The sequence below is a fragment of the Paraniabella aurantiaca genome (assembly GCF_050309965.1).
Taxonomy (GTDB): domain Bacteria; phylum Bacteroidota; class Bacteroidia; order Chitinophagales; family Chitinophagaceae; genus Niabella.
Genome location: NZ_JBLOSY010000001.1, coordinates 922,742 through 980,412, shown reverse-complemented (window position 1 = coordinate 980,412; position 57,671 = coordinate 922,742). Strand labels below are relative to the sequence as shown.

Genomic DNA, 57,671 nt, shown 5'->3' with positions numbered 1-57,671 from the left:
TAGGTGCTTCTTTTATCATCCTTAGTATGGTAAATCATCAAAGCGGCTTTAGGAAAATAGAGGGTGCCGAAGCTGCCAGTAATATCTTTCATAATTGATTATTTATAGTTATCTAATAAAATGGTGAGTTCATCAAATAGGGGAAACAGTCGTTTTTCAAAATCAAAATTTTCTCCTTTCAGACTGCGCCCATTAATGGGCTGGTAGATAACAGGTTCATCAATATAGGTGTACTCCTGTAAATCATAGTTTATCATTTCAATGAGTTCATCTGATAATCTTCCGGTTGACTTTGCATAAAAGGATATATAATTTTCCCATGAAATGAAGTGCATATCCTCATCATCCTTTTGTGGTATACCGCGTATTTTAGTATGAACTGGTGTAGTGGGATATTGCCGGTATAATTCAAAATACTTTTTTGCCAGCTCAAAGCACTGCGTTTCAAATTTGCTGCGGCTCTTAAATGAGGACAGGCGACGAGAGAACCATGTAAGGTTTTCCTGCCTCCTGATTTTTTGTTCAATCCTGTCTCCAATAAATTCCACCTTTTTATGCTCTGAGGTTATCACTGGGTCTATTTCACCTTCTTCCTCAAAGGCTTCCCTTTGCATCTCCATTATTCTGTCATACATCCAATAGAGGTAGGAGTTTTCCTGCCGGTGATAGGGTACATCTGCTATCTTATACAGGTAGCTGCATACAGATAATAGTAGCGTTGCACCTCTTTTGTACTCCCGGCTTTTAAGCATCAGGTATAAAGGCTCAACCGGTATATAAAATAGGGTCTGGCTGGTATTATACTGTTCTTGTCTGGCAAAAAACACCCTGCTTTTATGCTCTACCAAAACAAGGTTACCTTCTTTGTCGCCTAGCTGTTGCCTGAGGTCGGATAACGCCATTGCAATATTATAGGGATAGCCGTACTGTTTTGTTAATGCTGGTTTTATTGGTGTCTGACTGGAAAGAATAGTTAGGGACTTATAAAAGTCCCTAACTGCTTTTTCGTTATCCCTGAAGATTAGAGGTGTTTCCGGCAACTCTAATTTTGGTAAAAAAGAGGTGCTTAAAAAAGCATTGGTAGCATGGTTACCGGCACAGCCTTTAGCTTGTCCTTTTGCAGCTCTGCTGCGTCCTGCTTTCGTTGCATTCTTCTTACGAAGGAACCCAACTGGATGTGGAGTTTTTTTTGCTTTAGTTCTGCGGGTAGCTTTATTATGTGTTGTTGCATGGTTCATTGCTTTAGTATTTAATTATCCTTTGGTTCCTATTACAGTTTCAAAACGGTATTGTACGGCGTCCTCCTTAATTAATGGCCCGGATATTTTGGCTGTTGTCAGTTCGGGATAGGTATTCGAGTAAAAATTTAAAACAGCCTGTGTACTCCATTTTGGCTCCGGGTCGGTCAGCCTGATTTCTTTTTCTTTATCCTGAAAAATGAATACCCTTTCTAGTTGTGTTGCTAGTAACATAGTAATATTTTTTAGTGTGAATTAATTATTGCTGCTCATCGTGCAGTTCCTCGTCCTCCTCTAGGTCGTTATCATTGTCCCACTCCTCCGGATAGTCTTCATTAGGGGTTTGAGGTTCGGTAGTTTCTTTTGCTGGTGGTGTATTGTCCCCGGCAGCTTCAAATAAATCCGGTGAGAATTTTTGAGAAAGCGAGGCTTTTCGTTTTCGGATGGTTTCGGCGTGGTCTGGAAATTCGCTGGTGTGTGGTACTTTCATCCATGCGTCCCTGAATTTCCCGGCCTTATCCAATTCATCCACTTTTTGCATAGCATCTTTATACCTCTTGTCCTTCGCATCTTTTTCTTTTTTGATTTTACTCTCCTTGTCTTTTTCAATCGCCGATTGTTTTTTGACTTCTTCTAGTTGTTTCATGTAGGCTTCCATATCGACCATCAGACCGGAAGCCGTTTGTAATGGTGTAGTCACCTTTGCAATAAATCCCTCATCCAGTTCGGTGGCCGTGCCTTTAAGGGTGTAAGGTGGGATAAGCTTTTTTGCATTGTCTCCACACTGGTCATTTTGTAAAAAAACAGAAACTACTAATCCCTGTTCGGCTCCTTTGGCAATAGTGATATTTAAATCGCCTGTCAGGTTAAGTGCTTCTATTTGTTTGAAAAAATTAGTGTCCATAATTTTCTTTTTTTATGATGATTAACTCATTGATAGTTTCTTCGGGATAGCCGAAGTCTTGCAGTTGTTTTTCGTAGGCCGCGATAACATCATTGAATTCCTTTTTCCCTTCTTCACCTGTGTAGGTCAGCTTGTCTAGTTTCCCGGCTTTCATGGCATGCATAATATCATGCAGCCTGTTTTTTGCACGTTGCCGCTGGGTCGTTAGCCGCCTGCCTTTCAAATTCCATTCAAAGTGCTTTTTTAGGATGTCGTGATAAATGCCTGCCACGGTGTATTTCCCTTCTCTGTTATGTTCTACAAAGCGGTTAAAACACCAGTCTATAAAATCATTTAATGTTTCGTATGCCATTTTATGTCTGTTTTGTAATTAACAGGACTACCACTTATTAGTCCTCTGAATTGTTTATTAGTGGTTCTATACAGGTCATGTTATTCCAGATGTATTCAAATATTTCTTCGATTTGCCTAGTTGATAATTTTTTCATCAGGATAGCTTCATTGTAATCCTCGCTTACAGTAATAACGCCGGTACTTTTAATGGCGCTGGCAACTGTCAGGTAGGAGTACTGGCCCCGGATGCAGATGTGTAGCAAACAATCCGTAAGGCTCTCCTGTCCAATTATCAGGGTTTCATATAAAGAGGGTGCGCCTGCAAGCGGTTGGTGTATGGAATGGATTTCTATCGTAAGCATTGCCAGCCGGTTAAATTTAAATCCATGCTGTTCGGCAAAGTCTTCAGCGAACAGGCCTTGTTGAATTGGTGCCTGTGGGTATTCAATGCCTTTTATCAGGCTGCGTATAGCAAAGAATGTGTTTGTTTTCATAACTGTTTATTTAGTGTGAGCGTATTTGCGGAAGCTGTCAATGCAATTGTTTACGGCTTCTCTTGTCTTGTGCTGGCGGACTTCCAAAGCCAGGCTTTCAATCTGTTCGATTTCTATCAAGGCTGAAAATGTGTACTCCCAATTTTCTCCGGCAACCTGTACCTGCAAACGGTAGGGGTGGGTCAATTTCCTGCGTAGTTGTTCCGCCTTTAGGGCATATTTAATTTCTCCCGTGTTTAGAAATTCGGATTTCATTTTTTGCATCCGGGCGTATCTGCCGTAACGCATCAGCGGAGATTTACCTTTTCGTTTCTTCTTTGGTTTGCTGCGCCTGCGCAGGTCTTCCAAAAACATTTCGTAGGTATAACCGGGATAGGTGCTACAAAGCAGGTCGAAGGCAAAAAGCGGTTGTGCTTTGTTCAATCGTCTTGCTTTACGCATCCTGCGGATGGCTGCCAGCCTGTCGGCGGAAAATGGTTTGCCCATGATTTTGAATTTGAAAAGGCAGCCGCCAGCTGACGGCTGCCGGTGGTGATTAATTCATGAGAAAAATATCTGAACCGATTTCAGCGAAAGATCTACACAGGTCAAAGGCCTTTTGCGCTCTTTTTTGTGCGCTTCCGTTCATGATGGAATCCAGTTTCTTTTCCTCGCTTTTGTATTTGGCTACATTTTGATAGTAACCGGTTACGGCGTTGTAGGCTCCGAATAAAGTGCCTTTAGTGGTTTCCATTTGCTGTGTTTCGCTAGTCATGGCATAGGCAAAGGCATCGTTAATGCTGTTTTTAAAAACGGAGGATAGTTCATCGGTAGCCCCTTTTTTCAGCAGGTCGAAAGTTTCCTTATTGGGGCAAAGGGCGTGTTCTATCAGTCGTTTTACCTGCTTATCGTTAATGCTGACCTTTGCCCACTGGTTAAATATTTCTTCCATCTGAATACTCAGGACATTGGCTACACCCATGATACGGTGCGCATCGTCGAATCGTTCTTTTGCTCCTGCGGTATGTTTAATACGTACTACATTGCTCATGTCGCCCAGTGCTGCGTTGAGTGTATTTTGGCAAACAATGCGGATGGGGGTAAATGCTGCAGTAATGCTTCCGCTGCCATCGTGCGAGGTTGTAAGGAAAATATATTTCTCGGTTACATCGTCACCATTGCCAACCCGAATATAACCGGGTAGTTTTGCGGTGATGAAAATACGTTCACCGTTTCCAAGTGCGCCTGCTGTTTCATACAGAATACCATCGCCGCCGCCTACAATAGCGTCGAAGAAAGAAAAGGCTTCCCTGTTTTGCACGATTTGATAATCCTTACCAACCACACCTAAAACAGTATTGTTATCGGTGCGAATGTTTGCAAAATAGTGGGGAACCTGCTTTTCGCTATCGTCATTAACTTTTGTATACAGTGGTGATTTAATAACCTCGTAGTCCAGCCCGGCGTATATCATTGCCTCTGCGCTGGTAGGGTACTGGTCTACGATTTGACCGAGGTTGTGCCACGCTTTTTGCTGAACACTGAAAAATGAGTAACGTCCGGTTTTTTCGTTATAATTTAAATTATGTGCCATGATAAAATAATTTTGATATGAAATGATGTTTAAAGAATTGGATTAGAACGGCAGGTCATCAGTTTCAGCCTGTGAGTTATTAGTGACAGGTTGTTCACTGTTTTTTTTGCCGCTGCTGTGTAGCGTAATAGCTGCGGTGTTGAAGTTTAACCCCGCTTTGGCTTCGCCGTCTTTGTTAATCCATGCCCGTGGGATTACCCGTCCGGACAGCTCAACTAACGCCCCTTTTTTCAGGATAGCGGCTACTTTTGGCCGGTTCCAGAGGGCACAATCAAAGAAGGTGGTTTGTTCAATCCGCTCTCCTTGTTTGTTACGGTAGCTGTCGTTAACGGCTACAGAAAAATTAACTACTTGTTTGTCATTTGACAGGCTGCGAACCTGCGCATCTGCTGTCAGTCTTCCGATGATGTTCATAATCGTACTTTTTAGATTTAAAAAAATTTGGTTCACTAATTCCGGTCGTCCTGATGTGTTTTGTTTGTTTCGCAAATCATTTTTCCAAAAGAAAAACCGGAAAAAAGAAAGCAGCATGACAGTGCAGGCAAAGCCGGAAATCAAAAGCAGGGAGATAAGAGCAGCATTGTTGTTGACCCAGGTGTTTTGAGCAGCAGTCTTTTGGTTTTCGATCAAGCTTTGAATGCAAGAAATTAGCTGCCTTTTTACCGGTTGATTTTGGAAGGGAGGGCCCAATTCCTATTTTTATATTTTCGGGGCTTTTACTATACCGTTCCTTTCAAAACTTTCTGGCTGGTGTTTTTTTCATTGCGTGAGCGATTGTGATGGAAAGCCCACAGGGACGAGGAGTTGCAATGGAGAGCGCGGTACCTGTAGGTACACGCTATAAAAGAAAAAGGGCCACGCTTCCGCGCAGCCCAAAAAGTAATCACAGCAAATGATTTAAAGATCAGATGCCCTTACGCAAACTATCTGCATATGCATTCGGCAAAGGCTCTCCTCAACCGCTTTTGCTGCCTTCTCTACATCTTACTCAAAGTGGATAAACTCTACCTAAATATTTTCCTTATTGACGATGCTACTATCGGGGTTTATATTTAGCAGCACGTATCCGTCACAGTTATCTCCCTCTTTTGGCTTACCTACAGAACTGAAGTTTATTGCATGGCGGTAATGCTGGATCATCGTACTGTATTCACAATTCTTAACTAACGAATAATGGTGAAAGGCCTGATTAATGCCTTCTCCCGGTATCGGGTTCCTCCTCCAATTCTATTTGGGGTGGAATCAGCTTGTACATTACCGGGGTTACTATCCTTGAAAGGATCGTCGAGCTTATCAATCCTCCGATTAGTACAATGGCCAGTGGCGCGATCTGAGGGTTAGGATTCATGGCAATGGGAATCAGTCCGCAGATGGCGGTGATCGAGGTCAGTACTACTGGAAGGAAACGTGTTTCACCTGCGATATGGATAGCGATATCCAGCGTATGGCCTTTGGACCTCAACTGGTTGGTAAAATCGACCAACAGTAATGAATTCTTTACTTGTATTCCAGACAGACCAATAAAACCGATGATGGAAACCAGTGACATCGGATTGCCAGTAAGCAGTAGGAATACCACTCCCCCAAGAACGCCCAGAGGAATGATCGACAGTACGATGATGATACCTTTGAAGGTCTTGAACTGTAACAGCAGCACTGCCACAAAAAGGAATCCACTCAGGATGATCACCGAAAGGAAGTTTCCGCCTAGGGCATCGCCTTCGGATTCTGCCTCCCCGGATAGCTTGTAATAGTATCCTTTGGGGAAATTCAACTTGTCCAGCTGTGGAACGATATCCTTAAGTATGTCGTTGGCCAGCACCTTGTCCTTAGTAAGTGAGGTCACCTTTGCAAAACGGGATTTATTGAAGTGATTTATCGCCGTTGGGGACGATTCAAATCCGATGCTGGCAATCTGGCTGACCTGTATAGGCACCCCACGCAGATTGTTCACGTACAGGTCCTTCAAAGCGTGAAGATTAGAGAACTTATCCCTGGGAACAGTAATGACCACATTTCTGGAATCCCCACGGTCATCGATATAGTCGCCCACGTTTAGTCCTGCAACGGCAAGCCTGATCACCTTGTCAACATCGCTTGTCATCACACCTAGTGTGCGCGCCTTTTCTTTGTCTATGGTAATCTTGACATCGGATTTATAGGCATTCAGTTCGTTGTTGATAAAAAATGTACCAGGATGTTTACGTAAAAGTTCCTCTACCTTGAAAGAAAGTGCGCGAAGGGTATCCTGATCCTCCCCGAAGACCCTCACCACTATGTTGGCCTCGATCGGTGTTCCCTGTTCAAAATCCCTTACCTCAATCTTCGCATATGGGAAGTCCTTGAACTTGCTACGTAGTTTCCTGATCAGGTCCGTTTTCTCGATCGGGCTTGCATCTTCGTGCAGCTGCACGAAGATCTGGGCAAAATCCGGCTTGATATCCTGTTGGTGTACATTATAGTAGATCTGCGGATTCCCCTTACCTACGTTGGAGGTATAATACAGGATCTCTTTATGCGATTTAAGCTCGTTTTCCACCAGTTTTGCAACACGGTCACTTTCCGGTATATCCGCCTGCAAGGGCATCTTTATATTGACAAGGAACATGGGTTTCTCCGAAGTTGGGAATAGCTTGAACCCGGCAAGCGGGAACAGTGCAAATGCCAATACACTTAATACGATGGATATACCTATCGTTACTCTGGGCCATTTAAGCGCCAGCTTCATGATTCTTCGGTAAGAAAAGGTCAGGAACTGCTGCAATTTCTTTAAAAAGAAATTTCCTTCTCCATGGGCGTGTGTCTTAAGTATCTTGCTCCCGATAAAAGGTACAAGTGTCAGGGCTACGATCATCGAAGCAAGAACGCTTGTAATGATCGCCACCGGCAGACTGCGGATAAATTCTCCGGCGATATCGGGTAAAAATGCCAATGGAAGAAAGGCAATGATGAGTGTGGCCGTACAACCCACCACGGCCATGCCGATCTGTTTGGTGCCCTTTAGTACGGCATCCTTGATGGAATGCCCTTCCCTGAGCCACCTTTCGATATTTTCAACAACTACGATACTGTCATCTACGAGCAAGCCCAAGGCCACTACCAGGCCGACAATACTCAGCTGGTTCAGCGAAAAGCCCATCATGTTCATGGCGATCAGTCCCAGCGCAAGGGATAGCGGAATTGATATCATAACGATCAGCGAAGCCCTGAAACCAAGGGGAAGGAGCGTAATAATTACCAGCACAATGGCCAGACCGAAATCAAATCCGAGGTGTCCAAGACGTTTTGCCACCATATCTGCCTGATCGAAGTTTTTGACCATTTTGATATTTTTGGGCAAGGTTTCGTTGAACTCGTCCAGTACGGGCGTATATTCCTCCTTCACCTTGCTGATATCCACGTCATCCTTCATCCCTGCGTTTACCAGGATACAGCGATGTCCGTTGATCCGCGTGATATGGTTGATGGTGCCATCCTTATAGTTCACACTGGCAACATCCTTTAGATAAACTATTTTTCCATTGGCGTTGTATATGACCGTGTTGGCCACATCATCCACATTTTTGAACTTGCCACTGGTCTTTACGTTGAATACCTTATCGTCCAGGTTGATGCTCCCACCCGGTATATCGGCTGCCTCGCTCTGCAGGCTGCCCATGACAAGGTTTAATGGAATTTTCAACTGAGCCAATTTATCCAGCTGCATGTCAATCCTTATTTCTTGTTCAGGCATACCCGAATATTTCACTTCACGCAGGTTGGTAATCTTTTCCAGTTTTGATTTCAATATATCGGCCTGATCGCGCAACTGCTTGGCGGATGCCGTAGTGGATATGAGTGCCGTCTGGATGATCTTTACATCTCCTGAGGAGATTTTCTCTGTTTTGATCTGATAGATATCCTTTGGAAGCTCTCCGTTCTTCAGGGCGTTGATCTCAGTAGATATCTCCTGATATTTGTTGTCTACGTCCACGCCGTACTTAAACTTGATCTGTATGGCGGCAACGCCATCTTCTATCGTGGTCAGTATCTTGTCGATGTTCTCCAGCCCATAAATCTTGTTTTCTATAGGCTTGACCACCTGTTCTTCCATATCCTTAGGACTGGTGCCTGGATAAATCACTGTAACCAGGTATTGTGGGGGATGTGTGGTTGGATCCTCAGACCGGGGCATGGTGAACAGTGTCAACAGCCCCACCACCGAGACCAGTACAAATATGATCAATGTAAACTGGTAGTTCTTAACTGCGAAATTTGTTATCTTCATCGTGCTTCAGTTTACTTGATTATTTTAATAACGGATTGCTCGTTCAAAAAGGCGCTGTTAGAAACTACGATCTGACTAATTCCTTCAAGTTTATCGCGCAGGTACACTCGGTCGTTTTCAAACCTTAGAATATGTACAGGTATTTTTTTTACCTTATTAGTTCCAACGACCGTATATATAAAGCCTTTGTCCCCGTCTGCCTCGACCAGCGAACTGTAGGGTATGACAACGGCATCACCACCACTGCGTGCCGCTATCTCGGCCTTGCCGAACATGCCCACAGGTGGGGTTTCTTTACCGAGCTTCAGTTTGAGCTCTACCTGGAAGGAGCCGATCTCCCTGTCGGCAGAATGAAGTTTCCTGCTTACGGTGGCATCGAACTGCTGGCCGGAATAGCCGTCAAGAGTCACCTTTGCGGACTGACCCACATTGATGGCCGCCCATTCCAGGTCTGTTACGCCTATCTTAAGGACATAGCTGCCGTTTGCAGCCGTTGAATTGGTGAGCAGTATGGGCATACCACCGCCAACGACTTCACCCTCATTCGCTATTTTTCTGGTCACAAACCCGTCCGAAGCGGCATATATCCTGGCATAATGCTCGTTGAACGCCACCGCCTCTTTGGCTTTTCCCGCAACGTCCAGCGCAGTCTTTGTGTTCTGCAACTGTTCGAGCGTAAAAACACTGTCCCTGTAAAGGTTCATTGCCCTGTCGTAGTCACGTCGGGCCTTGGCAACGCCAAGATCGGACTGTGCAAGACCGGCAGCGATCTCGGTCGCATTGAGGGTGGCAAGTATCTGCCCCTTGCGAAAGAATTGTCCCTCTTCTACAAAGATTTTGCTGATCACCCCGCCGATCTTAAAGGCATAATTTGCCTCGTTTTCGGTACTGACCAGACCGCTGGCACGTATGGTGCCGGATACGGTATAGGAGGATAAGGGGGCGGTCTTCACAGCGATCACGTCCGGTTCGCCCAGTGGATTTTCTTGTTTTGGATGTTCTCCACAGGAATAGATTAAAAATGTGGAAGCTATTGTGATGATCTGAATTTTCTTCATTAGTTGTTTATTTAATATTAAAACTGGCGTTGGCACGTTCGATCGCCGTAAAGGCGATCCATGTATCGAACAGGGCGATATTGGCTTGGAGCTGTGCATCGACCCATTGGTTCTGCGCATCCAGGAGTTCAATGTAGATTGCCATGCCCTCCTTATAAAGTTTGGATAGGTCGTTGTAATAGGTTTGGCTTGTACTCAACTGGCTACGGGCAGCCTCGTACTGTGCAATGGCGCTCTGCATATTCGCCTGGCGCACCTTTAATTCTGTTTGAAGCTGCTGGGAGACATAATCTGTTTGGGAGGCAATGGCTTGTTGTTCGGCAATGGTCTGCTTTATACGGTAGTTGTTCTTCCCGAATGCGAAAAGGTTCCATTCCAGCGAGACGCCGAAGAGGTAGTAACGGCTACGGTCGTTGAATTTCCAGTCGAAAGCCTGCGAACCCAGATCGAGACTGGCCCCTACCTTTGGAATGAGGTATGACTTTGCCAGTCCTGTAAGATCTTCATTGATGCCTTTGGCTAACTTCAGCTTTGAAAGTTCCTCGCGGCCTTCTACGTTACTGGCAGACAACAGGCTTTCTTCGGGCAGCGTGGAGATGTCATCGGTAAGGATGGTGTCGCTTAAGGGACGGTTCAAAAGGAAATTAAAATAGAACTGCGCGGATTCCCTTGTTTTGCCAGCCGATATGATGGAAGCCTCTATTTTTGCGATCTCATTCTGACTCCTGATCAATGCTGTTCTGTTTATTTTGCCATTGTCCAAAAGCTTTTTGTTCACACGTTCTCCCTCGGTCACCAATTTCAGGTACGACTGGTAGATCTTTTCGGCATTTGTCGCCTTCAGGTAACTATAGTACGCTGTTTTTATCTCCTTTATCAGTTCCCGTTTGTACAGCAGTACCTCTGTTTTTTGAAGGTCTATCTGCTTTGTCTTTATCTTTTTGTTGTAACTGAGTTCTGCATTGAGGATCGGCTGGGTGATACGGAACTTGGCATCGTAGAAATTATCGGGATTGATCAGCACATGCTGGTTCTGCAATTGTGGAAAAGAGTTGCTCCCGGTAAGCTGGTTGAGCGTGGAATAGACATTGTTCATCATGTCGCCCACGGGGATATCGATAGTACGGCCACCGTCCGCTTTTGTATAGGTGGTGGAAAAGGCTACATTGGGAAAAAACATACTTTTTGCTTCCCCAAGTGCATACACATTCTTCTCCAGTATAAAATTCTGTTGCTTTATACTTTGGTTCGACTCTATACCCTCCTTTATATAGCCATTCAGTCTGCTCTGTGCGGAGAGCAGGCCGGTAGAGGCAAGGGAAAGCAACAAACCAAGCCAGATCTTTAGGATTTGATTTTTATTAATCATTGTAATAAATTTAAACACTGTTCAATTGTAGAGAAAAAAAAAGGACTATCCTTTTTCCAGTAGTGAAACAAAACACGCATAGCCCTGCTCCATCAGTTCTTCATTGGTCCTGTTCCGGAAATTAGTGGTACGGTCCTTACAGAACAAAGCGCAGATCCCATGTACGGACGAGAGGAACATAAATGAAAAATTTTCAATGTCCGCATCTTTAAACCGTCCCTGTTTCTGACATTCCCTGATCAGTTCCATGAGGTGGTTGATTGCTTCCTCGGCAATCTGAAAACCTCCGGCTTCACCTGTTTTACTGGCAGGCTCTTCGATGAACATCAGGTTGTAATAGTCTTTATTGTCCTGGGCAAACTGTATAAATACCCGTCCTACGGCCTTCAGCCGTTCAAAGGGGTCATTGACGCTGTTCAATACTTTCAGATGTGCCATCAACAACCTAAAGCCTTCCTTATGTAGTTCGTAAAAAACCTCACTTTTGTCCTTGAAATGAAAGTAGATCATTCCGGGACTGTAATTGATTACGTTGGCAATATTTCTGATACTGGCCTTTTCATATCCTTTTTCGAGGAAAATTTTGCGTGCAGCGTCAAGTATGCGTTTGCGCATTTCCTGTTTCTCTTCCTGTTTTCTTTCTGCTATACCCATTTTCCTTTTTTCTTTTAAGGGAATATCCTACCTACCGGGACAATCCGGGACTGATCTTACCCATTATATTTATGGCTGATTTCCTGCTCAGGAACCTGAAGCCGAAAAGCATCATACGGTTCTTGAATCCCTGTACGACCCTCGGACGGTTTCTGGCGGACAAAGCGTCGATCAGTTCGTCCACGACCTGTGGAACCGTGGACACCACAAATTTCGGGAAAGCACTGGTGTCCTTGCCTGCATGTGAATGGAAATCGGAATCGGCCGCTCCGGGGTTAAAACCCGTTACAAATATACCTTTATTTTTATACTCGTACCATAACGACTCGGAGAGGTTGGCCACAAAGCTCTTCGTTGCAGCATACACCGCTCCGCCGGGCAGTGAGCTATGTGCAAGCAGGGAACCGACATTAATCAGTGCATCACCGGAAACCGCCTTTGTTAAAAATGCATAGGACAACGACACCAGCGCGTCCATGTTCAGTGACATAGTGTCCAGTTGGTCCTGAAGTAACAGATCGGTAAACTCACCATAACTCCCTGTTCCGGCATTGTTGATTAGCAGATCGTACTTATTGTTCAGCAGATGCAGACTGACCTGCTGGACATCTTCTTTTTTTGTCAGGTCGGCCACAACGATCTGGTGCCTGCCACGGCCGAGCGATTGCTGGACCTCTTCCAGTTTCTGTCTGCTGCGGGCTACCAAGGTCAACTGGTACTCCAGTGCCGAAAGACGCTTGGCCGTTTCCAGACCGATGCCGCCACTTGCTCCCGTTATTAATGCTTTTTTCATTTCATAAATGTTGAAGTTAATTTTACGACGCAAATTTATTAAACAGTGTTCAATTGTCAAAATTTTCTTTTCACCTTTCTCTGATATTAACTGAAGAATACTGTATATCACCGATTCTCAGTGATTTATTTTAGTTATAACTGATGATAACGGCCTCTTTTACTTAAAATTTTTGATTTTAAGTTTGGCCTATACAGACAAATTGTTGTTATCTTTGAACACTGTTTAAATACAATTCTGTGTAATTGCTGTTATTAATCAAGGTAAGGTCTTGCGATGAGTCATTTTCCCCAAAAGCTTGTATGATTGGGCAGATTGCATTATTGAATTGTTAGTAAATGCTCAAGGAAGCATTGGGCAGTACTATTTCCCCAATGACAAAGTGTTATTCTTCCTGGGAGTTTACATATAGCAGATAATTAGAATAGTGCTGAGACTAGTCATTAACAAATGATCAATAGTCACGTCGGACCACTTGGTTTTTAATATTCAGTAACCGATAAATATTTTATTCATGGGAACTAGCAGATTAGAAAAATTCAATGGCAGTGATTCACGTCATTTAGGCAACTTAATAAGGTCATTAGTTAAGCAAAACGGATTTGACTGGAAAGATGTTGCTGCATATATTGAGGTTAGCGAAGAGCAATTGAGTCAAATCTTTGACTCTCGTACTATAGATATTGAAAGGCTCATCAAATTCTCGCAGTTGTTACAGCACAATCTTTTTATTTATTACCTCGATAATGAGGTAATAGGTAATCTGTTTGAGAATTACGTCAAGGAGATGGCCCCTCAAGTTAGCTATCTTATTCGGCAGCTCGAAGCAAAGGATGGTCAAATAGCGCAGCTGAGGGCGTTGACCGAAACGCAAAGAAAAATCATTGAAATATTAGAAACGAAACAGTTTTTACAAAACAGCGTCAATGATGAATGATTTAAAACAGATGAAAACTCTTTGTTGGCAAATAGTTTACTGTTACACGATCACCACTTATACGCGGACTTAAACTAATAATTGTTAGAGATGAGTGGCCTAACCTAACTGGCAAATTTCCCGGCACTGTTAATGAAGTAACCTTTACCGAACTTCAGCGAAACATAGATCACTGCTTCTGGTTAATTTAATGCGCCATCCATTCTATTTCAAAGGTTCTTATTCAACTACAATATTCGCAGTCCTAAATCAAAAAGGCTGCAGAGCAGAAAAGAATAAGTGAAGTTTTGAACCTTGTAAAGCTAATAACAAGAGTGAATATCCAACTTCATGACAATTTTAGAATTGAGCCTTAAGCAACCTTTCATATCTTATATCAATAAAGTATGTTACATTACCTAACACAATTAGAAGAACTGCGAGCGATTCTATTGAGCGATACCGCTCAACTAACAATCCAACAAGTCAATCACATACCACTTGGCTTTAATAATAACATCATTTGGAACATGGGGCATTTACTCGTTATTTCAGAAGATATCCTTTACGGCAGTATTGAAGCTAATAGACCACTTCATGAGTTTGAAATCATGGGATTTAAGCGAGGAACTAAACCTGGAAGGGATATAGATAGCAAAACAATAACTTCAATACGCGAGTCTTTAGCTGCCACGGCACCGTCATTCCGTAAACTTATGGATCATGCGTCATTGGCACATCCGGAACTGCAGTATGATGACTTAATTCGTTCAATAGTGAGTAAAGTTTCGTTGGGATTTTTAATTTTTCATGAGAAAATGCATATAAGTGCAATCAACAACATAATGCTGCACTTGTAATTGTTTTATGACAACTCTGGAAGAGTAAACAGAATATATCCTATCAGGCTTAATCAGGATCAGTAATGGGCGTTCTACTCCATACCTATCTTATGCGTCGATTGGATCGGTTTTAAACCAAACTGAAAAGGGAGAACACTTATCACACGGTCTAATTATGAAGATTTATTTACATTATAAGCCGTCTCATATCCTATGAGTAAGGCTATCTTCGTTACTGTATCAAATTGTTCATTTTATTGATCCAGAAGACGTCGGTGGTAATTAACCTGCCCGAGATGATAGCCCAGGTGTGTGGCTAGGTGAACAAGAAAATATTCAGTGGTCAAATATGCGCCGTCTATATCTTGCGGATATTCTCCTTTCATTTGCGCATCAGTGATCAGGGGAAGGGTCGCATTTACAACTGTAATAGTTTTTTCTATTTTGATGATGAGTTCAGTTCTGGGTAAGTTTTTCAGTGAAAACTCCTCAGGCCGGTTACGAATATAACCGGAGTGGCCTAAAACCGCGCCGATGTATGTATTGAGGTTTCCTACCAGGTGAAGGCACAAGTTGCCTGCTGAGTTGAGTATATTACCATCAATGCGCCAAATATTGGTTTCATCCTTGTAAAGTTCCAGTTCTTCTTTCAGCTTATTCAGATCGCGACAGAAAAACGATAGCAAAACATCAGTAAGCGTATTCATTTAATTTGCAAGATAGCGATTGATCATCTGAAAAGGCCCAATCTTTTTAGTACGGGTTGCGTAAATTAGCTTGCAAAGCAGAAGCAGCCTACTTAATTAAATCAAGCGCTTACCTTCTTCATTTCTTAATTTTTCCCGGATCTGTTTAATATAGTCTTGCGCTAGCCGCTCTTCCGTAAATATTGCAAGGTATTGGTAGCCGGTATTTATATTCCAGGCAAAACAGTTTAAATTATCTTTAAAGGCCTGGTCGGCAGGTAAAACACGTAAATCGTTTTTTGAAGGATTGCCTTCAACAATAAATAACCCTTCTCCCTGAATAGGCATACTTAAAAGAGCGCTATTTATAAAATCATCAATATTCATTGGTAAAAATTGAGGGCTAAAAATAGCAACAATTACCAATAGACGTTTAAGTATTTTACCTGATCGATTATGTAATTTATGCAGCTACTAAAGAATATAACGTGGGGTAATAATAGCCATACTATATATTCAAAGTAAACGAAAGTGTCTGTCCAAGTACGCTTTTGACTATCTCAGATATAAACACGGGTGCCATCTCTTCAGGACTAAACCCGAAAATTTTGTTATCAAATGTAATAAAGGTAAACTCTAACACATCCTCACCCCTTAGAAAAAGGCTCCCAAAACAAGCATATGAATCGGGCATCGGGTTGGACAACTTATATTTTATTTGGTATTCCTGGTTATCGAGTATTAGTTGTGCTTCTAAATAATCTTTACTGAAATACATTTAACTCGTGAGGTGTTTATGATGGTGCACTAAATGGCAGTGATTAGTCACCTATTGGTGTTCAAATTTTATTAGCAATTATATAATCGTCAATACGGATATGGATTACAAATGTAATATTCCGGGCCATCCCGTTTTAAATAAGAAAAAGTAATGTTGAAAATAACTATACAAAAGTATAGGGGGTTCATGATTTTAATTATATGCCATTAATATGTATTAGTACATTAGAATTGAAAACGGGTTATATACACATGGGGTATTCTAATTAGATTCATTTTTAATGGTGCACAATTGACGATGCAATCTATTTGCCCCTAGTGATTGATCCTTATTCAGCACAATTAATTATTTTCTTAACCAAAATCACAAAGAATGAAAAAGTTTATCGGAAGCTTTGCTATCGCTTTTGCTCTGGTTGCTGCCCTCGGTTCCGGCGCTAATGCGGGAACTGTAGCCGAGGAGGAGTTTGGAGTTGATTGCGAATGTAATTCAAGTAACCAGTGCGTTGCCAGCGGTGGCGGAGGCGACTGCCATAACGGTAGTAAATGCTGGAAAAGCGATTTGAACTGTCGCGGAACTTCCAACCCGACTCAAAACTAAATATCTGCCCTCAAAACTTTTTTGATCATTGGTTTATTGAGGTGCAAATACCGACAACTATGGATATACTCCATAGTTGTTTTTATAATTGCCAATAGTATTGCCACCATTAAATAAGTATAACCGAATGGTATTATTTCCAGGATGTAAAAAACACTTTTGCCTATTACTCGCAGTTTGCCCGCTAGTTTTTTGCTTTGTTTCTTGTAAGGATGAGCAAACCGTTAAACCTGTTTTCGAGGTATCTTCTTTTGCTCCGTCCATCTCACTGGAAATGGACACACTATCTCTTGAACCTGGCAACTATTCCGGTCAGGGATTTTTTCGATTGATCAATGACAAAGTTTTCTTTTTTGATACTAAATTCTTCCTGGTCACCGGCTTTGATAGTATGGGAAATGCCGAGCAAAGTTGGTTGGGAATGGGAGAGGACAGTACTGAAATAGAGCAGTTTATTACTTGTACGCTTTTGCCGGGTAACGAAGACCGGTTATTCTTCGCCAATGATTATAATTTTAGAAAGTATGATTCTACCTGGCATAAAAAATCTGCACCCTACCTACTTAAAAGAAAGCGTAAGAAAGGTGGATTTGACACCGATGATTTAAGTATCATCGGCATGTATGATTTTAATTGGGAGAGCTCCAGTCTTTCGACCTTATGGCTACCCGTAAATTCTAAATCTGAAATATTTATACCGCTGAATATTACCCGGAAGGCGAATAAAAAGGTAAATAAGTTTACTGACCCTGATCTATACTTTAAAAATGCCCGGACATTTGGAAAGGTAAATAGCGGCGATGGAGCCATCACACAAATAGCCGGCAACTATCCGGATTCTTATGTAGAGAACAAGTATTTAACAATGTTCTCTAATATGTATATGGCCGTAAAAAAAGATAGCATTCTGGTATCCTATGAGGCTGATAAGGGTATTTATGTATACTCTCCTGATCTTAAACCACAATATGCTTTTGGGCTGAAAGGTCAATTGCCTATGAAAACAGACTATCCCTTAACCGGCAGTCACGAGGATTTTTACAATACGAAGTTTGCTGATAGTTGTGAATTGAACTTTGGCTACTATACACATTTGTTCTACGACGAAAAAAGTGACCTTTTGTTCCGCTCCTATACTACGGGCTACGGCGATCACTCAGGTGTCCAGGTTTACCGGGATAGGGTTTGTATCGGTGATTTTAAAGTGCCCAGGAGGTTCAACGTCATCGGTCGTATCGGTGATTACTACTACGCTGACGGATCTATCTCGAATAATAAAATTGAAATATTTCGTTTTAAAATAAATACCAAATGAAAAGGTTATTCACTTACATAATGCCGGTTTTATTCTTGTCATTGTTGTTTTCGTTCAGCGGTGATAAGGATCAACTTCTATTTGAATCAAAGTCCGTAACTGCGCGACCCAAGACCAGCGATTCAAAGGAAAAGATTGAACATGTTTTTAAGTTTAAGAACCAAAGTAAGGAAAGTGTGCTTATAGAAGAGGTTCGGCCTTCCTGTACCTGTACTACTCCGGGTTATACCAAAGAGTCTGTAAAACCTGGCAGCGATGGTTTTGTGAAGTTATCGACTACTGCTGAACAATTGAAAAAAGCAGGTAAGGTTGAAGCTGTAATAAAGACTATTGACAATAAATTGGTGAAAAAGTATTATTTATTAGAACTTAGCTATGGAAAGTAACCTGCTGATTATATGAGATCATTTTTGTTGTTATGCCTGCTTTTAATTTTTACATGTAAAGGTTTATTTGCGCAAAGCGATTCTTCTGCGGTCGTAACAGGTATAATTTCGACGCAAGGCCCTATAGGAAGAGATACCGTGTCTGTTCATGTACTATCGGCTGATAGAGGGAGTTTAATGCTGGAAAGGAAGGTCGTAAATGGGAATTTCCTTTTTAAATTAAGCCCTGTTAAAAGTATTCATGTATTAGTTTTCTCAGATAGATTTGATACCAGCAAAACGTTTATTGATGGCTTGAAATTATGTGCCGGATGTACCTTTAAGATGGATACCGTAAAGCTGACTGAGAAAGCCAAGAGTATGTCCGAGGTAATTGTACATGCCCAGAAACAACTTATACAAGAATTCCCTGATAAACTTGTTTATAATGTGGAAGGAGATCCTGATGCAGAAAGCTCCCCACTTTTGGACATCATGCGAAAAATACCTTCTTTAAATGTAGTTGGGGATGACGCTATGGATGTAAACGGTCAGGGTTTCCTGGTGATTGTTAATGGCAGGAAGGCCGGTATATTCAAGCAAAGCCCGGTCCAGGTAATGAGGACTTTTCCTGCGAAGCTGGTGAAGTCCGTAGAGGTCATTACTTCTCCATCGGCCAAATATGATGCAGAAGGCGTTGGGGCTATCATCAATATTGTGCTGCGCAGGAAAAAGTTTGAGGGTTATAATGCTTCCCTGACTGCCAACAGCAGTACGCTTCAAAATAATTCACTTGTGGGGTTGATCACCCTGAAGCAAGGACGGGTTGGTTTTAATGGATATTATGCTCCTGTATTCTCACATAGACCGGCGACGTCCACTGAACAGGAATTGAACTACACAAACCTTTCAGCATATTCCGTATCACAGAGTTCAACTGTCAGAAATAAATATCGTAATCTAACTTACAATAATGAGATCTCCTGGGAAATCGATTCAATGAGTTTGTTGAATGTGGGGTATTCTAACTCCCTGGATAACCGCAGGCTGGACTATAGTATATCCTCGGTACTCTACGACTACTCAGGCCAAGCGGCCGAACGGTTTCGGAATGCCAGTTTGCAAAAAGGACGGACCTCGGTTCCTGCTGTTAATGTAGACTACCAGCGGCGATTTGATGAAGACGGAGAAAAGCTTTTGTCTATATCGTATTATTATGAGCAATCACGCTATAGGGAAAGAACTTATCAGGATATAACAGGCCTATTAAATGCACCTTCAGGAGAAAACTTTTTTTCCAATAATGAAACCGAGAAGGAGCATACTATTCAGCTGGACTATTCCCATCCGCTTTTTTCCAATAGTTTAGAAATGGGTACAAAGGCTATTTTCAGGGAGAATAATAGTGATTACCTGTTTGATTTACAGGCTTATGATAACCCCTCTCTTCAAAACGGGAGCCTTAAGTTCAACCAGAATGTTTTTGCAGGCTATGTTTCCTATGGTTGGCGGGGCAAATATTTGTCAGCTCAAGCCGGTTACCGGGGCGAGTATACAACCGTATCATTAAAGTCCATTTCTAACAGCGATTACTTTACCTCCGTTCCAGGTGCCGCTATCAGTTATAAGTTGAAGGCGGGGCCTGTGCTTAAGCTTGCTTACTCTAAACGAATTCAACGACCGGGTATTTCTTATATTAATCCTTTTACAGATATCGTTAACAACCGGTTTGTCAGAGAGGGTAATGCTTCCTTAAAACCTGAGAACTTTAATATTATTGAGTTCACCGCATCACAAAATACCAAGAAAGTAAACCAGCGGATAAGCTTGTCCCAAACGATCTCCAGTAATACCATTCAGGTGGCTTATTTGCAAATGCCGGACTCGGTTTTAAAAGCAACTTATTTGAATATCGGTCATTACAGGCTTACCAACCTTCAGTATTACATTAATCATAAAATCAATGCGGTCGCTTCACATGTACTTAAATGGAATCTCGGTTACCGTTACTTTGGCGATGGTGACAGCCGGCTGAATGATGGATGGAATACATCTGGTGACTACTCTTTTAATTACAGAAGCAAGAAAAACTTTAAGGGGACATTAAATGTGGGGTATATATCTTACACACCGACGACCTTTGGTAAGACGGAGGGACGCTTTTATAATTTCCTATTGCTCGGTCAGGATTTATTTAAGCGAAAGGTTACTGTTGATTTATCGTTTCGCAACTTTTTTCCCAAGAACTTAACCGTTCACTCAGACTTTAAAACTAATGGCCTGGAGCAGTGGAGTCGTCAAACTGTATTGCAAAGGGAGATAAGATTAAGTTTATCCTACAGGTTTGGAAAATTGAAAGAAAGAGTGGAACGAACTGAAAAGTCTGTAGAGAATGATGATTTATTGAAAATAGAGAGGAAAGACAATGTGAAGTAGTGTTTACGGGTTCGGGGTTGTTATTTTATCATTTCAAAAGATTATGATTAATCACATAAGCTATCGCCTGGGACATGTTTTTTACTCCGAACTTTTTAACGATGTTTCCTTTGTGAAACTTAACGGTGGCCTCAGTGATCGATTGCTCTTCTGCTATTTGAGTTATTGTAAAGCCCTTGATGGATAAAGCCAGAATCTCTTTTTCTTTTTTACTGAGTATAGGTGTTTTTTGAATCTGCCAGTCACCCAGGTTATAATCATAGACGAGCAGTTTTGAACAGTTTTCTTTGCTCATGGTGGCCCTGCCTGGTTCGGCTAATGGGGAGAGGCTAATCACACACAAGGCCAGCCAGGGATTAAATATGCTATCAAGTGACAGTGGAATCAGTTTATGATTGACTAATATATAGTTTTCATCCAGCTGCTTTAGCCTTAAATCATGTGAAAAGGTGTATTTCAGCCTTTCGTGAAAAGGAATGCTATGATAAAAAATAATGGCTGCCTTATAAGTTTTTCTTAGCAAAACCAGGTCGTCCGGATGTATATAGGTTTCGTAAAAGGTATGCCCCATTCCAATTATCTCCCTGCTCTTTTTCCCGCTAAAGAACAGTGGGAAGTCTGAGAAGTATAAAAAGGCGGTGTTCCATAAGTCAAGCAGATATACGCATTGATTACCGGTCCTCGAAAATGCATCGATAGCACGAATGTAATATTCCACCTTCATTAAATTTGCAGGGTGGGGAATTGACATTTTTTGCAGGGAGGGGAATAGATGCTGATTAGTGTTCATACTCGAATATTTATATCGGGGAGGCAGTGCTCTGCTTCCATGATGTGCGGGGAAATTTTCCTATCATTTTCTGTACACCGTGTTTAAGCTTATTGTTAGTTGAACATATTTATGTGCATTTTGTAGCGACCCATGCCTAAGTTCAATACGATGTCGTTTTCTTCGATTTTGTGCTTCGTAGTTAACTATTTATGGACGGTCCAAATGTATACAGTAATGAAAAATTGAAGTTATCCATTTGGAAATATTTTGTGCAGCGATTAATGTCGGGCAGCAATGGAAAATATTTCCCACCTATTGGGTCCTTTACATTTGATGAGTATATAAATTTAATAACAAGATAGCTTGGCGCGTATAGGAAAAACATCCAGTTTTTTAAGGGTTTTTCCTAGTAAGACGTATTAAGTGAAGTTTTAAATTGAGCCGAATTCAATTTGTCATATTAAATAAGTCTGGATAATGGGATTTTAAATGCCAGTCCGATTTGCATATTATTTTCTAGAATGGATAATGTTCGTTAGGCTATAGGTCTAATGGTTCGGAGCGCCCGGTTATTCTTAACTGGGCTTTTAGTTACAAATCGAATAAAATTTGTTCGTGGAACATTTTGAAACAAGTCTGACTTAATAATTATATCACTTATTCGCAGATTTGTCTAATTGTATAAAATACCGGATAGCTTCCATTGAGATATCCTTTATAGTTTGAATAACAAACAAGAAAAGAGTATGTACTTGCATAGACTTAGAGCAACTTTTGTACACTTATGATAAATGTCAATTGCTAGTGCCGGAAATTATAATGAATTGAAATGAAGAGTTGAAAAAACGCTAAAAATAAAAAAATCCTTATCAAATATTAAAAACAATGTTTATCTTGGCTTTAGCTAACTGTTATACATCTATTTTAATCCCCGCTATATAAAGGACACGTGAGAATTTTCGGGGGAGCTAACTGATTGTAAAGGCTCAAATACAATTATCAAAAATGTGGAATTGGTACTGTTGAAACTTATTTTAAAAGTTTCCAGTCGTGGTATGTAAATTTTTGCTTTTGACATCTAAGTGAAAATCCGGATGTCTTCATTCAAATGGAGCATCACTATATATACTTTTTGAACAACCACCAAATAGCCTAGTAGGTATAGGTTGACTAATAAAGATTCTTTATTTAGGAATCGGTATCACTATGCCCATGATGAAGGTTATTAAAGCATTAACCCAAAAACCAATCACTAATTGCTACGAACCACTACTATACGGTTTGCACATGTTGTTTTGTTCTTACTAACCTGGCAGTTAATTTATGCCCAGGCACAGGATATATCCTCCCCGGATAGTACTACAGCATTGGTTTCGGGCAAATACCTTTCTTCCATCAATAAAACAGCGGGCAAATTAGAAACAAGCCTGGATAAAAAAACAGATAAGCTGTTACTTAAATTACAACAACAGGAAAATCGTATTTACAAAAAGTTACAAAAAACGGATAGTACAAAAGCCAAACAATTCTTAGAACAAAACCAGGCCCAGTATAAAAAACTGGAACAAGGGTTTCAGAAACTATCAAAAAAAGGTAATACCTATATTCCTTCCTTAGATACACTGACCAGTAGTTTAAAATTCCTGCAGGACAATCCTGAGCTACTCAAACTAAAAGACAATGCGGGGCAACTAACCGGTGCTTTAGATAAGGTACAGGGCTTACAGCAACAATTCAACAAAGCCGAACTGGTCAAGAAATTTTTAAAGGAAAGAAAACAGACCCTTGGCAGCCAGTTACAGAACTTAGGGTTACTGAAAGAACTCAAACAACTGAATAAACAGGTATACTATTACCAGGCCCAGGTAAACGAGTATAAAGAAATACTGAAGGATCATAAAAAGATAGAGAGAAAAGCAATAGAGCTACTAAGCCAGACCAAGCTGTTCAAAGACTTTATGCAGAAGAACAGCCAGCTGGCGTCCCTGTTCAGGCTACCGGGCAATAACCCCACGGACCCGGCCGCACTCAACGCCTCCCTGGCGGGACTACAAACCAGGGCCCAGGTAAACAGCTTATTACAACAACAACTCTCCGCTCCGGGAGCGATGGACCAGTTCCGCAGTAATATGCAGGACGCCCAATCACAAATAACCAACCTGCGAAACCGTATCGGCAACCAGGTGGGCAATACCGGCGGAACAGACATTGACATGCCGGAAGGCTTTAAACCCAACAATCAAAAGACAAAAACCTTTAAGGACCGGATAGAATATAATACGGACTTCCAGAGCCAGCGAAGCAATGGTTATTTCCCTACGACCAGTGATATCGGCCTGTCAGCCGGCTACAAACTCAATGATAAGAGTGTGATCGGTATAGGAGCCAGTTACAAGATAGGCTGGGGCCAGAACATACAGAACATCAGGATCACCCACCAGGGCATTGGCCTGAGAAGTTTTGTGGACTGGAAGATCAAGGGCGGCTTCTGGTTAACGGGAGGTTATGAACAGAACTACCGCAACGAGTTCAACAACATCGCGGTCTTAAAAGACCTGAGCGCCTGGCAACAAAGTGGGTTAATAGGCTTGAGTAAACAAATCAACCTAAGATCAAAAATATTCAAAAAGACCTCCGTGAAGTTATTATGGGATTTTCTGAGTTACCAGCAGGTACCAAGGACACAACCTATACTCTTCAGGGTTGGGTATGGATTGTAGTAATAAACCAAAACCGGCTAGCTCATATCTGATATGGATGGTGAGACAGTTATTATAAGTTTTAAGAAAAAGATAATTATGCAAAAAATGAAGAACAGCAGTTATAAGTACTATTTGTTGTTATGTTGTATGCTCGTTCATTTCGCCCATGCGGTAAGCGCACAGGTAGGACCTTCACCGGGAGGAGGCTCAGGGCTTCCTGTCTTTGCGAACCCTTCAATTGCTTCATTCGGTGATAATTCTATGTTGTCTGTGGGCCGTTATACCGGCGCTCCCAATATTTCTATACCGGTTACATCAGTTTCTTATAGAAATGTAACCATTCCTGTAACATTAAACTATACCTCGGGCAAAGGTGTAAAACCGGATGTTTTCCCGGGGATTGTAGGGAACGGCTGGGATATCAGCCTGGGCGGGGAAATTACAAAGATTGAAAACTCTCTCTCCTCGGAATCTTACTTATCCATTGTGGGTGCAGGTACACCCATACCTATTGACAATGATTTTTTGAATGACGGTGACTGGTCTGGTTCATTGAAGATGGAGACCTTAATAAAAGATATGACCACGCTTGTTTCCAGTAAAGATGTGAATGATAGATATGCTTTTTCTTTTTTAGGCAGGGCTGGCGTAATATATAAAGATCCCCTGGGGAACTTTAAAATTAAGACCAGTGACGGGGAAGAATTAAAAGTAACAGGCGGGCCAATGACCTCTTATATTCCGAACATGATCCCTTTTGAAGCGCAGGATACCTCACTTCATGGGAAATATTCCTTAGTGAGTGGAGGGCCTGATCCGGGGAATAATATTTATATAGCCAAGTTTGTCTATTGGTTTGTCATTGTGGATTCCCGCGGGATAAAATATGAGTTTGGCGGAACGCCTAATTCTATAGATTTTGTAAGGCCCGGATTACAGCCGACAAAAAGTGATGCAGGACAATACCTGACAGCGGCAAAAAAATGGATGCTTACAAAAGTTACATTTCCGCAGGGCGATAGCATCTTGTTAAACTATGAACGGAGAAAATTTTTTATCACCAGCCAGATCGAACATAAATTCAGGTATTACTATATTGACGGGACATTAGATCCCTTAGACCTAAGTATGCCCCAACCGGCGGTCAGTATATCCAGTACCCTTACCAATCCATGTTACCTTAAGGAAATTATTACGCCTATACAAAAAGTCAGTTTTAAATGGAGTAATTCAAAAAACCAGTTGCAGTATAAATTTAATATACCTAATCCGCCATCAGGAACCGAAGAAATAACATTAAATGATTCCATTGAACTAAATCACCTGGCAAGCTCCATCTATTTTTGTAAATATCCTTCCATATGGAATGCCTCTCTTAAAGACAGGTCGCCGGATAAGCTGGATTCTATTATCGTCTACGATATTGAGAACCAGATTAATCAAACTGTTTGTTTTAACTATACCAATGACACTACTACAAGGTTAAAGCTATTAAAGCTGGATATATATGGCCGCAACTTTTTGGATACCATTCACTATAAATTTGGGTATAACAGTAAAACTTTGCCGTCATACCTTAGTATGCAATCGGATCATTTCGGTTACTACAACGGTACTTCAGTCTTCCCGCTTTCATTGGACACCGGAAATTACATTACCTATTTTTCTAACCCCGTAAACAGGGCACTGTACACACAGTCCAGGGAACCGGACCCGGATTTTGCCGATGCCGAAATTTTGGAAAAAATAACATTGCCTACAGGCGGGTATGTTAAGTATACCTATGAACCTAATAGTTATGGCGGGTATACCACCCATTGGCCTAATACATATATCGGTGATACGCTGACAAAAATAACCGGTGGGCTCCGGGTGAAAAAGATTGAGCGATATGCAGATGACAGTACCCTGGCAGATAAGAAGAGTTTCATTTATCAAAAAAATTTTATCAGCGGCGGTACCCGTTCCAGCGGGGTGCTTTCTCACAGGCCGGTATATTATGAAGAATACTATGGGGATGTAAAAGATACGATGCGGAATAATGCATTACACAGCTATGATAAAAATGATGTTGTTTATAAATATTGGAGTATCAATAGTATCAACCCGATAGATTATTATCACGGTGACTTTATTACCTATTCCGAAGTGACGGAGCAAAACGGTGATCATGGAGGCTTTACCACCTATACATTCAGTAACTATGATAATGGGTATCTGGATCTTCCGGTTGAGAACCAGATCATGGATGACCGGCAGGTATCCCAGGTTTGGAAGAATGATGAGGAGAATAACCTGGCGCTTGAACGGGGGAAAGTATTGCATCAAGCGGTTTATGACAGTACAGGCAATATACTGGCGAAAACTATTCATGAATACAACGACGATCCCGGCCGGTTTTTAGATCATAGCCGGTCAATGATCCTGCGCAGTAATCCCAATTATGCCATCCGCACACCGTCTATCCGCTATGTAGCGAAACTGATCTATAATTACCATCACTATTTAAAAAAGACCACCCAAATTATGTATGACGGTGCAGATTCCTCTGTTACCACTCAACTATATGCTTATACACCTCAAAAACTATTGATGGAGCATACTTCCTATAATAGTTTGGGAGATACGATTGTCAAAAGATATACTTATCCTGTGGATTCTACGGGCGTAGCAGTATATGATAGCATGGTGGCTCAGCACTATATTTCACCTGTGCTGAGTGAAAAAAGACTGGTTAACGACGAGCTTACCAATACGGCAAAAACAATTTACCAGTCCATTACAGGCAAATTGCATATGCCGGCCTCCACCACCACCAGTTTATATGACGATGCTACGGGCGAGACAACACGGTTTACTGTTTATGACCCTACCGGTAACATTATAGAAGCGGAAAAAGAAGATGGGATAAAACAGGTTTACCTCTGGGGGTATAAAGGACTGTACCCGGTAGCTCAGGTGCTGGGCAGCAGTTGGGATACGGTTAAAAGTGTAGTGGATACCAGCCTGTTAAAAAATGGTACTTCAGCCCAGATCAAGACCCAGCTGGATAACCTAAGGGGTTATTTTTCTGGTAACCCGATGGTTTCAGTAACTACCTACACTTATCGTAACGGCATTGGCATTGCCAGCCAAACAGATGGCAACGGTCGAACCCTGTATTACGACTATGATAATTTTAACCGGTTGAGCCTGGTAAGGGATGAAAACGGCGCGATCATAAAAAAAATATGTTACAACTATGCAGGCCAGGAGGAAGATTGTACGGCAGCCTGCGCGGGTACGACCCCGTTATGGGTAAATACAGACAGTGTTGGCCTTTGTGAAATGGACGGCATTTATAAAACCGGCTTTTTGTTGCAGCAACAGCGTGATATCAATATTTGCAGTCCAACATTTGGTCAGCTGCAAACCAACCGTATCCTCGTTCCCTATAGTTGCAAACCGGACAGGATATATGCGAAACTGTATTATGAGAACCTGAACTATAGTCCAATGGCTACACTGGGAGATGTGGTAGTTCGTTTCTACCTTGATTCGGCAGGTACGATACCGTATAATGTAATTAACCTCCCACTCAATTATGAGATCATGTCATCGCCTCCGCCCTGCGACTTTCCTATTCCGGCTATTGATCTGCCCCGGATGGTCAGCGGAAGCAGTTATATCCTGGCAACACAAACGGTATTAGCTACTATGGTGAATGATAACTGCGGATGGGTATTGATACCACCGGAAAACTGTCCTTCCTGTCCGCCGGAAGAAGGTACCTGGGTGGAGATATGCGAGAGTGTGCCCTGTCAAAGCGGGTATGCCTTATTACCAGGTACAGGTTATATCATCATTAATTAAACGATCATGAAAAAAATAATTATACAGGCATTCCTGATGATGCTGGTAACCACAACAGCTGCATCGCAAACAGGATCTGATACTTTGGCATTAACGCCGGCCGAATCAGCAATTAAACAAAGTTTACAATTAAACAATGTACAGGCGGGCGCTTTCTTTTTGCTGGAGCGGACCAGAGATTCAAGCTTTAAAAAAATGATCATAGAAAACACGGGTGCCGGCGTTGACCTGCCTGCAAAAATTAACGGGCTAAATGATGAGCATTATACAAAGGTTGCTGCCATTTTAACCAACAGCCAGTATACTTTGTACCGCAAGCTGGAGGAAGCAAAAAGAAAAAAAATGGTAACAGCTTTTGAAAAAAGAGAAAACAACAACAGCCAACATCCATAAACGGAGTATCATGAGATTAATACATAATAATAAGCCTTTACTGCTGACAGGGGTATTCTCGGTGTTAACGCTGGCTTGTTTTGCCCAGCCCAGGCAACTGCCTTCTGCTTACCCCGTGAACAAACCGCTTAACTATATCCGCACCTGGGATGTAATGAAACCCGTTATCAACCCGGACTCACTGACCCTGGCTACCCTGGTAAAAGATGCCAGGATTACTACCCAGTATGTTGACGGTTTGGGTAGACCGTTACAGACTGTGATTAAACAAGGTTCACTAGCGACCAATCCCGCTGATCCTGGGGCTAGTGCAGCGGCAACAGATATGATTGATATGGTCGTATATGATGAATATGGGAGGCAGGCGCACAAATACCTGTCCACGCCGGCCGGTGAAACAGCTCTTACGACGGTGCCGAACAATGGTCTTTTTAAAAGAGATCCTTTTCAGCAGCAACAGGCTTTTTATAATACGCATTTAACGGGGCAGGCCGGAGAAGTAACCGGCAGTAATACCAACTGGGCATATAGCCAGACAAACTTTGAGGCTTCTCCATTAAACCGTCCGCTGGAAAGCTTTGCACCCGGGGTTAGCTGGGTGGGTTCTGAAACTAATAATCCTGCTGATAACCGGTCGGTAAAAATAAAAAGCCGTTTCAATACAGCTACGGATAGTATAAGGATATGGAAAGTGACCAATGCTGCTGTAGGTAGTTTTGGTACTTATGCCACCCCTGGCAGATACCCCGCGGGTGAATTATACAAAAACATTACTGAGGATGAACATGGAAAGCAGGTAATAGAATTTAAAGATAAACAAGGACTGGTCATTCTTAAAAAAGTGCAGCTTACGGCAGTTAAGGAGACCGGTACCGGTAGCGGTCATAACGGCTGGTTATGTACTTACTATATTTATGATAATGTAGGCCGGCTAAGGGCGGTTATTCAGCCTGAAGGGGTTAAAACGCTGAGCGCCACCAGCTGGAGCCTGACCAGTACTTTACTGGCAGAACAAACTTTTCGGTATGAATACGACCAGCGCAGTCGTATGATCATGAAAAAAGTGCCTGGTGCAGGGGCATTATACATGGTTTACGATAAGAAAAACAGGCTGGTAATGAGCCAGGATGCCAATATGCGTACCGGCACAGTGCGGTGGCTGATCACCCGTTATGATGCCCTGAACCGGCCACATGAAACCGGGTTATGGACCAACAATACCACATTTACTACCCATTTAAGCAATGCTGCTGACACGGGAGAAGACTATCCTGATATCAGTAGTAATTACGAACTGCTGACCAGCACTTATTATGATAACTACGACTGGGCCGGTAGTTATGCCGGCGGCTTTAAAAGTTATGATATTACGGGCCTGGATAGTCACTGGTTAACAGCTTCTAATACCCAGCATCCCTACCCCCAGGCTGTACCTGATACCAACAATACGGCGACAAAAGGAATGATCACCGGTAGCAGAACCAGGATATTGAACAGCAGCCCCGCAAAATACATTAGCAGCATCATTTTTTATGACAATAAAGGCCGTACCATCCAATTAAAAACCATCAATGAAAGTGGGGGGACGGAGGTAGTTACCACGCAATATGGTTGGACCGGCAGTCCTTTGATAACGGTACAGCAACAAACATTAAAAGGAAGTACTGACCAAACACTTACGGCTATAACCAAACTCAGTTATGATGAGCTGGGCAGGTTAATACAAACGGATAAGAAAACAGGCAGTTCCCTGGTAAACAGCGGTAGTTTACCTGCGACTTACACTACATTATCACGGCTCCAATATGATGCACTAGGCAGGCTGCAAAAAAAGGTACTGGCGCCTGATTATGACGATGATGATATGGATAATGATGATGGCCTTGAAAACCTGGAGTACCAATATAATGTACGTAGCTGGTTACTCGGGATCAACCGTAAATATGCCAGGGATGACAATAACAGTGATAACTATTTTGGTTTTGATTTAGGGTATGACAAGCAGGCTAATAACCTGGTTGGCGATGCCACTTATACAGCAGCCCAATACAATGGAAATGTAGCGGGAATGGTATGGAAAAGCAAGGGAGATGCGGAAAAACGCCGGTACGACTTTAGTTATGATGCGTCCAACCGTCTTTTAAAAGCGGGTTTTAGTCAGTACACTGCCAGCACCTTTAACCAGGACGTCGGCATAAACTATAATATGGTGATGGGCAATGGCACAGACCCACTTACTGCTTATGATGCTAATGGTAATATCAAAAAGCTTCAGCAATGGGGACTACAGGTGGGCAGTAGTGTTCAAATTGACAACCTGAACTATGTTTACCAGGAAGGCAGCAACCGGCTGTTGAAAGTAACAGATTCCATCGGAACCGATAATAAACTTGGGGACTTCTATAATGGAGGTAGTGCTGACAACGAAGATTATGCTTATGATGCCAACGGTAATATGGTGAAAGACCATAACAAAAACATAGGCACGGCAGGTGCAGATGGCATTACCTATAATCACCTGAACCTTCCCCAGACTGTAACTGTCAGAACTGCTTACAACAGTGATACCATTAAGGGAATAGTAACCTATACCTATGATGCAGTGGGTAATAAGTTAAAGAAAACCACTGCAGAAAACAATGTAACGGTAAACCATAAAGGCAGTGGATATACGGGCAGTATCACCACCATTACCAGCTACCTGGGTGCGGCTGTTTTTGAAAGTAAAGTGTATAGCAATATCACGCTTGATACGGCTTTAGGCTATGAGAACCGTTTACTCTTTATTGGCACAGAGGAGGGCCGCGCCAGGGCAGATACGGCCCATGACCGGTTTATCTATGATTATATGTTAAAGGACCACCTGGGTAATGTGCGTATGGTATTAACGGATGAGCAACGGACAGATACCTATGACCCAGCGAGCATGGAAACGGCGGCAGCTGCTACTGAAGAACAGTTATATGCCAACCTGCATACCAGGGAAGATAAGCCGGCAGGATACCCAACTGATACGTATACCGACCCCAATGAAAAAGTTGCGAAGGTTATTGGCAGTGGCAATAAAATAGGCCCTGCGATCACACTAAAGGTAATGGCCGGCGATAAGTTCAATATCCGGGTGAGCAGTTGGTACAAAACCGGAGGCTCAAGTCCTGATCCGGTGGTAAATCCCTTTACAGAACTGGCCACAGCTTTATTAAACGGGGTAGGCGGTATTATAACCGGTAGCCACGGAGCAACGGGTGTTACACAACTCGAAAGCAGCGGCCTGCTTTCAGGCAGTGCTGCGGCATTTTTAAGTGATCAGCCTTATACCAGCGGTAAGCCTAAGGCTTATGTGAACTGGGTGCTATTAGATGAACAATTTAAATATGTTGCGGCAAGCAGCGGAGCTGAACAGGTGGGCGCTAATGAAGAATTTAAGATACATAACAGCGGACTGATCAATCTGCCGGTTTCAAAAAACGGCTATCTTTATGTTTACGTAAGCAATGAAACACCTAATATCAGCGTGTTCTTTGATAACCTGCAGGTAACTCATACCCGTGGACCGGTACTGGAAGAAAACCATTATTATCCTTTTGGCCTGGGGATGGCCGGTATCAGCAGCAAGGCACTCAATGGCCTTGCGTCCAACCGGTACAAATACAATGGTAAGGAGGAACAAAGGGAGGAGTTCGCAGATGGTAGCGGGCTGGAATGGCTTGACTATGGGGCCAGGATGTATGATAGCCAAATTGGCAGATGGCATGTGATAGATCCGTTAGCAGACCAGATGCGCAGATGGAGCCTGTATAATTTTGCTTTTAGCAATCCACTTCGGTTTGTAGATCCCGATGGGATGAAAACAGAGGATTGGATACGATATAAGGATGAGGATGGAGTAAATCATTTTTTTTGGGATGAAGAAGTTACCAGCAGGAAGACATTCGATGACAAATATTCCGGTTATTACAATGTAATATACCTGGGCAACAAGGACGGTAATTATACTGATCTGGACGGGAAGAAAGTGCAGCTGAATAAGGGAGGTTCCTGGAATTATATAGTGGAACCCAAAAAAGAAGAAGAGAACAGTGCTTTAACCACTGTATTGGATATTGTAGGGGCCAGTGAAATACCTATCTTGTCGCAACTAGCAGATGTGTATAGTGCGGTTAACTCTTTTGTAAATGGAAATTATGGTGAAGGAGTTATTAATCTTTTTGGTGCGATACCTATTTTAGGGAAATTTAGTGATGGATTAAAAGCGGGGAAATATGCTAGAAATACATTGGGTTGGGCCAATGAGGGCAGCAATATTTGGAAAGTTGGACGGTATAATGATTTAAAAGGGCTAGAAGCTGGCCTAGATGCTCACCATGCTGGGCAAAAAGCTGTTATGAAAAATTTTATCCCGGGTTACGATCTAAAAACTGCACCATCAATTTTGGTGCCCGAAATTGGCCATAGGTTTGTAGGGCCAAATGGAATAGTATCGAGAGTGACAACCGGATTTTCGAATGCTCGTCAGTTACTTGCAAGAGATATCTTTGAGTTAAGAAGAGTATATCCAAATATTCCTAATAACGCCTTAAAGGAGCTAATTGACATGAATAAGCAATTTTATCCTGGGGCGTTTATAAAATAAAAATAATTATGAATCCGAATGAATTAATAGACTTTTTACGAAATAATGTCATTGAAAAAAATCTTGAGCTATACAAAATGTTGCTTGATACAACCAAAGAAGCAACTGATGAAACATGGAAGGGTATATTGCCTATTTATAACAGCCTTAATGAAGTTCAGAAAAGTAATTTTATTAAATTTTTGCGCTTAGTAGAAGTTAACACACTGTCTCATGTTTTAGGTATTTTGGATGGAGTATCGTCTACTAAAGATTTAAAGGATGAGTTAATACTAATTAGTAATTCTACCGAAGAAAAGATCAATGGGGAACTACAAGATATCTTTTTAGAGTCTGAGGAAAATTGATCCAAATAGTAGCAGTCCTTCAGTCCCTTATATTAAGATTTACAAAAATGTGCCATTAGAGTAAGGTTCGACGGAAGCCAATAAATGATACATTGGTTAAAAAGTAAAATGAATAAACAAAATTGTAGAGTTTGTGGTTTTCAAAATGACGATCTTCCTTGGGGTGAAGACGGTAATTCTCCAACTTTTGAAATTTGTCCTTGTTGCGGTGTAGAGTTTGGTAACGAAGATTACACAAAAGAATCAACAATGGAATATAGAAAAAAATGGATTCACGAAGGGGCCCGGTGGTTTAGTCCTAGGGAGCGGCCTACTGAATGGAACAGAGAAGAGCAGTTTAAAAATATCCCCGCTGAGTTTTTATAAAATTGTGGTCATTCCTGGTGTGATATGAAGCGTTTTGTAAAATAATTAGGTAGGGTTATTTAAGTAATGGCTGACTGTGAACCTTTAAAAGAAATTCTAACATATTTTGTAATGAATTCATGTATTTACAGCAAATATTAAATATAAGTGGAGACTCAATTCTTGAAGAATACTCTTATTCAGCAGGGATGTTAATAATAGTTTTGACTGTGGGGGAACTTGATAAAAAGCTAAGAATAAGTATCAATACAGGAGAGTTACACTTCAATAATTTTTATTTGAGTAAGAAGGAAGTTTTATACAAAACTTGCAGAATTGAAATAGCAGAATTGGCAAACATTCTTCAATTGAAAAATGGAATATATACTCCGTCAGATTCTTTTGGAAAATTTATGAATGAGGCTAGAAAGAATTATAACCTCGCATATGGCAAAAAATCATCCGAAGTGAAATATTTATTTTCGTTAGTTGGTTACAGCAATTTGATTTCTTGTGTGTTTGAGGACCAAGATTGCATAGTAGTCGAGGAATATCAAAAGAACTGATGAACAATTCAGAAATAATCGAGACAAATTATGCCAAAGCCACACAGGGAATAAAAAGTCAATGGTTGGATGCCGTAAGTTTTGAATGGTACAATTATGTAGTTGGACTCCCGCTAGAATTAAAGGTTACTTATTTAGTAGTTGTTTTTCACAATCAAATTATGAACGGTGGATTTCATCAATATTTTGTAAATGGATATGGTCAATTTGCGGAAGAAACCATTTCTGCTTTAAGTGAAATTGGCGTCAAAACTAAAAGGCAACTTCTTTCCAACGCATTACAAATAGTAAACTCTGATGGACTTCCTAAAGAAGATTTTATAATAAACCTATTGAACAAGAAAATTTCTTCATTGTTCTTAAATGATGATTTAGCTGAACCGTTGGGTGAGTTAGATATGGCATATTATGCTGAAGAGAATGAAGATATTGTACAATTATTGAGTAGCTTTTTGCGAAAGTGATTTTATCGGACTTTTAAAGGCGCAATGATAGAGAATAGTATAAAAAGAGAAATCATAAATGATTGGGCAGAAAACTTCCCAGAATTGTCTATTTATACACAAAATAAGCTCTACAAAATATGCGGACCCTTTGTCTTTGGTATAGAGTTATTGAGTCTTCCAAGATCTGAAGATTATAGGCCTGTTTTTGTATGTTATCCATTGTGGAAACCAGGAGTAAAGGAATGTCTTGAGGAACCGTTTTTTGTGGAGGAAACCCGCAATAAAAAAGGATTGCAAATTAATATCCCGTATAGAGAAAGTATTAACTATTTTGAAGAAGCTGTCGAATGTGCTCAAAAGCAAGCATCAATTTTGCAACTCCCGAATGTTACTTTGGGACAACTATTTGAAACGATTGACAAACAATTCTTGCAGAGCATTGTAAGAGCTAGTCCCGTAGGACAACTTAAACTTTTTGAAGCAAAATTTAATGGAGCTTTATATGTGAATGAATTGAATAAATGTTCAGAAATATTGGAGGAACTAAGCACTCTAATTGGCAATTATGACCCCAAGTTTTTAGAATGGAAATTTGGAGATCTGAATGTCTGGTTGGAACACTTGCAAATACAGAAAACAAATCAGAAGAATTTTTTCAATCAAATCGAAAAAAATAGGCAAGATAAAAAAATAACAAAGCTTATGACTTCGGAACTCAAAGCATAGACTAATTCTTAGGGGTATATTCACCAAAAGTAAGTTCAAAAAATATTTGAGTTTTTATAGAGTGTCAGTGCCATAATTGGATTGAGGTTAAAGATAAAAAACATTGTAGAATAGGTAGTCGATCAGATAAATAAACTTTTCAATCAAACATTGCCTATGAATAAACAGAATATAATTAATTCTTTAGAAGAGTTTTCAAAAGTACCCAAATTTGAAGCTGATGAGGTGTTGTTTTACGACGGATTAGCTGATGACGAGCTAAGGTTGTTATTGAATAATGTAATTAACGAATCAGCTAATGAGTTTATTGATATAGTAAACATGGACGGAAAAGGAAGCGATTATTTACAAGTTATGACAAACGGGTTAAAAAAGATTGATGAAGCTAAATTGCTTTTAGATACAACCGACAGGGAAATGGTTTGCTCTTATTATGAAAATTTAATGGACATAGTTGGACTGGAAAGTTCAGAAGGTCTTTTAAACACATGGTTGTATGGGTTTGATCCTAACGCTCTATAACTATGATTTATGAGAATGAAGTATTTTTTTATTTTTTTTAGGCTTTCAATTCTGATGTTTTCTTGTAAAAGATCGGAGGACAAATCAATGTTTTTATATTTCCCTGAATCAAAGAGTGATTTGAAAGAAAATGGATATGACCTAAACAAAGATTTCTCATTTTACTACAAAAGAGTTGAGGATACAGTGGAAAGGATTTCTAATATTACGTCTGAAAAGAAGACTTTTTCTAAAAACTTTCAAATTAAGCTACAACATCAGAATCAAGATTCGGCAATAGCTGACATGAATAGAATAGCTGATTTTATCAAGATTAAGTCTACAGAAGTTATTGCAGAGGGGGATCACTGGAAGTTAGTTAAAATGGGCGAGTTTCATTTTTTTGTTTTCTATGGATTATCAGGTTTGAAGACATTTTGTCTTGTTAACTATAATAACTTGAATAGTAAGAATCAAAGAGATGCCAGTATTAATTATTTGGAAACCAATTTGATTGAAAATAGCGACTCCATAAGCGTCAAAAAAATTTCGAATTCGATAAATTTTATTAAAGCATTTCGTTAATCAGCTATTCGAATTTCGCAGTTTTCCATTTAGCACTTGGCGGACGTCCGATTATGATGTCACTAACGACGTCTATCTTTATGATGGAAAAGATTTTAATAGACAAAACACGATAGAAGGTGGGAATAATCAAGGTTATCTTCCAAGATACAAGTTGTTTACGAATCTGAGCCACGATTTATGGGAGCAAGGCCACCAAAAAGCTAATGACACTTATAAGTATGAATTAACAAACGCAATTTGGAAAACTACATTTTCTAAATTTCATAAACAAGGTGCAAAATGGGACATTTCAAAATGATAAAAATAGCCAGTCTATTAATAGTAATGAGTGCTTGCAACAGCAACACTTCTCTTAAGCCTTATTCAGACGAAAGTGAAAAGCAAATTTTCTGCTATGAAACAATCAAAGAAGATTTGAACAGGCTCATCAATTATAAAACTGTACTAGCTAACAGTACTTATTACAATATTGACAAAGAGGGCGGTTCTTTGTTATTAAAAGAGAATAAAGAACTAAAAGAACAGTTTAATGAATTTTTTGATCAGAATATTGAAGTCGAACCTTTTCTGATAAAAACTAAGAACAACAGAATATTACTTTTGATTGGGAAGGCGGCAGGAGCCACTGGAATAGGAGTGAATTATTGGAACTACAAAGGATATTCAATTGATGTAGGAAGTCCTATTCTCGATTTTTCTTCTCTTTTGAAAACACCATATTCTCTTTATGAAAATGATAAGGATGAAGTTCATTATATCGAGGTTGACGATAACTATCCTCGTCCCGCTGGAGGTGAAGATATCAACTTGAAATATGTTCCTGTTTTGTTGCGGGTTTTTAATGGAAGGGCTAAAGTATTAGAGATTGAGACAAAATGCAAAACCAATAATTAGAAAAGAATTTATTTCATAGTAATCCAGGAATTGTAACGACAACTATTGTCTTCCTAATTATTGTTTAATGAAATACTTTTTAATTACGATGTTAGTCATAACGCAGCTTTCATGTGGAAGTTTAAATCAGGATTCGGAATGCCGAGGCTTCCAGGAAACCCTAACTTCCCAATTAGCGTTAACGTCTAAGGACAGCTTGAGTAATACTGAAGCAAGCCGATTCTGGGAGAAAATCATTATAGCAAGCTGTTCCTTGTTAAAGGATGAAGATGAAATATTTATAGCCGATATAGCAGGGAAAGAAGGGGTGCTTTTTTTGACCAAACAAAATGGGTTTCAATCCTATGAAAGAGTTGGGAATGATATTCACCTGCGTACTCAAAATGTAAAACATGACAGGCTTGAACATTTGGTGACCAAACTAAATGAAACGGGGGAGCATATTTAGACTCACTGGGTGAAAGGAAAACACTTGCGCAAGTAAATGATGCGCAAAATCTGACAATCTTTTTTTTAGATCAAAAGCAGTCAGAAAAATCATACATGTTTTCTATACCTTACGTTCTTAGCCTGGTTCCGTAGAAAATCTCGTCTACGTGACGTTATAAATATTATGAATATTCGGTTATACATAGCAGTAACAGACCCAATGGAACAGTCAAAATCCAATTTGGTGTATGAGCTGTCGATTTAATAGATCGGCAGCTTTTATTTTAGGGTGTAACAGGCTAAGCTACAGAAAGGCTTAACAACCAGAATCGTTTGACTTTGAGAATTTTTATAGTCCTGGGAGTGGTAATATATTCGACCTGGCTCTGGCGCACGCTATCATTTACGTTTTTTCTCGCTTTTATTCTCATTTTGCTTGCGTTTTGTGTCAGTGTTTTTTGCTGACGTTTTCACTCACCTTTTCACGCACGTATTCACCCAATTTTTCTACTTAGTACTTAAATGAATTTTTACGCTTTTTAAGGCCGAAGTTTATTGATAGAAGAGGCTTACATATGCGATAGGATAATTAGAGCGGTATCAAATTATATATGGCGACAAGGACTTGAAAGGAGACGCAAATTTTAGAGTGAAATTCGATTAGACATAGCGGTTACGAATCCAATGGGATAGTCAATTTGCTTTCATAATATATATACCTATGTAATTCACGATGTTAGTGAAATTTAAGGATAATACTGTAACCATAATAGTTCCGTGACCGGATTAGAATCTCAGGATTAATCTGCTATAAAGTGAAATAGAAAGGACAAAAACAATTAGTTATTTTTTAATTTCATAAGAAATCTTTCTAGTTTTAGAATTACTAAAAATGTGTATATAAACTAGTCTTTATGTAAAATACATGAAAAACGCATCTGAAAGGAAGGTGAAATATAGACGTGGATATTAATCGTTGCCTATCAAATAGATTAACAGGGGTTAGAACAACAATGCAATCACATGAGAATCGATTCGATAATTTCAACTACTACATTTTGATTGTCGATGATTTGATATATTAATAGCCAATTAGAATGTTATAATACTTAATATTCTTTTATTGTATAAGTCGACTTTCCCAATATTAAAAACTGCAAAGGTTTTTTGATGAATAACCTGTTTTTTTTGTCTAATTAAAAATGTAAAACATCATATTTTATGAATCGCCAACTAAAATTAACGTTTAGTATTATTGTGATCTTGATTATTGCTGCTTGCCACAAAAGGGATGTATTGCAAAAATCAAATTTTATTGATACGGATATGGCGCGTTCTTGGCTACACCAAAATGGGTTAGCTTACAAGAACGAAACTATTTCTGTACAGGTGCCTAATAGCCTAATGCTAACAGGTAAATTAAACTGGCAAAAAGCTAAACAATTTAATTGGGAAGGTAGAGATTATATTGATATCCCTTTTGAATTTGCAGAATATGGTAAAGTTATACCAGGACGAGACGAGACCGCCCCCGCCCATTTTAATTTAGTACTTCGAAAGAAAGGGGTTAATGATTTTGAAGGAGCCGTTAGAACAACAATGCACCTGGAGCAACAAGTAGCGATGGGGTCTATTAAAAATTTTCAAAGCTATCAGTTGCTGGACGGTCAGTCAGCCAACACCTGGATGGTAAAGGGGGATGAGCGAAAACTTTTTGCCACTCAGCGACTGGACATTGACCCAATAGCAGCTGCCAACATAGAATTGCTGCGTGCAAATAAAGGCAAACGACAATTAGGTGCAACTGGCGCTGATCGTTTGATGACAGAAGCTCCGTTAGAATGTCCGCCCATTGCTTTAACCAGCTATCAAAATGTCTGTTGGGATGATCCAATCCACGGCCAATATAATGTTACATGTAAAAGTATTCGAGTGACAGAATATGTACCTGATCCTACATGCAGCAGTGCCAATAATCCGCAACCACCAAGTTCCGGGGGAGCAACGGGAGGCCCGACAAATCCGTTTACACCTCCTACTTATCCTCCAGATCCAAACGACAATGATGATGGCGAGACTGAAAAAAAAGATCCCTGTGTAGAAGCTGCAAGGTTAGCACAGGAAATAATGCTAGATTTCAATAATCCTGACATAAAAAACAAGATAGATACGTTGAAGGCGCTAGCTAAAACTTCAAAATTGGAGTTAGCTTTTAAATTCGGAGTAAGCAATACTACAGGGGAGTACAAAACGACTGATATGTTTAAGGGGGGAAAAACGTCAGTTGGTTATACTTATTCAACTAATAATTTTACCGAAAAAGGAAGTGCTCATTTGCACCCAATAGTTTTAGATGGCGTTCCATCTGCTGGTGATATATATGGCCTCTATGACGATGTAAGTATTAACTCTACTTACTTATATGACCTAGTAATATGGAATGATGAAGTGTATATGTTAGGAATTGTGGATAAAGCCGCATTTAGTAAATTTATTACCAAATATCCAAAAGTTAATCATTATGATGAAAAAACACATGGTTGGAAATGGAAGTCCCCCCTCTATAGGTCATACGATGTAATATTGCAAGGATACTATAATTTGTCAGGTAATAAACCAGAAGCTGTTGAAGCGGCATTAGCGTCAATAATAGACGAATATAAAATGGGTATTATATTGCAAAAGTGGGATGCTTCTATTAACAAATTCAAGCCTTTAAGAAGTGTAGATGTAGAATATAAAAGCACTTCAGGCGCTGTAAGTGGTTTTGGTAATACAAGCCCTTATCAAAGCATCACTATAAAAGGATGCAACTATTAATATTGAATTCAGTCTATATAAAACAATCATTATGAAACAATACTTATTCATTCTTTGCCTGATTTTAAGCACTACAATAATGGCTCAAGTAACTCCTGCTACGTACCAGGATACAGCTAATTATCTCAATAACGAAATAGCGGCAAAAAAAAGCTTATTTATAGGCAAGCCCTTTTCGGTGTTATTAGACAGCTTAAAAATTATGCCTGTAAATTTAACTTTAAGCGCACCTCCTTCCGATAGTCTAAAAGGGCACACCGCAACATTAGATTTTAACTATAGCACAAAATTTAAACAGTCACATTACCTTTTGATAGAGTGGCAGAATCCATTACCTTGGAACACATACGCTCCTATTGTAAGAGAAGGTTTTTCCGCACTTAAAGCACTTTATGCATCTGTCATAATAAAAGATATTGAGATAAAAGATTATGGTCAACCTGACCCAGATGATGATTTAGTTTACTAGACAACACTGGCATCCACTAATTGTCGTTTTGAAGGTCTATTAACCTTATCAATTCTTTTTCTCTTTCTATTTCCGCAATTAGCTCTTCTTCTGTTGGCAGGTAAGGCAGGTACTTGCTTGCGAAGAGCTGCTTGTTTTCGTGAAGGACAGAGTATTTTGCTATGGTACTATCGGTTGCGGTACAGAGCAAAATACCAATGGTAGGCTGGTCTCCCTCTCTTTTTTCCAGGTCATCAAACATTCGCACATACATATCCAGTTGTCCTATATCCTGATGAGTGACCTTATCTGTTTTTAATTCCACAATTACGAAACACTTTAAAATATAGTTGTAAAAGACCAGGTCTATGAAAAAGTCTGAGGTTTCCGTGCGTATATGTTTTTGTCTTGCAACAAATGCAAAGCCTTTTCCCAGTTCCAGCAAAAACTGCTGCAAATTATCAATCAACGCTTGTTCGAGTTGGTTTTCAGTATAAGCGTAGTTAGCTGGAATGTTTAAAAATTCCAGTACAGCCGGGTTGCGTATAAATTCCTTCTTATCCTGCTGGAAATGGGCTGATTTTGCCTTCATTTCGTCTTCTACAGGTTGTTGTACTTGTGAGGACAATAAACGTTGATAATAGAGGGTATTTATGTTTCTCTCCAGCGTGCGCACAGCCCAGGTATTTTCTGCAGCTTCTTTTATGTAATAATTCCGAGCCTTCGGGTCAGATACCCTCATAATAAGCCGAATGTGCGACCAGTTTAAATTGGCACACATGTGTGCCAATTCTTCCCAAACAGGGAAAGTAAGGTAAAATTGACGGTAGTCGCGAAGTGTCCTGGTGCTAAATCCTTTTCCCAGCGCTTTTGAAAGATTATTGATGATCTCTTTTCCGTATGCGGCCCTGTCACTTCCATTTTGCTCTTCCTCTACAATACGTTTGCCCATAAGCCAGTATCCTTCTGTCATTGCAAAAGCTACTGATGAATAGGCCTTTTTTCTTGCTGCTTCAAGTATTAACCTTATATCTTCTATAAATGTCGTCACGTTAGCCAATTTTCATATTTTAGTTTATACCTTAAGTTAATATTTCTTACTAAGTCAGCCTAGGATTGGTACCTTTTAATTCATTTGTATAGGCAATATAGTTTTCCCTAAATTCCTGGCTATTATTTAAGGAAATCTTATCCATTTTAGTCCTTGTAAAATCTCGAATGATCCTTACTTCGGTTTTATCGGTTGTAAAAATTTCGAAGGCAACGTCCATGTATATAATTAACAAGTATTCACCAAACCTGCCTTGTTTCCAATCACGACTAAACGCTAAATTAAATCCATAATATTGAAAATCATATTGTTTTATGGGGTGTTCACGGTCCATCATTATATAATAGTCGTATTCGGAAAAAAAACCAATCCCACTAACCTCTTCGTAATCAGCAAACTTTTTAAAGATAGTTAATTCTTCGTTTTTGGTCGTTTCTCTAAGGTGGTATAATATCCTATCGGTTATGTACGGATCAAAATCATCATAATAATCTGTTCTGGCGCCAAAAAGATTATAGTTAGAGTAAAAGCTATTGAGAAGAAAACCAATATCATTTAAATCAAGCTTGGTAGGATCAATATTGGGAATAATCTCTTTCAGGAATTCATAGCTAGGTTCAATATTGTATTTCAGTTTATGGTCCTTTAAAACGGCTAGCATTCGTAAGTACCGGTCTATTGAAAAATATTGTTCTACAAGGTCTGGAAAGTTTGACAGCCTGTCTTTTAATTCTTCTCCTTCAATGACAATAATATCATAAGGTTTACCCTGGGCGTTAATTTTTTCAAGCCAGGTTCTTGCTCCATTGGTGAGATAGGATGAAAGGATAAAAACTAAATAACCGGGCTTTTCCGCATCAGCCCAGGCAATTTTTGAGGAAAGATGTTCCGGCGGAACGCCCCCGGTCAAATAGTGTTTACATTCAAAAAACCATCTTACCTCTTTATTTCGAATACTATTTTGAAAGATATAGGTTCCCTCAATATCACGTCCACTATCACTACCTCCCCTGCGCCAAACGAGGTTTTGAAAGTTACTTTTTACTAATAAGTCATAGCAGAGATTTTCAAAGCCGCTTGGGGATAATTCATCAAATTTTATATCATCTTTGTTGAATACCAATTCACAGAATTAAAATAAAATAATCAAACTACGATTTTTCTTTAGGGTGCTTAATTAAGCTAATTGAAAGTTGCACACATGTGTGCCAAATCTCATTAAAAATAAAATAGATAGTTGTAAGCTCGATTTCTTTATTCGACGTTACTTATTTTTTTTCACGCTCCCCTTGTTTCTTCCTCCTCCAGAATTTTGTTTCTGATTATAGATAAGCAGGAAAATAGTTTTTGCATCAACTTCAAAGTATTCGGAGAAAAGAAAAATATCACCTACGCGAATATTTCTTACAGTATTTATTAAACCCTCCATTCTTTCAAATCCGATACCAAGATCTGTTGAAACTTTGGTCTTTGGAATATGGTCAAAAATTTCCTTAAACTGAGATATGTTTTCAGTTTCAATTAAAATTTTAACGGTCTTATACCTCTTATCTTTAACCATTTTTCAAATAACCTAATTGTTTAATAGAAATAAGTTATTTGTTTGGTATTAGTTATTAAAAAACATCTATTTTATGAGTAAATTACTAATAAAATCTTAGTAATTTGATTTTTTATATTATATTTGGTAGTCAGATTTTATTATTATTGTCTGAAGTTAAAATTTTTGACTTTACTAATTGAATTATTGACAAAGTACTAAATTGCAAGTCTTCGATAGATTTGAAGTCTTTGCTATAAGTCTGGCTCAGAAAACCGCGAATTTTCAAAAAGGCCAAGATGGTAGGAAAGACCTGCTCTATATTCTTTATGAACATAGGGCGGGCCTCTATCAGCTTACTGGCCTTGGGCTCTTCGCGGTGCCTCTGAGCGGTAAGACGAGGCCCGTTCTATGTTTAATTGCCTCGCTTATTTCAGACTTACATTATTAAACTGCTGAATGTAAGTTTTGGAAAAAAAATGCCTTCATATTCTTTACTTGGATAGGAACCCTTTTTGCAAGTTCCTTAAATATATTTATTGTGTTTGTACTTCGAGCTTTAATGGACTAAATTGCCTTTATAAGGACTTTTTTCACACCGCAAGGTGTGAACCTGACCAAAGCAATTTCAGGTTTGCCTGCAAACCGAAAAACCCTGTGTAGCGCCGTAGCGCTTGCACTGTGCTGGCCGGACATTTTCGCTTTTACAGCGTTCCCCGTGTTCACAATCCAGGGCAATTAAAAACAACAGCCCTTTTGTTTCTGTCCGTTTCTACAAAAATCATGTAGTAGCTGGCGGCTAGGTATTTTATTGCCTGCTCCAGCTCCCCCTGTTACTCCCCATTTTATAACCTTAAAATTTCTTACAATGAAACTCCTCCTTATGTTCGGCATGTTATGGGGTGGGCTATACCTGGCATCAAGAAAAGCACCTCAACCAACAGTAAATGACCTCGCACCCACTTTTTTTGAAACCGAAGACACAGTACCCGCTAAACAACAGTACAATTTAGTTAAACCTAGTCAATCGGCTTTAATTTATAATGGCGGCGCCAATATTATTAAGCCGCTAGCCGTCGGCGATATTGTGCCTGATTTAACATTTGCCAACCTGATTAACGATCCTGGTAAGTCGGCTAAACTATCCGATTTTAAGGGTAAGGTGGTGATACTGGATTTTTGGGCTACCTGGTGTACCAGCTGTATTGCTTCCTTTCCAAAGGTGCAGGAATTGCAAAGCCGCTTTACCAACGATCTTAAGGTTTTGCTGGTTGCAACTCCCCAAAATGGAGATACAGAAGAGAAAATTACTGCATTTCATTCTAAACTTGCGAAACTGAATAGACCTAATAAATTACCAGTAACTCTCGACAGCACATTACCTAAACTATTCCCACATAATGCTATTCCACATTATGTATGGATTAGTAAAACAGGCAAAGTAATAGCCATTACCGGTGCTGAGGCGCTTACTGATAACAACATAAAATTGGCTATTGAAACAGAAAACGTTAATGCCGCTATAAAAGCAGACTTTGACAAGAAAAATCTTTACTATTTAGATTCAAAAGCGCCGCTGGATAAGTTATCATACTACAATATTTTATTAAAGGGCCGAATGACCAACCTAAACGGAGGAGGAGGCTTTGAGTATGTAAGAAAAACACAAGGAGCTATTACTGGATATTTGTTTGCTAACCTGTCTTTGTACTATCTATACGCAAGGCTGGCGACAAGATTGGTTGATGATTTTGACAATGACTTTGCCAGGATAATAACTGATTCTACTGACCGAGCATATCTTGAGTGTCCAGCTGGTCTTACTGACGACCAGCAAATTGCATGGTATGAAAACTACGGTTACACGCTTGATATTTACCATCCCCTTAGTTCTATAAAGCAGCTTTTTCAAACGGCACTTCAAAGCCTAAATTCAGGCACAGATTTTAATGCGACTATCGAGATCAAAGAAACAAAATGCCTGATTTTGCAAAGAGGAAATACCTCCAAGCAAATAAGCCCAATAGCCCAACAGCCAACTAACCTTGACGGATTAAAAATGATCAATCTCAGTGACGTAAAATCTGTAATTCGAAACCTATTAAGGTATTCGTTACCACTTGTAGATAAAAGCGGAATAAAACCAATACAGGTATTGGCCAAAGGACCTCATCCTAAAACCATGAATGAAGTAAATCAAATTCTTGCCGAAAACAATCTTATCCTAACGGAAGCATACCTACAAATACCCGTAATGACTATTTCGCGTAAACCAAAACCTTAAAGTAAATGGAAACCACAAAAAGACATAAGCATTTATCATATTCGCTACTGTATATAGCCTTGTTTTTGTTTTACAATTCGGCATGTAGTGAAACCGGTATAAAGACCATGAGCGGAACAAATCTAACAACTACTCAATTTACGGGCAAAGTGGTAGACCAAATAGGCAACCCTGTTTCCAACACTTACATTTATAATAACCGGACTAAAGTTGCCACACGGTCTGACTCAAAAGGGATGTTTACTATTGATGCCAATATTGGGGACTCGCTTTTCATTACCCACACACGGTATCAAAATTTTCAATATATCATTTTGGATGTTTCAAAATCATTAGTTATAGAGCTAATACCAAGAATAGATGTAGAAGAGGAGGTTATAGTCAGCAGTGGATATCAGAAAATTTCCAGGGCACGTACTACTGGTGCTTTCAATAAAGTGGACAGTGCCCTATTACAGCAACAGGTAAGTCCTAATATACTAGACAGGCTTAAAAATGTCTCCAACGTTTATTTCGATACCAAAAACCTGGGTTCGCGTTCAACCAATATTACTATAAGAGGATTAAGCACAATTAACGGCAACATGTCCCCCCTTATTGTGGTGGACAATTTTCCATACAATGGGGATATAAGCGACATAAATCCCGATGACGTGGAAAGTATTACTATATTAAAGGACGCAACAGCTGCCTCAATATGGGGTGCTAAATCAGCCAATGGAGTGGTTGTAATTACTACGAAGAAAGGACGATATAATCAACCGGTCTCAATTGAAATTAACACCACTATTTCTTTAAGCAATACTCCTGATTTTCGCAGATCTTATGACATTTCTATTGAGGACTACATAGATGTCGAGCGATACCTATTTAACAACAACTATGGCCTGAGCGATACCTCCTCGATCGACAGACTACCTTTTACTCCGGTTTACGAAATGTTATTAGCAAGGAAAAAAGGGCTTATAAACACACAGGATTCTGCAAGTTTCGTCAATAATTTGCTTACCACAAATCAAGAAAAGGAATATGTGAATACATTTTACCAACAAGCGAACACACAACAGTACAACCTATCGTTAAGAGGTGGGGGAAAAAATTATAACTGGTTCATATCTGGGGCCTATAATCATATAACTGCCCCCCTTAAACTCAACAATAGCAATAAAAAGAACCTCAGGATAGAAAATACATTTTCACCAGCTAAAGGCCTTGAATTGGGACTACGGCTGTTTTATACGCAGCAAATTTCATCTGTTAGCCCCACACCAGATTATGGAAGTATAACCATTGGAAGTAAAAGGGTGCCTTACTTATTGTTTTCTGACGCAGACGGCAATGCCTTAAGTGTTGATAGATACTACAGGGGCAGTTATTTAGACACGGTTGGTAAAGGGCGATTATTGGATTGGAAATATTATCCCATGGAAGATTACACCCATAATAAAACAACTAATACAGTCCAAAATTTACTATTAGGCTTGAACATCAACTATAGTTTTCTTAAAAACTTTAATCTTGGCTTTAATTATCAACAGGAACAACAACAAAGGGATTATAAAGAAACTCATACAATACAAAGCTTCTATACAAGAGACCTCATTAACCAGTTTACCAGTTTTAGCTCGCCAACTGCTCCTTTGACCCATGCTATACCTGTAGGCGACATATTAATACAAACAGAGCAAAAGATGCTGAGTCGATACGGCCGACTTCAGCTTTCATACCGTAAAACTGTTGAACGGTTCTCATATACAGGTTTGGTAGGAGCAGAAATTAATGAACGAAAATTATATGATGGGAACAACAGCACTTTTTATGGCTTTATAGAAGACCCCTTATCGTTTGCAACGCTCAACTTTAACCAGCGCTATCCCACATATGTAAATGGAACCCAAAAAGTAATACCTGGTGCACCAAAGTATTTTGCATCTACCAATAATCGCTTTGTAAGCGGTTTCATGAACAATGAAATTATCTGGGATAAAAAATATATTGCCAATCTTAGCTTGAGAACCGATGCGTCTAATATATTCGGCTTAACTACAAATGATAAGTGGAATCCATTTTGGTCTGCCGGCTCGAGCTGGGTTATTTCAAGAGAGAAATTTTTTCAGCTAAAAAGTGTTTCCTTATTAAAGTTAAGAACTACTGTTGGAGTGGGCGGCAATGTGGACCCTACCCGGACAGCATTGCCAACTGGGGGTTCCGCTACCAATTCAACTACTAATTTTTATTATGCGACGATCAGGCAGTTAAACAATCCTTCCTTGAGATGGGAAAAATCGCGCCAGATCAATTTAGCATTCGATTTTGAAGTATTTCAAAGGGTAAGCGGCTCTATCGACTGGTATTTTAAAGAAGGTACTGATCTCTATGGCCCTGCGCTACTTGATTATACGGCATGGGGCAGAAGTAATACCGTTGTAAAAAATGTGGCTAGTATGAAGGGGAAAGGTCTGGAAATTTCCCTACAAACTAAGAATATTATCCGGCCATTTTTATGGACGAGCAATATTGTGTTTAATTATAACGAAAGTAAAACATCTGACTATTTTGATCCGAATGCAGAAAACATATATTCTTTTATATTGTCAGGTGGTGGAATAACACCGGTGATAGGTAAACCTCTATATGCCATTGCTGCTTATAAGTGGGGCGGACTGGATGACAAAGGCGATCCACAAGGATTCATAAAGGGAGCAGTTAGCAAAGATTACCCCAAAATAAGAGAAAGTGCATTTAATGGAGATCAAAGTGGAATAGTTTACCTGGGCCAGGCTGACCCGAAAATCTTTGGTTCTCTCTCTAACAATTTTTCCTACAAGGGGTGGTTTTTGTCCGCTAATATCTCCTATAAATTGGGGCATTACTTCAAACGGCCATCACTTAACTACAATACTTTATATAGATCTGGTATTGGTAATAGTGAGTACGCCAACCGTTGGCAAACAGCCGGGGATGAAACACGAACTAATGTGCCTGCAAGGGTATACACTAACTATCCTAATTTCTCAGGCAGAGATGAATTTTATAATAATTCGGAAATAAACTATCTGAAGGCAGATCATGTAAGATTGGAGTATATCAATATAGGATACAGTTTTCCCTTTCTAGCCAGACAAAAATCCCTGCCCAGGAATCTTTCTTTAATTGTCAATATTACCAATTTGGGAATTATTTGGAGAAGCAACAAAGAAAATCTAGATCCTGATTATTATTATAGCTATACCCCTCCTCAGCAGTTCAGCATGACGCTGAAATTAGGCTTATAAGTATCCCTTTTTATAAAATTTATAAAAACATGTACTATGTGTAATTTAAAAGTAGTTTATCTCTTGATTTTAAGTTCTATTTCACTTTTTTCTTGTAAAAAATTCTTAGATAAAAAACAGTCCACCAGCCTTGTATCACCGACCGTGTTAAAAGATCTGCAGGGGCTACTGGATGACGCAGGTAATGTAATGAACAGGAACTTAACACCAGGCCTTGGAGAAGCTTCCAATGATGATAATTTTCTTTTACAATCAGATTGGGAAATGATGAATACGACCGATCAGCATTTTTATACATGGACCAGGAATCCCTATTATTTTACAAATGATTGGGCAAAAAGCTATATGCCCATTTACAGTACCAACTACTGCCTCGAACAATTGAATAAAGCAGAACGAACTATCACCAATGCTGAGAATTGGGATAATATTAAAGGTTCCGCTCTTTTCTATAGGTCATATAACTTTTTAAACCTACTATGGAATCATGCTAAAGCTTACAATAAATCTACAGCAGGGACTGACTTGGGAATTGTATTACGACTTAACTCAGATTTTAATGAGAGGTCAATTAGAGCTAATGTGGAAGAATCTTACCGAAAAGTTATTTCTGATGCAAAAGAGTCTGTTTCTCTGTTGCCCGAACTAGCGGCACATGTTTACCGGCCTTCTAAATGTGCGGCTTTCGGTTTACTAGCCAGGGCCTATTTGTCCATGAGAGAATATGATAGTGCTTACAAGTATTCAAACTTATCCTTAAATATAAAAAAAACCTTATTGAACTATAGATCATTGAATATGGGTGCAAGCAAACCTTTTGCAGCCTTTAATGATGAAACTATTTTTTATACAGAAATGTATCTGGGCACCTCTATTACAGGATTTGGACTGATAGATACTATTTTGTATGATTCTTATGCTACTACAGATTTAAGAAAAAGGGGGTTTTTCAGGGCTTCAGGAAAGTATTTTGGATTCAAGGGCAGTTATGCTACCAGCGGTCTTTTTACAGGTATCGCCACTAATGAAATGATTTTAACAAAAGCGGAGTGTAGTGCGAGAATGGGGTATATACAAGAGGCGCTTGGAGATTTGAATAGTTTATTGAAGAACAGATATGATGAAACATTTGTACCTCTGAGTATTTCCTCTAGTGACCAATTAATAAAGGTTATTTTAGAAGAAAGAAGAAAAGAGTTATTACGGCGTGGACTTCGATGGATGGATATTAAAAGATTAAATGAGGAAGGTTACAATATCAATTTATCAAGGGTCGTAAATGGTAAAAGTTATTCCTTAAACTCAGGCGACCCTTACTTTGCTTTGCCGTTACCAACAGATGTTGTAGAAATTTCTGGAATTGAGCAAAATCCATGAAAATAAGAAGCAGGAAACGTTTAGCCTCCTGCCTTTAGAATCTCTGTGACTGAAATTATGGCTCACGCCCCAACTCTGGAGTAAATTCTATTTCATCTTCGCTGGCGGGATCTACCACCGAATTTACCCGATTATAACCGGAAATAGCGGTGGCATGTACACTTGCTTTTGTAGCATCCAGCTGGTTCCCGTTATTTAATCCAGATGGCAACTCCATGGAACAATTCACCTGTGAAAACTCACCGCAGTTAGTGGCAGTGGGTGACGTTGAAAGCTTCCAGTTGCTTTCATCTTCCAGTTCGGGAATGCTGAAATCAGGGCCATCATAAGTGTAAGTATCATTTAAAACAGTATTTGCTTTAAATGCGCTGGTAGCCACTGTTATGCATAATGCAGCAAATAGTACTGCATTTTTTTTGAGCAAATTTTTGATTTGCATATTTAGGGCCTTTTTTTAATTCAAAAAAAGATTACCACAAAAAATTTTAGTTTAGAGATATTATAACATAGTCTTTTGGCCGACAAGCCCTTGGCGCTCTGTATCGCTGATGTAGGGCGCCTTGTTTTGGTAAGATTTTTTCAACCCATAGGCACTGAGTATTAAAAATGATAAATTGAAAATAAAATGTTGTTTCCAACTAAGGCTTTTAATGACAGATCCGCAACTACATGGTAGTTTTTCCCAAATTCCTATTAAGGCAAGACCCACATATCCGGTAAATAGAAACATTAATACCAGAGAAAACCACAAACCCAGCATCCTTGTCCTTCCTATAATGAGCAGTAAGACGGTCAAGCTTTCAAAAGCAGGTAATAGGTAAACTAAAAAGCGATTTAGCTGTCCTGGCATTGGTTGGTTCATCATACCAGATTTAAACAGTTCAAAGTGCGTCCATTTATCTATTACTACAGGAATCCACATAGCCAGTAAGAATATTGTTAAAGCTATTATTACTCGCTGTTGCTTAATATTTTCTTTTATTAAACTTTCCATTTTAGTAACATTTTTGGGTAATAAATCCCCCTACCGGCAAACAGAGTTGTTGCGGTAAACAATACAAAGTCATTAATTCAATCAAGTATTAAAACTGTCGTCAGGCTTTAGAGAAGAGTAATGCAATTTTGTTTTCTTTTAAAAAAAGATGCGCAAGCTGCCTTTTTGTTCCCAGCTGCCACCAGCTCCGGCTGGTGAGGTGGTATCCGCGACAAAATGAGCAATAATAAATTCTTTTCCCCGATGGTTTTAAACTGCGGTGTTTAATACGTTTACCCATTTCATCTGTTCTTGAAGCGGCACGTTTTAATTTAGCAAGGGCGTCTGACGCTTCTTTTCGACAGGTATGAATGACCTTTCCCGTTTCTTGACACCGTTTCTTTACATGTATAGGCTCATCCGTATTTAAGGGTAAACTCATACCAATCATTTTAAAATTTTGCTCTGGCTAAGTAAATTTATTGAGTGCTTACAACTCGCAGCCGCGAAGGTTAGGAAGAATGTCTCAACACCCTGAAGTTGGTTTATGGGTATTATTGGTTTAGGTAATGGGCCTACTCTATTCTACAGGTTTTCGGCTTCGCCTGGTATTTTTAGTGATATAGCCTAGCGTTGGTATTTGTGCAGTGAGCAGTGCCCGTTCGTTGGTATTTCCAGTACAAAGTTGGGGTGGAAATTATGGATTAAGTGCATTTTGGAGTTATCCATTTGGAAATAATTTCAGCTACTTCTTTCGGTAAAAGGAAGGAGGTACCTGGAACTGTTTTTTAAATGCTTTTGAAAAGTTAGACAAGGCAGAAAAGCCCAAGTCTAAGGCAATACTCTTAATTGAATCGTTTGTGTTCAGGAGCCGGGTGCGTGCCTCGTTCATGCGATGAGCAGCCCAGTAACCGTACATCGGTTGCTCATTAATTTGTTTGAACATTTTTTTGAAGGTGGTAGTGTTCATTCCTGCACTACGTGACATTTGAGCAATACTGGGTGGGTTAGCCAGATCTTTCAATATAGAAGTGCTGACCCAGTGGACGATGCTTAATTGTTCTAGGGAGGTTTGATTGGCTTTGTTGTCCACTATAGCCTTACATGCGAGGGCATGGGATAACAGCAACATTACATTTAATTCAAGGAAAATGCCCGGTACATCAGGCCTGGCTAGTAGCCTAATAATTTCTTTAACAAGGAAAATCATCAAATTGGTGGCATAGAGATGGGACGAAAATATCTGTACAGGCTTTTTTATGTCGATGTTTTCCAAAAACGAATCAATGATTTCAGGGAAGTAGGACCTGAATTTTTTCAAGAAATCTACAGTACAATGAACGTCAAGTGTTGTGTAATGTTCGCCAGCTTCAAAGCTGGATTTGTTTTCTATATGGGGTACATAAAAGATATTGAATTGTGCCTCCTTTACTATTACCTGATTAAGAGGGGTGAGCTTTTGCATCACCGAATTGTGTATCAAAAAACTAAACTCAATCACCGGTACATCGGCCCGAACTGTAAAATGTCTGCGTTGTGTGATAAAATAACTGGAATGCCAAATGGTGAATTCCTTCATTTCCTTGAATTGCATAATCATATCTCCCCATCCACCGGTCACAATGATAGGTTCTGCGAGCGGCAATATAAGACCGCTTCGCCTGGCTGGAATTATATTACTCCATGTAAAGTTGTCCCCGTGATTAGATTTAATGTCAAATAGACCTTTCATAAGATTTCCGATTGGATAACAAAGAATGCTGACTGGATAAGTAAAAGACAGTGGTAGGCTATTACTTTGTTATCAGCACTCAAAACGAAACGTAACATGAACAAGAACAAGCCACAAAATCATCGGATAAGCCTGGAGAATGTCTATACCAAAAAAGTTGGGGCAACCAACCTGGCTATCCGGGAGGTTAATCTACCCGAAGATATAGAGATCATATACCGGTGGACCCAACTAGCTTATGCTAAGAAATTTTGGGCCGAAGACAGATCTCTTCGTGACCTGTATAGTTTTTACCATTCTGTTATCAATAATTGTTGCCTTCAGCTATTTTTTGTTACGATTGACCGCCATCCGGCAGCTTTGGTTGAAGTGTATCCTGTTCAATGTGCTGAAGAGGCTTTACAGAATGCCTATGAGGTAAGAGTTGGAGATTATGGCATTCACCTTTTGCTTAGTCCTCATAGGGAGTTATTGTCTCTTGCTTCAAATTTAGGTAAAAAAAACATTTCTGTTTTCCTTCTTCAATTTATACTAGAGTTTATGTTCAACTTGTTCAGTGTTCAGCGAATTTTGGCTGAGCCTGATGTAAATAATACTAACGCCGGTAAGTTGGCTAATAGGGCTGGTTTTGTATTTCAAAGAATTATCCAGCTCTCTAACAAAGTTGCGGCTCTTTATATCATCACTAGGCAAGATCTGGCCAAAGCCGTAAAATAAACTCCTTTTTTCACCCTCTAATTTATTTAGTATGATGCAAGATTCCACCAAGGGAGGCTTCTCCCTTGCAAGAGGCTTTGTTGTACTTACAATGCCTGCAATTCACAGTGCCCTTTTCTATTCTGAACCTGTCGTCAAGGAAGGTATATTAGGTCATATTCTCGGTTTCCTCGCGGAAACAGCAGGAGCTCCCGTATTTATGGTTCTTATGGGAGTATTTGTTGCCTATTCAAGGCCGAAACAAGTGAAAACCATTATTTCACGAGGTGTTGTACTTATTCTGCTTGGATACATTTTGAATTCCTTAAAATTTGTGATCCCTGGGTTATTGGGATGGTTGCCTGAAACCTTTATTTTGGATAACGGTTTGATCAAGGATGAATATTTGTTTCAACTGTTTGGATTGGTCGATATTTTACATTTTGCGGGTTTCGCATATATTATCTGCTGCCTGGTCAAAAAGTTTATAATAGTAAAAACTATTCAGTTACTTTTTATTCTACTTGTACTGGCTATAACACCCATTGTCTGGAGTTTTTCAGAAAATGTCCCTTATTGGGGGCTGTTTCTGGGCGGTGAGCCACCTTTGGCCTATTTCCCCTTTTTTCCCTGGCTTGTTTATCCCCTGAGTGGGCTATTGCTTGGGCAGATTATTAAAGATATGTTACCCAAAAGAGTAGTACTGGTACTTGTTATTTGTGCTGTTGTTTGTATTTCTATTGGGGGGCTCATTTATAGGGTTGAGCCGGCCGGCTGGAACCTAAACTTTTACCGACTCGGTATTGGCGGAACACTGGCTCATATAGGGTTTGTCCTTATGTGGCTGTCCTTTTTTATTCTTTTGAGGAACTTTATTAAGGATAACCTGGTTTTTTCTCTCCTGCAATGGTTGAGTTCCCACGTAACAATTGTTTACTTTATCCAGTGGGTGGTAGTGTGCTGGTTGCTACCTCTGTGGGGTTATAACAGCCTTTCCCTTCCATTATCACTGCTTTCTATAGCAGTTGTGACTACGTTAAGCTTTCTTTTCTCCCGCTTATTCCTGCGCTACTTCGGAAACTATTAAAAAATACGATTATGGACACCAGAATTTATGATGTTGCCGGTATCGGCATCGGCCCCTTTAATTTAGGCCTGGCCTGTTTATGCAAACCCATTAATGATTTAACGACAATATTCATTGATTCAAAAAAAGAATTTTCCTGGCATGAGGGAATGCTTATTCCCGGAACGACCTTACAGGTGACCTGGCTGGCTGACCTGGTTACCTTGGTTGACCCTTCCAGCAAGTTTAGCTACCTGAGTTATCTAAGGGAAAAGAATAAAATTTTACAGTTTGGTATATACGAACCCGCTTCCCTTACCAGGACTGAATTTAACAGGTATTGCCAATGGGCCTGTAGTAAATTGTCCAATCTTTACTTTGGAACCGAGGCCAGGAGTATTTCATATGATGTCAGCAAAGAAATATTCATTATCCATTGTTCCCTCAATATGGGTAAAGAGGTTTTGATAAGAGCCAAAAAGATTGTTTTGGGAGTTGGTGCAATGCCATATTTACCTGAATGGGCCAACGTTTTGGATTCTGATAAAGTTATTCATTCTTCCAATTATTTAAATGCTCAGGAGCCTGTTGAAAAGGCTGAGGATATCATGATTGTCGGATCGGGTCAAAGTGCCGGGGAGATCTTTTATAACCTTCTCGAAAAGCCTTCCCAGCCAAATTTGTCCTGGGTTACGCGAAGCAGGCAACTTTTTGCAATGGAGGCCGCTAAGATGAATTTTGAATTCACGAGTCCAGATTTCATCGATTATTTTTTTAGTTTATCTGCTGAAACAAAAGCCAAAATGCTTCAAAGGCAAAATTACCTGTACAAGGGTATCAGCCAACAGCTGCTAAATTCCATATATGACAGATTGTATGAGGCTCAACAAGAGAGGGAATCGGTGCCTGTTCAAATTATGACCAATACAAATATTGTAAAAGTCATTGATGATAAAGAATACCTGGAGGTTGAGTTATTACACAGGCAAACCGGAAGGAGAAATAAGAAAACCGCCGATACCCTGATATTATGCACAGGGTATCATTATAGAATACCGGAAATTATAAAGGGACTTGGAAAGCAAATTCAATACGATAAGGATGGAAAATTGGCCGCTAACCGGAACTATTCAATTGATTTGGATAACAGGGTGTTCGTACAGAATGCAGAGCTTCATACGCACGGTTTCAATGCTCCGGATATAGGTCTTGGGCCTTACCGCAATGCAGTAATCATTAATAGTATTCTGGGTTACGATTGTTATCCGACAGATACATGCACTACTTTTCAACGTTTTTAATAAACGATTATTAACCTAAAAGTTGACATATGAAGGAATTTGAAGCGATAGTATTTAAAGCTGTTTTAATGTGTAACAAACCATTTTTAAAACCCGATGAAGCCATGCTGTATTGTAACCTTAAACGTAGCCAATTTTTAAAAAAATGTAAGGCATTTGGAGTCGTTAAAAATGAAGGTGGTTATTATGTGAGAGAGGAGTTAAATATGATGCTCAGTGGAGAATCTGTCTCGGTTAGCAGCTTGGTGATGAACCTGGTAGCCGGTGGTGGTAAGTAGACTGAAATTCCGGGCCAGGCGTTCTGAATTGCTGAAAGTGATTTTCTTCTCAAATTTTCCTGATACACTTTCCTCCAATAAATTCAATTGTCGTCATATTTTCCTAAAAATTATTACTTTGATTATCAATTTTTAAATTTTTGTTGATTTACCATAGTGAGGGAATTCAGTATGCAAGCGGGTTTCAACGTTTCTGGAGAGACAAAAACCGAACTTATAAGGTACAGAAACCGAAGTGTAGTGAGACAAAAACCGAAGTTCGGCCGGGACAGAAACCGAAATGGCGTAGATAAAAGGGGCAAAAACCGAACTTATTTTATACCACAGAAAGTACAAATGTTTACAGAGTCTATCCTTATTCTACTACGACTGGTTTTTAAAGAAATTTATTATTGAGGCCAGAGCATAGTTGGCATTGTTTGATATCCTACCTGTGGAGGGGTTATGAAATATTTTAGTGTTTAGTTCCTGAATCTTTTGCAAGGTGCCCTGGTAAATGAATTGATCTGACATTAAGGTGTGGTAGGGGTTGAGTGCCTTTATGTGGGTAGGTGTAAATGCTAAATGGGTAGTGAGCAGATATTTTATATGATCAATTCTTTCCCGGGAAACCTGTTCCGATGGTTGGACTATAATTCGGATTTGCAATGCGACTACTTTCCTTCCCTGGCGGCATTCTGCAAATGCAAACCATGTGTCTGATTTATTTTCAAGTTCCTTTTTTACCGGCAGCAGGACCCTTTTTTTTAATTCCTTGAATTGTTGGTATTCAGAAATTCCGATCCCCAGCTGGCGTTTTAAATCTTCAATGCTAATAGTGAAAATCCCTTTGGTACGCCAACTGGATATGATCATATAAATTTTGTAAGTGTATTTGTTCCTGGCCCGCATTGCCACCTCAAACAGGTATTTCGTAAAATAACCGGGTTTACCGTTTCCAGTCTTGTCAATTTCAATTAAAAGGTTAGCAGTGGCTTTATACAGTTCCACATACATCAAGCTTGCTCCATTT

At 39.9% G+C, this 57,671-nt stretch carries 53 protein-coding genes (2 of these 53 running past the window's edge); 28 read left to right on the top strand and 25 right to left on the bottom strand.

Annotated features, from left to right (window positions below; genetic code table 11):
• The 14 genes from ACLOAU_RS04370 to ACLOAU_RS04305 all read right to left on the bottom strand — a co-directional run.
• Positions 1-92, bottom strand: the 5' portion of a protein-coding gene (locus tag ACLOAU_RS04370; protein WP_427860625.1) for a PRTRC system protein B. The gene continues 622 nt to the left of window position 1, outside the view; only the first 92 of its 714 coding nucleotides appear in the window; it begins with the start codon at positions 90-92; its stop codon lies beyond the left edge, outside the window.
• A 6-nt stretch (positions 93-98) separates the two neighbouring features.
• The gene (locus ACLOAU_RS04365; RefSeq protein ID WP_427860624.1) at positions 99-1,238 is read right to left on the bottom strand and encodes a hypothetical protein; all 1,140 of its coding nucleotides are present in this window, start codon (positions 1,236-1,238) and stop codon (positions 99-101) included.
• 15 nt (positions 1,239-1,253) lie between these two features.
• Complete coding sequence (locus ACLOAU_RS04360) at positions 1,254-1,472, bottom strand: PRTRC system protein C (RefSeq protein ID WP_427860623.1); 219 nt, start codon at positions 1,470-1,472, stop codon at positions 1,254-1,256.
• Between the two features lie 25 nt (positions 1,473-1,497).
• Positions 1,498-2,142, bottom strand: coding sequence for a PRTRC system protein E (locus ACLOAU_RS04355; RefSeq protein WP_427860622.1), 645 nt, complete (start codon positions 2,140-2,142; stop codon positions 1,498-1,500).
• The gene (locus tag ACLOAU_RS04350) at positions 2,132-2,494 is read right to left on the bottom strand and encodes a hypothetical protein (RefSeq protein WP_427860621.1); all 363 of its coding nucleotides are present in this window, start codon (positions 2,492-2,494) and stop codon (positions 2,132-2,134) included. Before ACLOAU_RS04350 ends, ACLOAU_RS04355 begins: the two co-directional genes overlap by 11 nt.
• A 37-nt stretch (positions 2,495-2,531) precedes the next feature.
• The gene (locus ACLOAU_RS04345; RefSeq protein WP_427860620.1) at positions 2,532-2,969 is read right to left on the bottom strand and encodes a hypothetical protein; all 438 of its coding nucleotides are present in this window, start codon (positions 2,967-2,969) and stop codon (positions 2,532-2,534) included.
• A gap of 6 nt (positions 2,970-2,975) precedes the next feature.
• Positions 2,976-3,455 carry a hypothetical protein gene (locus ACLOAU_RS04340; RefSeq protein WP_427860619.1) on the bottom strand — a complete coding sequence of 160 codons (480 nt, stop codon included), beginning with the start codon at positions 3,453-3,455 and terminating at the stop codon, positions 2,976-2,978.
• Positions 3,456-3,504: 49 nt separating this feature from the next.
• Positions 3,505-4,542 (bottom strand): DUF932 domain-containing protein, encoded by a 1,038-nt coding sequence (locus ACLOAU_RS04335; RefSeq protein WP_427860618.1) that lies wholly within the window; start codon positions 4,540-4,542, stop codon positions 3,505-3,507.
• 42 nt (positions 4,543-4,584) lie between these two features.
• A complete protein-coding gene (locus tag ACLOAU_RS04330; RefSeq protein ID WP_427860617.1) occupies positions 4,585-5,172 on the bottom strand; it encodes a single-stranded DNA-binding protein in 588 nt (195 codons plus the stop codon).
• Between the two features lie 559 nt (positions 5,173-5,731).
• A complete protein-coding gene (locus tag ACLOAU_RS04325; protein ID WP_427860616.1) occupies positions 5,732-8,809 on the bottom strand; it encodes an efflux RND transporter permease subunit in 3,078 nt (1,025 codons plus the stop codon).
• 11 nt (positions 8,810-8,820) lie between these two features.
• Positions 8,821-9,867, bottom strand: coding sequence for an efflux RND transporter periplasmic adaptor subunit (locus tag ACLOAU_RS04320; protein WP_427860615.1), 1,047 nt, complete (start codon positions 9,865-9,867; stop codon positions 8,821-8,823).
• Positions 9,868-9,874: 7 nt separating this feature from the next.
• Positions 9,875-11,236 carry a TolC family protein gene (locus ACLOAU_RS04315; protein ID WP_427860614.1) on the bottom strand — a complete coding sequence of 454 codons (1,362 nt, stop codon included), beginning with the start codon at positions 11,234-11,236 and terminating at the stop codon, positions 9,875-9,877.
• Positions 11,237-11,281: 45 nt separating this feature from the next.
• A complete protein-coding gene (locus ACLOAU_RS04310) occupies positions 11,282-11,890 on the bottom strand; it encodes a TetR/AcrR family transcriptional regulator (protein WP_427860613.1) in 609 nt (202 codons plus the stop codon).
• A gap of 31 nt (positions 11,891-11,921) precedes the next feature.
• Complete coding sequence (locus tag ACLOAU_RS04305; protein ID WP_427860612.1) at positions 11,922-12,683, bottom strand: SDR family NAD(P)-dependent oxidoreductase; 762 nt, start codon at positions 12,681-12,683, stop codon at positions 11,922-11,924.
• Positions 12,684-13,197: 514 nt separating this feature from the next.
• Between ACLOAU_RS04305 and ACLOAU_RS04300 the strand changes: the two genes are divergently transcribed.
• Together ACLOAU_RS04300 and ACLOAU_RS04295 are read left to right on the top strand one after the other, a co-directional pair.
• Positions 13,198-13,620 (top strand): hypothetical protein, encoded by a 423-nt coding sequence (locus ACLOAU_RS04300; protein ID WP_427860611.1) that lies wholly within the window; start codon positions 13,198-13,200, stop codon positions 13,618-13,620.
• Between the two features lie 386 nt (positions 13,621-14,006).
• The gene (locus ACLOAU_RS04295) at positions 14,007-14,459 is read left to right on the top strand and encodes a DinB family protein (RefSeq protein WP_427860610.1); all 453 of its coding nucleotides are present in this window, start codon (positions 14,007-14,009) and stop codon (positions 14,457-14,459) included.
• 236 nt (positions 14,460-14,695) lie between these two features.
• Here ACLOAU_RS04295 and ACLOAU_RS04290 read toward each other — a convergent pair whose 3' ends face one another.
• Positions 14,696-15,148, bottom strand: coding sequence for a DUF1572 family protein (locus tag ACLOAU_RS04290; protein ID WP_427860609.1), 453 nt, complete (start codon positions 15,146-15,148; stop codon positions 14,696-14,698).
• Positions 15,149-15,244: 96 nt separating this feature from the next.
• Positions 15,245-15,514 (bottom strand): hypothetical protein, encoded by a 270-nt coding sequence (locus ACLOAU_RS04285; protein ID WP_427860608.1) that lies wholly within the window; start codon positions 15,512-15,514, stop codon positions 15,245-15,247.
• Between the two features lie 766 nt (positions 15,515-16,280).
• Here ACLOAU_RS04285 and ACLOAU_RS04280 point away from each other — a divergent pair.
• The 4 genes from ACLOAU_RS04280 (at position 16,281) to ACLOAU_RS04265 (ending at position 20,624) form a co-directional block, all read left to right on the top strand.
• Entirely contained in the window at positions 16,281-16,508 is a 228-nt protein-coding gene (locus ACLOAU_RS04280; RefSeq protein WP_427860607.1) for a hypothetical protein, read from the top strand.
• A 274-nt stretch (positions 16,509-16,782) separates the two neighbouring features.
• Positions 16,783-17,823, top strand: a complete 1,041-nt coding sequence (locus ACLOAU_RS04275) for a hypothetical protein (protein WP_427860606.1) — start codon at positions 16,783-16,785, stop codon at positions 17,821-17,823.
• On the top strand, positions 17,820-18,209 hold the full coding sequence (locus tag ACLOAU_RS04270; RefSeq protein WP_427860605.1) for a DUF1573 domain-containing protein: 390 nt from the start codon (positions 17,820-17,822) through the stop codon (positions 18,207-18,209). The genes ACLOAU_RS04275 and ACLOAU_RS04270 overlap by 4 nt, the downstream gene beginning before the upstream one ends.
• 360 nt (positions 18,210-18,569) lie before the next feature.
• Complete coding sequence (locus ACLOAU_RS04265) at positions 18,570-20,624, top strand: outer membrane beta-barrel protein (RefSeq protein ID WP_427860604.1); 2,055 nt, start codon at positions 18,570-18,572, stop codon at positions 20,622-20,624.
• 28 nt (positions 20,625-20,652) lie between these two features.
• On the opposite strand, the gene ACLOAU_RS04260 is transcribed toward ACLOAU_RS04265, so the two are convergent.
• A complete protein-coding gene (locus ACLOAU_RS04260; RefSeq protein WP_427860603.1) occupies positions 20,653-21,414 on the bottom strand; it encodes a helix-turn-helix transcriptional regulator in 762 nt (253 codons plus the stop codon).
• Between the two features lie 1,238 nt (positions 21,415-22,652).
• Here ACLOAU_RS04260 and ACLOAU_RS04255 point away from each other — a divergent pair.
• From ACLOAU_RS04255 to ACLOAU_RS04185, 15 genes are all read left to right on the top strand, one after another.
• Entirely contained in the window at positions 22,653-24,116 is a 1,464-nt protein-coding gene (locus ACLOAU_RS04255) for an AAA family ATPase (RefSeq protein WP_427860602.1), read from the top strand.
• Between the two features lie 87 nt (positions 24,117-24,203).
• Positions 24,204-27,950: an RHS repeat domain-containing protein gene (locus ACLOAU_RS04250; RefSeq protein ID WP_427860601.1), complete on the top strand. Its 3,747-nt coding sequence runs from the start codon at positions 24,204-24,206 to the stop codon at positions 27,948-27,950.
• Between the two features lie 6 nt (positions 27,951-27,956).
• Positions 27,957-28,343, top strand: coding sequence for a hypothetical protein (locus ACLOAU_RS04245; protein WP_427860600.1), 387 nt, complete (start codon positions 27,957-27,959; stop codon positions 28,341-28,343).
• 10 nt (positions 28,344-28,353) lie between these two features.
• Complete coding sequence (locus tag ACLOAU_RS04240; protein WP_427860599.1) at positions 28,354-32,976, top strand: DUF6443 domain-containing protein; 4,623 nt, start codon at positions 28,354-28,356, stop codon at positions 32,974-32,976.
• Positions 32,977-32,984: 8 nt separating this feature from the next.
• Positions 32,985-33,323, top strand: a complete 339-nt coding sequence (locus ACLOAU_RS04235) for a hypothetical protein (protein WP_427860598.1) — start codon at positions 32,985-32,987, stop codon at positions 33,321-33,323.
• 108 nt (positions 33,324-33,431) lie between these two features.
• Positions 33,432-33,689, top strand: a complete 258-nt coding sequence (locus ACLOAU_RS04230; RefSeq protein ID WP_427860597.1) for a hypothetical protein — start codon at positions 33,432-33,434, stop codon at positions 33,687-33,689.
• Between the two features lie 119 nt (positions 33,690-33,808).
• Positions 33,809-34,234: a hypothetical protein gene (locus ACLOAU_RS04225; protein ID WP_427860596.1), complete on the top strand. Its 426-nt coding sequence runs from the start codon at positions 33,809-33,811 to the stop codon at positions 34,232-34,234.
• The gene (locus tag ACLOAU_RS04220; RefSeq protein ID WP_427860595.1) at positions 34,234-34,698 is read left to right on the top strand and encodes a DMP19 family protein; all 465 of its coding nucleotides are present in this window, start codon (positions 34,234-34,236) and stop codon (positions 34,696-34,698) included. The genes ACLOAU_RS04225 and ACLOAU_RS04220 overlap by 1 nt, the downstream gene beginning before the upstream one ends.
• Before the next feature lie 24 nt (positions 34,699-34,722).
• Positions 34,723-35,406, top strand: a complete 684-nt coding sequence (locus tag ACLOAU_RS04215) for a hypothetical protein (RefSeq protein WP_427860594.1) — start codon at positions 34,723-34,725, stop codon at positions 35,404-35,406.
• 156 nt (positions 35,407-35,562) lie between these two features.
• Entirely contained in the window at positions 35,563-35,928 is a 366-nt protein-coding gene (locus ACLOAU_RS04210; protein WP_427860593.1) for a DUF4844 domain-containing protein, read from the top strand.
• 9 nt (positions 35,929-35,937) lie between these two features.
• Positions 35,938-36,492 (top strand): hypothetical protein, encoded by a 555-nt coding sequence (locus ACLOAU_RS04205; protein WP_427860592.1) that lies wholly within the window; start codon positions 35,938-35,940, stop codon positions 36,490-36,492.
• A gap of 282 nt (positions 36,493-36,774) precedes the next feature.
• On the top strand, positions 36,775-37,389 hold the full coding sequence (locus ACLOAU_RS04200; RefSeq protein WP_427860591.1) for a hypothetical protein: 615 nt from the start codon (positions 36,775-36,777) through the stop codon (positions 37,387-37,389).
• Positions 37,390-37,456: 67 nt separating this feature from the next.
• A complete protein-coding gene (locus ACLOAU_RS04195) occupies positions 37,457-37,837 on the top strand; it encodes a hypothetical protein (protein ID WP_427860590.1) in 381 nt (126 codons plus the stop codon).
• A 1,202-nt stretch (positions 37,838-39,039) separates the two neighbouring features.
• Positions 39,040-40,638: a hypothetical protein gene (locus ACLOAU_RS04190; RefSeq protein ID WP_427860589.1), complete on the top strand. Its 1,599-nt coding sequence runs from the start codon at positions 39,040-39,042 to the stop codon at positions 40,636-40,638.
• A gap of 31 nt (positions 40,639-40,669) precedes the next feature.
• Positions 40,670-41,107, top strand: coding sequence for a hypothetical protein (locus ACLOAU_RS04185; protein WP_427860588.1), 438 nt, complete (start codon positions 40,670-40,672; stop codon positions 41,105-41,107).
• Between the two features lie 16 nt (positions 41,108-41,123).
• On the opposite strand, the gene ACLOAU_RS04180 is transcribed toward ACLOAU_RS04185, so the two are convergent.
• The 3 genes from ACLOAU_RS04180 to ACLOAU_RS04170 form a co-directional block, all read right to left on the bottom strand.
• Positions 41,124-42,137, bottom strand: a complete 1,014-nt coding sequence (locus ACLOAU_RS04180) for a PDDEXK nuclease domain-containing protein (RefSeq protein ID WP_427860587.1) — start codon at positions 42,135-42,137, stop codon at positions 41,124-41,126.
• Between the two features lie 49 nt (positions 42,138-42,186).
• Entirely contained in the window at positions 42,187-43,260 is a 1,074-nt protein-coding gene (locus ACLOAU_RS04175; protein WP_427860586.1) for a restriction endonuclease, read from the bottom strand.
• 141 nt (positions 43,261-43,401) lie between these two features.
• Complete coding sequence (locus tag ACLOAU_RS04170) at positions 43,402-43,698, bottom strand: hypothetical protein (protein WP_427860585.1); 297 nt, start codon at positions 43,696-43,698, stop codon at positions 43,402-43,404.
• A gap of 847 nt (positions 43,699-44,545) precedes the next feature.
• On the opposite strand from ACLOAU_RS04170, the gene ACLOAU_RS04165 reads away from it, so the two are divergent.
• The 3 genes from ACLOAU_RS04165 to ACLOAU_RS04155 all read left to right on the top strand — a co-directional run bounded on the left by ACLOAU_RS04165 (position 44,546) and on the right by ACLOAU_RS04155 (position 50,613).
• Positions 44,546-45,961, top strand: coding sequence for a TlpA family protein disulfide reductase (locus ACLOAU_RS04165; RefSeq protein ID WP_427860584.1), 1,416 nt, complete (start codon positions 44,546-44,548; stop codon positions 45,959-45,961).
• A 107-nt stretch (positions 45,962-46,068) separates the two neighbouring features.
• Positions 46,069-49,236 (top strand): SusC/RagA family TonB-linked outer membrane protein, encoded by a 3,168-nt coding sequence (locus tag ACLOAU_RS04160; protein ID WP_427860583.1) that lies wholly within the window; start codon positions 46,069-46,071, stop codon positions 49,234-49,236.
• A 36-nt stretch (positions 49,237-49,272) separates the two neighbouring features.
• The gene (locus ACLOAU_RS04155; RefSeq protein WP_427860582.1) at positions 49,273-50,613 is read left to right on the top strand and encodes a RagB/SusD family nutrient uptake outer membrane protein; all 1,341 of its coding nucleotides are present in this window, start codon (positions 49,273-49,275) and stop codon (positions 50,611-50,613) included.
• Positions 50,614-50,668: 55 nt separating this feature from the next.
• On the opposite strand, the gene ACLOAU_RS04150 is transcribed toward ACLOAU_RS04155, so the two are convergent.
• From ACLOAU_RS04150 to ACLOAU_RS04135, 4 genes are all read right to left on the bottom strand, one after another.
• Positions 50,669-51,052, bottom strand: coding sequence for a hypothetical protein (locus tag ACLOAU_RS04150; RefSeq protein ID WP_427860581.1), 384 nt, complete (start codon positions 51,050-51,052; stop codon positions 50,669-50,671).
• Positions 51,053-51,112: 60 nt separating this feature from the next.
• Positions 51,113-51,607, bottom strand: a complete 495-nt coding sequence (locus tag ACLOAU_RS04145) for a MauE/DoxX family redox-associated membrane protein (RefSeq protein WP_427860580.1) — start codon at positions 51,605-51,607, stop codon at positions 51,113-51,115.
• Positions 51,608-51,707: 100 nt separating this feature from the next.
• Positions 51,708-52,028 carry a hypothetical protein gene (locus tag ACLOAU_RS04140; protein ID WP_427860579.1) on the bottom strand — a complete coding sequence of 107 codons (321 nt, stop codon included), beginning with the start codon at positions 52,026-52,028 and terminating at the stop codon, positions 51,708-51,710.
• Positions 52,029-52,331: 303 nt separating this feature from the next.
• On the bottom strand, positions 52,332-53,318 hold the full coding sequence (locus ACLOAU_RS04135) for a helix-turn-helix transcriptional regulator (RefSeq protein WP_427860578.1): 987 nt from the start codon (positions 53,316-53,318) through the stop codon (positions 52,332-52,334).
• A gap of 96 nt (positions 53,319-53,414) precedes the next feature.
• Between ACLOAU_RS04135 and ACLOAU_RS04130 the strand changes: the two genes are divergently transcribed.
• The 4 genes from ACLOAU_RS04130 to ACLOAU_RS04115 are packed head-to-tail and all read left to right on the top strand — an operon-like array spanning position 53,415 to position 56,659.
• Positions 53,415-54,035, top strand: a complete 621-nt coding sequence (locus ACLOAU_RS04130; protein ID WP_427860577.1) for a GNAT family N-acetyltransferase — start codon at positions 53,415-53,417, stop codon at positions 54,033-54,035.
• A gap of 31 nt (positions 54,036-54,066) precedes the next feature.
• Positions 54,067-55,101 (top strand): heparan-alpha-glucosaminide N-acetyltransferase domain-containing protein, encoded by a 1,035-nt coding sequence (locus tag ACLOAU_RS04125; protein WP_427860576.1) that lies wholly within the window; start codon positions 54,067-54,069, stop codon positions 55,099-55,101.
• Positions 55,102-55,112: 11 nt separating this feature from the next.
• Positions 55,113-56,381, top strand: coding sequence for a lysine N(6)-hydroxylase/L-ornithine N(5)-oxygenase family protein (locus ACLOAU_RS04120; RefSeq protein ID WP_427860575.1), 1,269 nt, complete (start codon positions 55,113-55,115; stop codon positions 56,379-56,381).
• A 29-nt stretch (positions 56,382-56,410) separates the two neighbouring features.
• A complete protein-coding gene (locus ACLOAU_RS04115; protein WP_427860574.1) occupies positions 56,411-56,659 on the top strand; it encodes a hypothetical protein in 249 nt (82 codons plus the stop codon).
• Positions 56,660-57,022: 363 nt separating this feature from the next.
• Here ACLOAU_RS04115 and ACLOAU_RS04110 read toward each other — a convergent pair whose 3' ends face one another.
• On the bottom strand, positions 57,023-57,671 hold the 3' portion of the coding sequence (locus ACLOAU_RS04110; protein ID WP_427860573.1) for a replication initiation protein. It continues 404 nt past the right edge of the window; the window shows 649 of its 1,053 coding nt (coding positions 405-1,053); the start codon falls outside the window, past its right edge; its stop codon occupies positions 57,023-57,025.

What these genes read in the sequence shown, in the direction of transcription:
- ACLOAU_RS04210 (WP_427860593.1), top strand. Translation starts at nt 35,563, where the DNA reads ATGAATAAACAGAATATAATTAATTCTTTAGAAGAGTTTTCAAAAGTA.
- ACLOAU_RS04195 (WP_427860590.1), top strand. Translation starts at nt 37,457, where the DNA reads ATGAAATACTTTTTAATTACGATGTTAGTCATAACGCAGCTTTCATGT.
- ACLOAU_RS04335 (WP_427860618.1), bottom strand. Translation starts at nt 4,542, where the DNA reads ATGGCACATAATTTAAATTATAACGAAAAAACCGGACGTTACTCATTT.
- ACLOAU_RS04275 (WP_427860606.1), top strand. Translation starts at nt 16,783, where the DNA reads ATGGACACACTATCTCTTGAACCTGGCAACTATTCCGGTCAGGGATTT.
- ACLOAU_RS04355 (WP_427860622.1), bottom strand. Translation starts at nt 2,142, where the DNA reads ATGGACACTAATTTTTTCAAACAAATAGAAGCACTTAACCTGACAGGC.
- ACLOAU_RS04190 (WP_427860589.1), top strand. Translation starts at nt 39,040, where the DNA reads ATGAATCGCCAACTAAAATTAACGTTTAGTATTATTGTGATCTTGATT.
- ACLOAU_RS04165 (WP_427860584.1), top strand. Translation starts at nt 44,546, where the DNA reads ATGAAACTCCTCCTTATGTTCGGCATGTTATGGGGTGGGCTATACCTG.
- ACLOAU_RS04185 (WP_427860588.1), top strand. Translation starts at nt 40,670, where the DNA reads ATGAAACAATACTTATTCATTCTTTGCCTGATTTTAAGCACTACAATA.
- ACLOAU_RS04235 (WP_427860598.1), top strand. Translation starts at nt 32,985, where the DNA reads ATGAATCCGAATGAATTAATAGACTTTTTACGAAATAATGTCATTGAA.
- ACLOAU_RS04170 (WP_427860585.1), bottom strand. Translation starts at nt 43,698, where the DNA reads ATGGTTAAAGATAAGAGGTATAAGACCGTTAAAATTTTAATTGAAACT.
- ACLOAU_RS04125 (WP_427860576.1), top strand. Translation starts at nt 54,067, where the DNA reads ATGATGCAAGATTCCACCAAGGGAGGCTTCTCCCTTGCAAGAGGCTTT.
- ACLOAU_RS04305 (WP_427860612.1), bottom strand. Translation starts at nt 12,683, where the DNA reads ATGAAAAAAGCATTAATAACGGGAGCAAGTGGCGGCATCGGTCTGGAA.
- ACLOAU_RS04245 (WP_427860600.1), top strand. Translation starts at nt 27,957, where the DNA reads ATGAAAAAAATAATTATACAGGCATTCCTGATGATGCTGGTAACCACA.
- ACLOAU_RS04365 (WP_427860624.1), bottom strand. Translation starts at nt 1,238, where the DNA reads ATGAACCATGCAACAACACATAATAAAGCTACCCGCAGAACTAAAGCA.
- ACLOAU_RS04260 (WP_427860603.1), bottom strand. Translation starts at nt 21,414, where the DNA reads ATGAACACTAATCAGCATCTATTCCCCTCCCTGCAAAAAATGTCAATT.
- ACLOAU_RS04285 (WP_427860608.1), bottom strand. Translation starts at nt 15,514, where the DNA reads ATGAATATTGATGATTTTATAAATAGCGCTCTTTTAAGTATGCCTATT.
- ACLOAU_RS04350 (WP_427860621.1), bottom strand. Translation starts at nt 2,494, where the DNA reads ATGGCATACGAAACATTAAATGATTTTATAGACTGGTGTTTTAACCGC.
- ACLOAU_RS04160 (WP_427860583.1), top strand. Translation starts at nt 46,069, where the DNA reads ATGAGCGGAACAAATCTAACAACTACTCAATTTACGGGCAAAGTGGTA.
- ACLOAU_RS04340 (WP_427860619.1), bottom strand. Translation starts at nt 3,455, where the DNA reads ATGGGCAAACCATTTTCCGCCGACAGGCTGGCAGCCATCCGCAGGATG.
- ACLOAU_RS04150 (WP_427860581.1), bottom strand. Translation starts at nt 51,052, where the DNA reads ATGCAAATCAAAAATTTGCTCAAAAAAAATGCAGTACTATTTGCTGCA.
- ACLOAU_RS04250 (WP_427860601.1), top strand. Translation starts at nt 24,204, where the DNA reads ATGAAGAACAGCAGTTATAAGTACTATTTGTTGTTATGTTGTATGCTC.
- ACLOAU_RS04155 (WP_427860582.1), top strand. Translation starts at nt 49,273, where the DNA reads ATGTGTAATTTAAAAGTAGTTTATCTCTTGATTTTAAGTTCTATTTCA.
- ACLOAU_RS04130 (WP_427860577.1), top strand. Translation starts at nt 53,415, where the DNA reads ATGAACAAGAACAAGCCACAAAATCATCGGATAAGCCTGGAGAATGTC.
- ACLOAU_RS04315 (WP_427860614.1), bottom strand. Translation starts at nt 11,236, where the DNA reads ATGATTAATAAAAATCAAATCCTAAAGATCTGGCTTGGTTTGTTGCTT.
- ACLOAU_RS04205 (WP_427860592.1), top strand. Translation starts at nt 35,938, where the DNA reads ATGAGAATGAAGTATTTTTTTATTTTTTTTAGGCTTTCAATTCTGATG.
- ACLOAU_RS04120 (WP_427860575.1), top strand. Translation starts at nt 55,113, where the DNA reads ATGGACACCAGAATTTATGATGTTGCCGGTATCGGCATCGGCCCCTTT.
- ACLOAU_RS04360 (WP_427860623.1), bottom strand. Translation starts at nt 1,472, where the DNA reads ATGTTACTAGCAACACAACTAGAAAGGGTATTCATTTTTCAGGATAAA.
- ACLOAU_RS04230 (WP_427860597.1), top strand. Translation starts at nt 33,432, where the DNA reads ATGAATAAACAAAATTGTAGAGTTTGTGGTTTTCAAAATGACGATCTT.
- ACLOAU_RS04145 (WP_427860580.1), bottom strand. Translation starts at nt 51,607, where the DNA reads ATGGAAAGTTTAATAAAAGAAAATATTAAGCAACAGCGAGTAATAATA.
- ACLOAU_RS04135 (WP_427860578.1), bottom strand. Translation starts at nt 53,318, where the DNA reads ATGAAAGGTCTATTTGACATTAAATCTAATCACGGGGACAACTTTACA.
- ACLOAU_RS04280 (WP_427860607.1), top strand. Translation starts at nt 16,281, where the DNA reads ATGAAAAAGTTTATCGGAAGCTTTGCTATCGCTTTTGCTCTGGTTGCT.
- ACLOAU_RS04345 (WP_427860620.1), bottom strand. Translation starts at nt 2,969, where the DNA reads ATGAAAACAAACACATTCTTTGCTATACGCAGCCTGATAAAAGGCATT.
- ACLOAU_RS04265 (WP_427860604.1), top strand. Translation starts at nt 18,570, where the DNA reads ATGTCCGAGGTAATTGTACATGCCCAGAAACAACTTATACAAGAATTC.
- ACLOAU_RS04320 (WP_427860615.1), bottom strand. Translation starts at nt 9,867, where the DNA reads ATGAAGAAAATTCAGATCATCACAATAGCTTCCACATTTTTAATCTAT.
- ACLOAU_RS04270 (WP_427860605.1), top strand. Translation starts at nt 17,820, where the DNA reads ATGAAAAGGTTATTCACTTACATAATGCCGGTTTTATTCTTGTCATTG.
- ACLOAU_RS04325 (WP_427860616.1), bottom strand. Translation starts at nt 8,809, where the DNA reads ATGAAGATAACAAATTTCGCAGTTAAGAACTACCAGTTTACATTGATC.
- ACLOAU_RS04310 (WP_427860613.1), bottom strand. Translation starts at nt 11,890, where the DNA reads ATGGGTATAGCAGAAAGAAAACAGGAAGAGAAACAGGAAATGCGCAAA.
- ACLOAU_RS04200 (WP_427860591.1), top strand. Translation starts at nt 36,775, where the DNA reads ATGGGACATTTCAAAATGATAAAAATAGCCAGTCTATTAATAGTAATG.
- ACLOAU_RS04290 (WP_427860609.1), bottom strand. Translation starts at nt 15,148, where the DNA reads ATGAATACGCTTACTGATGTTTTGCTATCGTTTTTCTGTCGCGATCTG.
- ACLOAU_RS04115 (WP_427860574.1), top strand. Translation starts at nt 56,411, where the DNA reads ATGAAGGAATTTGAAGCGATAGTATTTAAAGCTGTTTTAATGTGTAAC.
- ACLOAU_RS04295 (WP_427860610.1), top strand. Translation starts at nt 14,007, where the DNA reads ATGTTACATTACCTAACACAATTAGAAGAACTGCGAGCGATTCTATTG.
- ACLOAU_RS04225 (WP_427860596.1), top strand. Translation starts at nt 33,809, where the DNA reads ATGTATTTACAGCAAATATTAAATATAAGTGGAGACTCAATTCTTGAA.
- ACLOAU_RS04300 (WP_427860611.1), top strand. Translation starts at nt 13,198, where the DNA reads ATGGGAACTAGCAGATTAGAAAAATTCAATGGCAGTGATTCACGTCAT.
- ACLOAU_RS04240 (WP_427860599.1), top strand. Translation starts at nt 28,354, where the DNA reads ATGAGATTAATACATAATAATAAGCCTTTACTGCTGACAGGGGTATTC.
- ACLOAU_RS04215 (WP_427860594.1), top strand. Translation starts at nt 34,723, where the DNA reads ATGATAGAGAATAGTATAAAAAGAGAAATCATAAATGATTGGGCAGAA.
- ACLOAU_RS04140 (WP_427860579.1), bottom strand. Translation starts at nt 52,028, where the DNA reads ATGAGTTTACCCTTAAATACGGATGAGCCTATACATGTAAAGAAACGG.
- ACLOAU_RS04220 (WP_427860595.1), top strand. Translation starts at nt 34,234, where the DNA reads ATGAACAATTCAGAAATAATCGAGACAAATTATGCCAAAGCCACACAG.